The organism is Streptomyces sp. NPDC051020 (assembly GCF_040683105.1).
In the GTDB taxonomy this organism is placed as follows: domain Bacteria; phylum Actinomycetota; class Actinomycetes; order Streptomycetales; family Streptomycetaceae; genus Streptomyces.
Genome location: NZ_JBFBCG010000063.1, coordinates 1 through 43,534, shown reverse-complemented (window position 1 = coordinate 43,534; position 43,534 = coordinate 1). Strand labels below are relative to the sequence as shown.

At 69.9% G+C, this 43,534-nt stretch carries 26 protein-coding genes and 8 pseudogenes; 20 read left to right on the top strand and 14 right to left on the bottom strand.

Features of this window, described 5'->3' with window-relative positions; all coding sequences use genetic code 11:
• Positions 1-12: 12 nt before the first annotated feature.
• Positions 13-756 carry a transposase gene (locus tag AB0N06_RS28205; RefSeq protein WP_366137493.1) on the bottom strand — a complete coding sequence of 248 codons (744 nt, stop codon included), beginning with the start codon at positions 754-756 and terminating at the stop codon, positions 13-15.
• A 333-nt stretch (positions 757-1,089) separates the two neighbouring features.
• On the opposite strand from AB0N06_RS28205, the gene AB0N06_RS28200 reads away from it, so the two are divergent.
• Complete coding sequence (locus tag AB0N06_RS28200; protein ID WP_366137492.1) at positions 1,090-2,730, top strand: phospholipase A2; 1,641 nt, start codon at positions 1,090-1,092, stop codon at positions 2,728-2,730.
• 208 nt (positions 2,731-2,938) lie between these two features.
• Complete coding sequence (locus AB0N06_RS28195) at positions 2,939-5,356, top strand: proprotein convertase P-domain-containing protein (protein ID WP_366137491.1); 2,418 nt, start codon at positions 2,939-2,941, stop codon at positions 5,354-5,356.
• Between the two features lie 67 nt (positions 5,357-5,423).
• Here AB0N06_RS28195 and AB0N06_RS28190 read toward each other — a convergent pair.
• Positions 5,424-5,558 (bottom strand): annotated as a pseudogene (locus AB0N06_RS28190) (NAD(P)H dehydrogenase); the annotation flags it as partial.
• A gap of 319 nt (positions 5,559-5,877) precedes the next feature.
• On the opposite strand from AB0N06_RS28190, the gene AB0N06_RS28185 reads away from it, so the two are divergent.
• The 5 genes and pseudogenes from AB0N06_RS28185 (at position 5,878) to AB0N06_RS28165 (ending at position 13,220) form a co-directional block, all read left to right on the top strand.
• The gene (locus AB0N06_RS28185) at positions 5,878-6,993 is read left to right on the top strand and encodes an MBL fold metallo-hydrolase (RefSeq protein ID WP_366137490.1); all 1,116 of its coding nucleotides are present in this window, start codon (positions 5,878-5,880) and stop codon (positions 6,991-6,993) included.
• A 263-nt stretch (positions 6,994-7,256) separates the two neighbouring features.
• Positions 7,257-7,544 (top strand): hypothetical protein, encoded by a 288-nt coding sequence (locus AB0N06_RS28180; protein ID WP_366137489.1) that lies wholly within the window; start codon positions 7,257-7,259, stop codon positions 7,542-7,544.
• Between the two features lie 253 nt (positions 7,545-7,797).
• On the top strand, positions 7,798-9,240 hold the full coding sequence (locus AB0N06_RS28175; protein ID WP_366137488.1) for a nitronate monooxygenase: 1,443 nt from the start codon (positions 7,798-7,800) through the stop codon (positions 9,238-9,240).
• A gap of 222 nt (positions 9,241-9,462) precedes the next feature.
• On the top strand, positions 9,463-12,291 hold the full coding sequence (locus AB0N06_RS28170) for an AAA family ATPase (protein ID WP_366137487.1): 2,829 nt from the start codon (positions 9,463-9,465) through the stop codon (positions 12,289-12,291).
• Between the two features lie 105 nt (positions 12,292-12,396).
• A pseudogene (locus tag AB0N06_RS28165) lies at positions 12,397-13,220 on the top strand (alpha/beta hydrolase).
• Positions 13,221-13,327: 107 nt separating this feature from the next.
• Here AB0N06_RS28165 and AB0N06_RS28160 read toward each other — a convergent pair.
• A pseudogene (locus tag AB0N06_RS28160) lies at positions 13,328-13,508 on the bottom strand (transposase); the annotation flags it as partial.
• Here AB0N06_RS28160 and AB0N06_RS28155 point away from each other — a divergent pair.
• The gene (locus AB0N06_RS28155; RefSeq protein ID WP_366137486.1) at positions 13,507-13,818 is read left to right on the top strand and encodes a ferritin-like domain-containing protein; all 312 of its coding nucleotides are present in this window, start codon (positions 13,507-13,509) and stop codon (positions 13,816-13,818) included. The pseudogene AB0N06_RS28160 and the gene AB0N06_RS28155 overlap by 2 nt on opposite strands.
• Here the strand turns inward: AB0N06_RS28155 and AB0N06_RS28150 are convergent.
• Positions 13,780-14,457, bottom strand: a complete 678-nt coding sequence (locus AB0N06_RS28150; RefSeq protein WP_366137485.1) for an NAD(P)H-dependent oxidoreductase — start codon at positions 14,455-14,457, stop codon at positions 13,780-13,782. The genes AB0N06_RS28155 and AB0N06_RS28150 overlap by 39 nt on opposite strands.
• Before the next feature lie 115 nt (positions 14,458-14,572).
• A pseudogene (locus AB0N06_RS28145) lies at positions 14,573-14,701 on the bottom strand (sugar ABC transporter ATP-binding protein); the annotation flags it as partial.
• Positions 14,702-15,085: 384 nt separating this feature from the next.
• Between AB0N06_RS28145 and AB0N06_RS28140 the strand changes: the two are divergent.
• The 6 genes from AB0N06_RS28140 to AB0N06_RS28115 all read left to right on the top strand — a co-directional run bounded on the left by AB0N06_RS28140 (position 15,086) and on the right by AB0N06_RS28115 (position 22,027).
• Positions 15,086-15,274, top strand: a complete 189-nt coding sequence (locus AB0N06_RS28140; RefSeq protein ID WP_366137484.1) for a bleomycin resistance protein — start codon at positions 15,086-15,088, stop codon at positions 15,272-15,274.
• Entirely contained in the window at positions 15,271-16,626 is a 1,356-nt protein-coding gene (locus tag AB0N06_RS28135) for an NAD(P)/FAD-dependent oxidoreductase (protein WP_366137483.1), read from the top strand. Before AB0N06_RS28140 ends, AB0N06_RS28135 begins: the two co-directional genes overlap by 4 nt.
• A gap of 77 nt (positions 16,627-16,703) precedes the next feature.
• A complete protein-coding gene (locus tag AB0N06_RS28130) occupies positions 16,704-19,556 on the top strand; it encodes an AAA family ATPase (protein WP_366137482.1) in 2,853 nt (950 codons plus the stop codon).
• Positions 19,557-19,588: 32 nt separating this feature from the next.
• Positions 19,589-20,347: an SDR family oxidoreductase gene (locus AB0N06_RS28125; RefSeq protein ID WP_366137481.1), complete on the top strand. Its 759-nt coding sequence runs from the start codon at positions 19,589-19,591 to the stop codon at positions 20,345-20,347.
• 472 nt (positions 20,348-20,819) lie between these two features.
• Complete coding sequence (locus AB0N06_RS28120) at positions 20,820-21,311, top strand: helix-turn-helix transcriptional regulator (protein ID WP_366137480.1); 492 nt, start codon at positions 20,820-20,822, stop codon at positions 21,309-21,311.
• A 101-nt stretch (positions 21,312-21,412) separates the two neighbouring features.
• Positions 21,413-22,027, top strand: a complete 615-nt coding sequence (locus tag AB0N06_RS28115) for a VOC family protein (RefSeq protein WP_366137479.1) — start codon at positions 21,413-21,415, stop codon at positions 22,025-22,027.
• Positions 22,028-22,182: 155 nt separating this feature from the next.
• Here AB0N06_RS28115 and AB0N06_RS28110 read toward each other — a convergent pair whose 3' ends face one another.
• Together AB0N06_RS28110 and AB0N06_RS28105 are read right to left on the bottom strand one after the other, a co-directional pair.
• Positions 22,183-23,541, bottom strand: coding sequence for an epoxide hydrolase (locus tag AB0N06_RS28110; RefSeq protein ID WP_366137478.1), 1,359 nt, complete (start codon positions 23,539-23,541; stop codon positions 22,183-22,185).
• A gap of 357 nt (positions 23,542-23,898) precedes the next feature.
• Complete coding sequence (locus AB0N06_RS28105; protein WP_366137477.1) at positions 23,899-26,703, bottom strand: AAA family ATPase; 2,805 nt, start codon at positions 26,701-26,703, stop codon at positions 23,899-23,901.
• A 288-nt stretch (positions 26,704-26,991) separates the two neighbouring features.
• On the opposite strand from AB0N06_RS28105, the gene AB0N06_RS28100 reads away from it, so the two are divergent.
• On the top strand, positions 26,992-27,840 hold the full coding sequence (locus AB0N06_RS28100) for an alpha/beta hydrolase (protein WP_366137476.1): 849 nt from the start codon (positions 26,992-26,994) through the stop codon (positions 27,838-27,840).
• A gap of 168 nt (positions 27,841-28,008) precedes the next feature.
• On the opposite strand, the gene AB0N06_RS28095 is transcribed toward AB0N06_RS28100, so the two are convergent.
• The 3 genes and pseudogenes from AB0N06_RS28095 to AB0N06_RS28085 all read right to left on the bottom strand — a co-directional run bounded on the left by AB0N06_RS28095 (position 28,009) and on the right by AB0N06_RS28085 (position 31,999).
• A complete protein-coding gene (locus AB0N06_RS28095; protein ID WP_366137475.1) occupies positions 28,009-30,789 on the bottom strand; it encodes a LuxR family transcriptional regulator in 2,781 nt (926 codons plus the stop codon).
• Positions 30,790-30,884: 95 nt separating this feature from the next.
• Positions 30,885-31,253 (bottom strand): annotated as a pseudogene (locus AB0N06_RS28090) (nuclear transport factor 2 family protein); the annotation flags it as partial.
• 32 nt (positions 31,254-31,285) lie between these two features.
• On the bottom strand, positions 31,286-31,999 hold the full coding sequence (locus tag AB0N06_RS28085) for an SDR family oxidoreductase (protein ID WP_366137474.1): 714 nt from the start codon (positions 31,997-31,999) through the stop codon (positions 31,286-31,288).
• Positions 32,000-32,387: 388 nt separating this feature from the next.
• On the opposite strand from AB0N06_RS28085, the pseudogene AB0N06_RS28080 reads away from it, so the two are divergent.
• Positions 32,388-33,098 (top strand): annotated as a pseudogene (locus AB0N06_RS28080) (IS6 family transposase).
• A gap of 96 nt (positions 33,099-33,194) precedes the next feature.
• On the opposite strand, the pseudogene AB0N06_RS28075 reads toward AB0N06_RS28080, so the two are convergent.
• Positions 33,195-33,290 (bottom strand): annotated as a pseudogene (locus AB0N06_RS28075) (MerR family DNA-binding transcriptional regulator); the annotation flags it as partial.
• Between the two features lie 257 nt (positions 33,291-33,547).
• Here AB0N06_RS28075 and AB0N06_RS28070 point away from each other — a divergent pair.
• Entirely contained in the window at positions 33,548-33,790 is a 243-nt protein-coding gene (locus AB0N06_RS28070) for a hypothetical protein (protein WP_366137473.1), read from the top strand.
• A gap of 284 nt (positions 33,791-34,074) precedes the next feature.
• Here the strand turns inward: AB0N06_RS28070 and AB0N06_RS28065 are convergent, their stop codons facing one another.
• Positions 34,075-34,683: a helix-turn-helix transcriptional regulator gene (locus tag AB0N06_RS28065; protein ID WP_366137471.1), complete on the bottom strand. Its 609-nt coding sequence runs from the start codon at positions 34,681-34,683 to the stop codon at positions 34,075-34,077.
• A 143-nt stretch (positions 34,684-34,826) separates the two neighbouring features.
• Here AB0N06_RS28065 and AB0N06_RS28060 point away from each other — a divergent pair, with 143 nt between their 5' ends.
• Positions 34,827-35,816, top strand: coding sequence for an alpha/beta hydrolase (locus tag AB0N06_RS28060; RefSeq protein WP_366137470.1), 990 nt, complete (start codon positions 34,827-34,829; stop codon positions 35,814-35,816).
• Between the two features lie 303 nt (positions 35,817-36,119).
• Here AB0N06_RS28060 and AB0N06_RS28055 read toward each other — a convergent pair whose 3' ends face one another.
• Positions 36,120-40,823, bottom strand: a complete 4,704-nt coding sequence (locus AB0N06_RS28055) for a multicopper oxidase domain-containing protein (RefSeq protein ID WP_366137469.1) — start codon at positions 40,821-40,823, stop codon at positions 36,120-36,122.
• A 439-nt stretch (positions 40,824-41,262) separates the two neighbouring features.
• On the opposite strand from AB0N06_RS28055, the gene AB0N06_RS28050 reads away from it, so the two are divergent.
• Together AB0N06_RS28050 and AB0N06_RS28045 are read left to right on the top strand one after the other, a co-directional pair.
• The gene (locus tag AB0N06_RS28050) at positions 41,263-41,928 is read left to right on the top strand and encodes a response regulator transcription factor (protein ID WP_366137468.1); all 666 of its coding nucleotides are present in this window, start codon (positions 41,263-41,265) and stop codon (positions 41,926-41,928) included.
• Positions 41,918-43,009 (top strand): HAMP domain-containing sensor histidine kinase, encoded by a 1,092-nt coding sequence (locus AB0N06_RS28045; protein WP_366137467.1) that lies wholly within the window; start codon positions 41,918-41,920, stop codon positions 43,007-43,009. Before AB0N06_RS28050 ends, AB0N06_RS28045 begins: the two co-directional genes overlap by 11 nt.
• Positions 43,010-43,335: 326 nt before the next feature.
• Here the strand turns inward: AB0N06_RS28045 and AB0N06_RS28040 are convergent.
• Positions 43,336-43,534: pseudogene (locus tag AB0N06_RS28040) on the bottom strand (IS6 family transposase); the annotation flags it as partial.

Genomic DNA, 43,534 nt, shown 5'->3' with positions numbered 1-43,534 from the left:
ATCGTTGATCTATCAGGTGGTCCCGTTGCGCTGTTCAGCAGGGCTTGACATACAGCTCAGGGGCCAAACGCAACGGTGTTGCCGCTGGAGTACTAGCCAGCCACTCCCGCGCTGCGGGGGAACCTCGCACACCGGCACCGCGTCGCCGGGATGGGCCGTCAGCGTGGTAGAGATCCCGACCGTGTCATGCATGCCGCGGGCGTTCAGCCCGAGCCGGAAGGCTGCGGCGTCGCCGTGTCCGGCGTCCGCAATGACCAGTGGCACCTCGGTCCCCCAGGAGTGGATCTCGCAGGCCATGTCCAGGGCCGGCTGCCACTTCTCCACGTGGCCTACGTCCTCGGGGATACCGCAGGACCGGCGGCGGGCGACCTTGGCCGGGTCTGCCTCCGGCGATGCCAGATCCCCGCTCTGAGGCAGGAACAGCCGCCAGTTGACCGCCGCCGAGGCATGGTCGCAGGCCAGGTGCAGCGAGACACCCACCTGGCAGTTGGTGACCTTGCCCGCAGTGCCGGTGTACTGCCGCGACACGCACGCCGAGGCGCTGCCGTCCTTCAGGAAGCCGGTGTCGTCGAAGACCAGCGCGGTCGGCCGGATCTCCGCCTCCGTCCTCCAGGCCAGGCGGGCCAGGATATGGGCCGGATGCCACGGGCTGGTGGTGATGAAGTGAGCCAGGGCCTGCCGGTTCCCGCCCTCCCCGAGGCGGGCAGCCATCGGCTCGACCGACTTGCGTTCGCCCTCGCTCAGCAGTCCGCGCAGGTAGACCTGGCCCTACCGGCGCTGGTCGTTGCGCGCGAACGGCTCGAACATCTCTGCCGCGAACGCCTCCAACTCACCACGCGCCGGAGCTATCTCGTCTGGAGTCACACCCCCTCAACTATCAACCGAGCCAAAAGACACGCTCAGTGGATCCAAATCTGACCAAGCCCTACCAGTTAACTGGTTACTTGTGGTAACGACATTCGACTGCGCGCCCATGGCGAGCACGGCTGCAGTCATGTGACCGATGCTGGCACGCGGGCCGCGATCTAGCGTCGACGTCGTGGACACGCCACTTTATGTCTGCCGTCGGTTCACATACATGAACGTGGCATGTGCACTCTCAAGATCGTGACCGTCGTCATCCACGCCGATTTCAGTCAAGAGGGGACCTTCGTGCGAAGATCCACATTTCCTGTCATAGCCGCCGCAGTGCTCACGCTGCTGATCCCGCAGCAGCCGGCCTCAGCCGCCGAGGTGCCCGACCAGCCTTATTCCGCAGGCACGATCCAGCCAATAGGTCCCGGCAACTATGCGTCCGCGAGCAACACCTTCGAGCTCGCCGAGACTGACGTTTCGGCGGGCCTGATGGGCCGCTCCCACTCGGTCGTCGGTCAGCCCGTGGGCGTCGCGCAGGCGCAGGACGCCCCGACCAGCCGCTCCGACCTCGGCGTGTTCGGCCCGAGCTGGGAAGCCGAGTTCCTCGGCGGCCAGCTCAACCGCACGCTGACCCAGGGCTCCGGCTCGATCACGACGACGGACCTGACCGCCAACGAGTCCACCCGCTACGACCTGACCGACTCCCTCGCCGGCACCAACGGCGGCAGCACCAACACCTACACGGCCACCGACGGCTCCACGCTGGTCCAGACCGTCAAGTGGGACGACCTCGCCGGGGTGCTGAAGACCACCGTCGTCGAGACGCTGAACGTCGACCTGGCCACGCCCGTCACGGGCGACGACGTCCCCGTCGACGCGCTCGGCAACCCGATCCCCGCGGCCGACCTCAAGCCCTCCTACACGTACAAGCAGGTCGGCGGCGGCGGCGACAACTGGCGTGTGGCGGCCGCGGGCAACACCGCGTACGGGCAGGTCACGGTCTCCTACGACAGCGCCGGCCGCGTGTCCACCGTCAACGAGCCCGCCATGGGCGAGGCCGCGGCGCAGTCCGTCAAGGTCAACTATGCCACCGCGACCACCGCGTCCGGTGAGACCCTCGGCGATGTGGTCGGCCGGGTGAAGAACATCACCGTTACCTCCGGGTCGACCGTACGGACCCAGGCCAGCTACTCCTACGACGGCTCCGGCCTGCTGCGCAAGGTCACCAACCCGGCCGACAGCAAGGACCTGGGCGCCTACAGCTACGACACCTACGACCGGCTGGCCACCGTCACCAACTCCGCCGGTTCCAAATGGGACCTGACGTACACCGGTGACGCCGCCGCCCCGGCCGCGGTGCAGACCGTCGGCACGACACCCGACCCGACCGCCCCCGTCACCATGCCCGACCCTCAACCCGCTACCGACGGCGGAATCCAGCCCTCGTATTGCGACTGGGCCATGAGGTGGATCTGGTGGCAGCTCGGGGAGTGCGTCACGAGTGTCGCTCACTACGGCTGGCGTACTCCGAACTGGAGGCAGCTTCCCAATAGCCGCTGGATCATGGGCATCCACTACGACCACTGCACCCACGCGCTGGACGCGCCGTTCGGCTTCAACTTCAAGACCGCGTGCGACGGGCACGACTACGCCTACGGAGTCATCGGCAACTGGTACAAGAACTACTTCCGCCGCATGACCCCGGACAAAAAGCTCGACGCCGACGGCGAGTTCTACGGACTGCTCAGGGACCAAACCTGCCCGCGTTACCGGGCCAGCGGCTTTTGCAGGACCATCGCCTGGGGCTACTGGCGAGCCGTCAGGGTCGGCGGGAACCCGGTGAACGGCGCAAACGCGACGGGGGCGATGTGGTAGGCCCAGCCCTTGGCGGCGGATTTCCCCCATTGATCGATCGGCTGTCTCGGCCTGCTGAGCGCTAGGGCCTTCCGAAAGAGAGGCCCCGGGGCCGGGCGGCGCGAGAACCTCTCGCCGCCCGGCCCCTTTTCATGCGCCGAGCGGGCACACCACTGCCCCAAGCACCCCTTTCGAGCACCCCTTTCACCCCCTTTCGGTGGAGTAGAACGTGAAGAGAGCCATACGTGCCGTGGTTGCCGCCGCGGCGGCAACCACGCTGTTCACCGCGATACCGGCGGATGCCGGCCCCCTGCCGCGTACCGGCACGGCCGCCGCAGCCTCGGCGGCATCCGCGGGGCACCACGACCCGGTCGACCCGAGGGTGCGCGACAAAGCCAAGGGCGGCACCGTCGTCCGCGTCAACGTCGTCACCGAGACCCGCACGGACCTGCCCGAAGCGGCGACCGCCGGCAAGAAGGCGCAGTCCTTCGACAAGCTGCCGCTGGTGACCTTGAAGGTCGACAAGAACGGCCTGGACAAGCTCGCCACACAACCAGGCGTGGTCAGCGTCACCGAGGACGTGCCGGTGCCGCCGACGCTGAACGAGAGCGTCCCCCTGATCGGCGGTGACAAGGCCATCGCGGCGGGCAAGACCGGCTCCGGCGTCTCTGTCGCCATCCTGGACACAGGCGTGGCCACCCACCACCCGTTCCTGTCCAACCGGGTCAAGACCGAGGCGTGTTACTCCGTCAACGACGCCACCTACGCCGCCACCAGCCTCTGCCCCGACGGCACCATGGAGCAGCAGGGGACCGGCAGCGCCGACGCCGACGCCGGCGTGTGCGCCACCCTCGGCACCGCCTGCGAGCACGGCACCCACGTGGCTGGCATCGCCGCCGGCGACGGAAACGGCCTGACCGGCGCGCCCCACTACGGTGTCGCTCCCGGAGCGGACCTGATCGCCCTCCAGGTCTTCTCGAAGATCGACTCCGAGGACTACTGCGGCGTCGGCGCCGCCCCCTGCGTGCTGTCCTTCACCAGCTCGCAGATCAAGGCCCTGGAGAAGGTGCTCGCGCTGAAGAACGCCGGCACCAACGTCATCGCCGCCAACCTGAGCCTGGGCGCCGGGCGTTGGACCTCCGCCTGCGACACCGACCCCCGCAAGCTGATCATCGACAGCCTCTTCGGCTCGGGCGTGGCCACCGTCGTCGCCGCCGGCAACAACGGCTACCCCGACGCGGTCAGCGCGCCCGGCTGCGTGGCCTCCGCCGTCACGGTCGGCGCCAGCACCGAGGACGACCAGCCGGCCACCTTCAGCAACCTCGGCCCGCTGCTGGACTACTTCGCCCCCGGCACCAACATCACCTCCTCCCTTCCCGGCGGGGCCTACGGCGTCAAGAACGGCACCTCCATGGCCACCCCCCACGTCACCGGCGTCCTCGCGATCCTCCACCAGGCCTTCCGCACCGAGAACCTCACCGCCCTGCTCGCCCGCCTGACCACCACCGGCAAGCCCATCACATACACCGGCGGCACCACCCGCCGCATCGACGTCGGCCAGGCGATCGGCGGCACCGCCCCCGATCCGGAACCGGACGCCAAACCCCGCCCCACCACCATCACCAACGACAAGGACTACGCCATCCCCGACCCGGGCATCCTCCAGGCGCCGATCACCGCCGACGGGGTCCCCGGCAACGCCTCGTACACCACGAAGGTGTCGGTGGCCATCACCCACGAATACATCGGTGACCTCAGGATCGACATCCTCACCCCGGACGGCCAGGCCTACCCGCTGCGCCCGCTGAACTCGACGGAGGCCGGCACCTCCATCAACACCACCTACACCGTCGACGTCCACACCGCCACCGCGGGCGGCACCTGGAAACTCCTCGTCGAGGACGTAGGGACAGGCCGTCGCGGCACCCTCACCTCATGGTCACTGACCTTCGCCAACTCCTTCGAGCAGAGGGGCTCCTACGCGATCCCCGACCCCGGCACCCTCACCTCGCAGCTCACCGTCGCGAACATGCCCGGCAACGCACCCTCGACCCTGCGGGTGTTCGTCGGCGGCACCCACGACTGGCGCGGCGACCTGCAGATCGACCTGCTCGCCCCCGACGGCCGCACCTACCCCATCAAATCATCGAGCCCGACCGAGAACGGCGGCAACCTCAGCAGCGTCTACGTCGTCGACGCCAGCCTCTCCCCCGCCAACGGAACCTGGAAACTCCTCGTCCAGGACACCTCCACCGGCTCCCGCGGCTTCCTCACCATCTGGTCACTGACCTTCACCTCCCTGGAGAACCAGACCGTTCTGTCCGTCCCCGACAACGGGTCGGCCGTGGACTCGCCGGTCAATCTCAGCAGCACCACCGGCATCACCGGCAACGCCTCCAAGGGCACCAAGGTCCACGTGGAAGCCACCCACGCCCGCCGCGGCGACCTGAAGATCGAACTCCTCGACCCCAACGGCAAGGTGTACCTGGTCAAGGCGGCATCCACCACCGACACCGGCATCAACATCAAACGCACCTACACCGTCGACACCAGCACCTCCCCGATGCTCGGCACCTGGAAGCTCCACGTCACCGACGTCACGACCGGTACCACCGGCACGATCGACGACTGGACACTGACGTTCTGATAGACGCCTGAGCAGTGGTGAAGGCACGGCCCAGGGAAACTCCCCGGGCTGTGCCTTTTCATGCGCAGGGCACTTTGCGCAGCCGCACTTCGGCGCCGGCCTTCTCGGCTGCGGTGGCCGCGGCCTTGGCCAGGGCGAAGGTGCCACCGGTCGCGGAGTAGTAGATCACTGACACGGTGACCGGCGGGGACAACTCGTCCATGGGGCGGTACTCCTGTGGATCCGGGCCGCCGCTTGGACCGACGGCCGTGCGTTTCCCAGACTTAATGCCGCGACACAGGGGCACATCAGTCATCTGACCAGCACTGCGCGGCGGGCCGGAAGGCCTGCCATTTGACTGAGGCCCCGACCAGTGATCTGCGCTTACCGTCGATCGCGTCGAGGCGAGTCCCTTGCCGGAACGTTCTTCTGTCCAGCGCCGTGAGCGCTCTCCGCAACGCCGGTCGCCGGGTGCGATCTTCATGCGACCCGCAGGGCGCTCACGGCGCACGCTTCACCGACCACGAAAGGTACTGACTCCAATGACATCAGCCCCTCGAACACCGGCCGACCGTCGCCGCTTCCTGAAGGGGGCGGCGACGGCGCTGGCCGTCCCGGTGGCCGCGACGCTGGTCGGCGGCGTCCTGGTCGAACCTGCCTATGCCAACACCGCAGCTCTGCCTGGATCAACCCGTGCCGGCGCCACAGAGCTGCCCGACTTCGCGCCGATTCCGGCCTCTGCCCTCGGCCCCGCGCTGAACGCGAACGGCTACCACGTCGGTCGGATCGCGGGGAATCTGTACTGGGTGACCGACGGGGCCAACCAGGCGATGTTCCTTTCCACTCGGCAGGGTGTCGTGATGGTCGATGCTCCGCCGACCATCGGGCACAATCTGCTGCGCGCGATCGACGACGTCACCAGGGTGAACGGTCGGCCCAGCGAGGTCACCCACCAGGTCTATTCGCACTCCCACGCCGACCACATCGGAGCTTCCGTGCTGTTCGGGCCCGACGTGGTGCGGATAGCCCACGCCGAGACGGCCAGGCTCCTGGAGCGCGCGGCCGACCCGAACCGGCCGCTGCCCAACGTGACGTTCGAGGACAAGTACCGGCTCAGGGTTGGCGGTGAGACGCTGCACCTGGATTACCACGGCCCCAACCACAGCCCGGACAACATTTTCATCTACGCCCCGGACTATGCCGCGTTGATGCTGGTCGACGTCCTGTTCCCGGGCTGGGTGCCGTTCCGGGGCCTGGCGGTCTCCCAGGAGATCCCCAACTGGATCAAGGCGCAGCGTATCGCGATGAGCTACCCGTGGCAGACGCTGGTGGGTGGGCATGTGGGGCGCTTGGGAGTTCGCGCGGACGGCCGGACACAGATTCAGTACATAAACGACTTGGAGGCGAGCGCCCGCGCCGCGCTGACCTCGGTCGATCCGACGGCGATCGTCGCCAAGTACGGGCCGCAGGGCAACGCCTGGGCGATCTTCAAGACCTATCTGGACGCGGTGGCCGAAACGGCGGCCGCGCCCGTGGTGGCGAAGTACACGGGGGTGCTGGCCGCGGCTGACGTGTTCACCTTCGACAACGCCTGGGCGATGATGGAATCGCTGCGGCTCGACACCGGTTTCCTCGGGCCGAACGGCATCCGCCCCTGAGGTCCGCTTGCCACGCCGGCGCCGGGGCGGGTACTCCAGCGCCGGCGTAGGTCATCCGACGATCCTTCGGCAGCGCGACGGGTCGTCCCCGACGACGTCGGCGGCTGGAGTCGGGCCACTGTCATCTGGCCGATGCGGACGCCGTCCGCCGCGTGGTCCAGTGGCCGTCTTGGACGCACCTGGTGACGGGCCGTTCCCGTCCCGGCGACGGCTGTTCGTCGAGCGCCGTTCACGCCGGGTGACACGATGATCGGAGGCTGCCGGTGACAGTGAACAAGACGAAGAGCTTCTCCGCGATGGTGGGAGCCCCGAACGGTGTCGCGCTGGCCGCCTCGGTGGAGACCAGCCCGTTGGACCGGGAGCGGGCCGCGCGCTACGTGGCCGCGCACGCCGCCGATGCCGACAACGCGCGCGAGCTCCTGGCGGCGCTGGGTCTGATCACGCTTTCGAAACCGAGGCCTGGCCGGCACCGCCGTACCAAGGAGCCGCCGGCACAGCCGGACGTCCTTACTGCCAAAGCCAGGGCCGAGGCGGAATCGATCGAGTCATGAACAGCGGCCATGTTGACAGCGTCCTGATGATTCACGGTCCCTGTATGGCCCACGACCTGTGGCGTCCCTGGACTACGCGCTACATGTCACGAGGCTACAGCGTGATCTCCTCCGCGGTTTCTGCGGAGCGTTCGTCAGTGGGTTGCGCCGACTGGTACAGCGATCCCGCCGAGCGGGCCAAGCTCACCGCCGCGACCGGCGATTACACGCGCCTCGCCGATACCCTGCCCGGCAACCCCATTCTGATCGGGCATTGCTATGTCTCGTCGTCCAGCTGCTTCTGGATCGTGGAATCGGTGCGGCCGGCGTGTCGATTTGCGCGCCGCCGATACCGGACCGTGCTGTTCGGCGGCCTATGGCGGCTGGCGAGCCCACCGTCGACTATCGTGCGGCTGCCCGCGCGCCGTTGATGTTGGTCGCGGGCCGCAGAGACCTGGCGGTTCCGGCCAAGGCCGTTTTCAACTCCGCTGCCAGGTATCAGAGATCGACGGCGGTGACCGGATACCTGGAGTATCCCGCCGCCTGTCACCACACTGTTGCCACGGCCGGCTGGGAGGCGCTCGCCGATGATCTGCTGGGCTGGGTGGAGCTGCAGTTGGGATCAGCGGTGGTCGATTTCCGAGCCGGGGCGTGGTGCCATCTCATCCCACTCAAGGAAGTCGTTGTGGCCGACATCCTGTCAGATCTCGGAATCGCGCTCCCCGTTCTCGCCGCTCCCATGAGCGGTGGCCCCACCATGCCCGCCATCGTCGTCGCTGCCGCCAAGGTCGGCAGTGTAGGGTTCTTGGCGGCGGGATGCAAGACAGCCGAGTCGCTCGAAGAACAGATCACCGAGGTCCGGGCCGAACGCGTGGTGTTCGGCGTCAACCTCTTCGTCCCGAAGCCCATCCCCATCTCGACGCGGTCCTACCGGGATTACGCCCGCGCCGTACAAGTCGAGGCTGATCGCTACCGGCTCACACTTCCCGGGCACGAGCCTGTCGAGGACGACGACGGGTGGAGGGACAAGGTCGATCTGATCACCGCCATGTCGGTGCCGTGGGTGTCGTTCACGTTCGGCATCCCTGATGCCGCCGTCATCAAAGCTCTGCGCGCTTCCGGGTGCACCCTTCTGCAGACTGTCACCACTGTCGCTGAGGCTCGCCGAGCGGCCGAGGTCGGGATGGACGCCCTCGTCGTGCAGGCTTCAGGGGCCGGCGGCCATTCCGCGACCTTCAGCCCCGAACGGCCGCTGCCCAAGGTCGGCCTTCCGGATCTGATCGCCGGTATCCGTCGGACTGTCGATCTACCCGTCCTCGCGGCCGGCGGGATCGGCGGCCCGGCCGACGTCACCGCTGCCCTTGACGCGGGAGCGGTGGCCGCCATGGTCGGCACGTTGCTGTTGCGTACCGACGAAAGCGCTGCGTCTGCCACCCATAAGGCGGCGCTGGCGAATCCGGTCTCCTCCACCACGGCGGTCACCCGCGCCTTCTCCGGGCGGCCGGCGCGGGGTCTTCGCAATTACTTCATGGCTCGCTACGGCCCCGTGGCCCCGGCCGGCTACCCGGGCGTCCACCACCTCACCAGCCCACTGCGGAAGGCAGCCGCCGACGCCGGAAACGCCCAATTGGTCCACCTGTGGGCCGGGACCGGCTATCGCGAAGCGAGGTCCGAACCCGCTGCCGATACTCTCCAAAGGCTTGCGAACCGGATCTGAACCGCCCTGCCCCGAACCATACGCGGACAGGTTCCCCGGCCACAGGACCTCCGTGTTCCCTCCCGCCCGCGTGACCTGTTGCTCCTCGGCAGTCACCGTGTAACGATCTCGCTCTCGGATCACGCTCTCGACAGAGTTCCTGACGGCCTGTCCAGGGAGCATGTCGCGATCTGACACAGCGGGCCGTAAGGGGGAAGGGGGAGCCGTTATGGTGTTCGTAGCATGTCGCATAGCCTTTTCGGAAGACACTCCCCGAGCCTCAGCCGCATCATGAGTGGCGATCAACGTGGTCCCGGCCGTGGCGGGAGTCTGGACAACCGTCGGCCGGAACGTAAAGTTCTGGCCCACCTGGTGAACACGGTACGGGCCGGTGAGAGCCAGGCCCTGGTGCTGCGCGGCGATCCGGGAGTGGGCAAGACAGTGCTCTTGGACCACTTGGCCGAACTCGCGGTGGGCTGCCGGGTGTTGCGTGTTGCCGGTGTCCAGACGGAGATGGAGCTCGCCTTCGCCGGGTTGCACCAGTTGTGCTTGCCCCTGCTCGACCGCCTTCCCGAGTTGGCGGAGCCACGGCGGGAGGCGTTGCGGATCGCCTTCGGGCTGAGCCAGGGCCCGGCCCCGGACCGTTTCCTGGTCGGGCTGGCTGTGCTGGGCCTATTGGCGGGGGCGGCCGAAGAGCGACCGGTCGTGTGCGTGATCGACGATCATCACTGGCTGGACGAGGCGTCGGCCCAGGCACTGGGATTCGTGGCGCGGCGCTTGAACGCGGACCGGGTGGGGATGGTCTTCGGGACCCGGCACGAGCGCGTGGAACTGGAAGGGCTGTCCGAGCTGCCGATCGCCGGGCTGCCCGAGGAGGACGCCAGAACCCTGCTGGAATCTGCCCTCACCGGGCCGCTGGACTTTCAGGTCCGGGACCAGATCATCGCCGAGACCCGCGGCAACCCGCTGGCTCTGCTGGAGCTGCCCAGAGGCCTGACTCCCGCTCAGCTCGCCGGTGGGTTCGGACTGCTCGCCGCCGTCCCCCTGTCCGGCCGGATCGAGGACAGCTACGTGCGGCAGCTCAGGGCCTTGCCGCCGGACACCCTGCGCCTGCTGCAACTCGCGGCGGCCGATCCGTCCGGGGACTCGGCACTCGTCCTCCGGGCGGCCGAGTCACTGGGCATACCCTTCCACGCCACCACCGAGGCGGCCCGAGCCGACATGGCGGAGTTCGGAGTGCGCGTGCGTTTCCGGCATCCGTTGCTGCGCTCCGCCGCCTACGGGTCGGCTTCTGTGGCCGAGCGCCAGGCCATGCACCTCGCGCTCGCCGAAGCCACCGACGCCGACGCGGATCCGGACCGGCTGGCCTGGCACCGGGCCGAGGCGGCGTCCGGGCCCGACGAGGACGTGGCCGCCGCGCTCGAGGCATCCGCGCACCGAGCCCGCTCCCGCGGCGGACTCGCCGCGGCGGCCGCGTTCCTGCAACGCGCGGTGCTGCTCAGCGCCGACCCGGTGCGACGCGCCGAGCGGATCCTGGCCGCCGCACAGACCCATCTGCAGGCCGGTGCCTTGAGCGACGTCCTGGACCTGCTGGCGGTCGCCGAAGCCGGTCAACTGGACGAGAGGCAGGCCGCCCGGGTGGAGCTGCTCCGCGGCCATGTCAGCTTCGCGGCCGGGACGGGCAGTGCGGCCCCGCCGCTGCTGCTGGCCGCCGCCAAGCGCATCGAACCGCTGGACCGCGACCTGGCCCGGGACACCTACCTCACAGCCTGGATGGCGGCGCTGTTCGCGGGCCGCAGGGTCGTCGGCGCAGATCTGACGCAGGTCTCGCGCGCGGTTCTGGGCCTCCCGCCGCCGCAGGGCCCGCCGATCCTGGCGGACCTGGTCCTCGACGCCTTGGCCCGCCTGGTCACGGAGGAACCCGCCGCGGCTGTGCCGGCGCTGCGGAAGGTGGCCGGCCTGTTCGTCACCGAGGGGATGGCTCCGGAGGAGGAGCTGCGCTGGGGATGGTTCGCCCAGGCCACCGTCAGCGCCCTGTGGGACCACGGAGCCTGGCGCGCCGTGCTCACCCGTCAGGTCGAGGTGGCCCGGGCCGCCGGAGCCCTGGACCAGCTGCCGGTCATGCTCGCCGCCCTGGGCGCGGCCACCGCGTGGGCGGGCGACATGACCGCCACGGCCTCCTTGATCGCGGAGTTCGACGCGGTCCGCGGCGCCACCGGGAGCCGGCTTGCGCCGTTCGCCGCGATGCTGCAGGCGGGCCTGCGCGGCGACGAGAGCGAGGCCATGCCGTTGATCGCCGGAACTCTCGCCGAGGCCCGCGCGAGCGGCCAGGGCGTCGCGGCGGCGTTCGCGAACTGGGCGTCGGCGATCCTCCACAACGGCCTCGGCCGCTACGGCGAAGCCTTGCTCGCGGCCGTGGAGGCCAGTGCGGAGAGTCCCGGCCTCTATGTGTCGCTGTGGGCGTTGCCGGAACTGGTCGAAGCCGCGGTCCGCACCGGCGACACCGCTCTGGCCCGGGAGGCGCTCGACCGGCTCGCCGAGAGCGCAGAGGCGGCGGGCACCGACATGGGCCTGGGACTCGCGTGTCGCTCCCAGGCGCTGTTGAGCGAGGGAGCCGAGGCCGAACGGTACTACCGGGAGGCGATCGACCGGCTCGGCCGCACCCAGCTGCGCCCCGAGGCGGGACGGGCCCGGCTGCTGTTCGGTGAGTGGCTGCGCCGGGAAGGCCGACGGGTCGAATCCCGGACCGAACTGCGGGCCGCCGAGGAGGTGCTGGCTGCCCTGGGCCTTCAGGCCTTCGCCGAGCGAGCGCGCCGGGAACTGCTCGCCACCGGCGAGCGGACGCGGCGCCGGCCGCTCAAGGTCGTCAGCACGCTGACGGGCCAGGAGGCGTTCATCGCGCGCCTGGCCGTGGAGGGCCGGACCAACCCGGAGATCGGATCCCAGCTGTTCATCAGCGCGCGCACCGTGGAGTGGCACCTCCGGAAGGTGTTCACGAAGCTCGGGATCACCTCACGGCGGGAGTTGGAGAAGGCCCTGGCCGAGGCGGAATACCAAGGCCCGGACGCTTAGCGATCCGCAGACGACCAGGGTGCGTACCGGTGGCGCACCCTGGCGGTCCGGTGCGCCGGGATCGGGAGGCTGGAAGCCGATACCCGATCCCGAGAGGCGGACCCCATGCCCACCATCACGCTCAGCGACGGCTCCGAGAAGTACTACAAGGACTGGTGCCAGGGCCGTCCGGTGGTCTTCTGCCATGGCTGGCCGCTGAACGCCGACGCCTGGGACGTCCAGGCGAACCTGGTGGCCGAGCACGGCTTCCGGGCGATCGCGCACGACCGGCGCGGCCACGGCCGGTCCACCCAGACCTGGCACGGCAACGACCTGGACCAGCACGCCGACGACCTCGCCGCGCTGCTGGACCATCTGGCCTGCGCGAGGCGATTCTGGTCGGCCACTCCATGGGCGGTGGCGAGGTGGTCCGCTACCTCGGCCGCCACGGCTCGCGGCGGGTGGCCAAGGCGGTGCTGCTCGGCGGGATTCCACCGCTGATGCTCAAGACGGCGGACAATCCCGAGGGCACCCCGATCGAGGCCTTCGACGGCATCCGGGCCGCGATACGCGCGGACCGGTCGCAGTTCCTCTACGACCTCAGCGAGTCCTTCTATGGGTTCAACCGCCCCGGCGCCGCAGTGTCCGAGGGCCGGCGCCGTCTGTTCTGGCTCCAGGGCATGCAGGCCGGCCTGAAAGCGGCCCTGGACTGCGTCGCGGCGTTCTCGGAGACCGACTTGACCGAGGACCTCAAGAAGATTGACATCCCGGTGCTGGTCGCCCACGGCGACGACGACCAGATCGTGCCGATCGCGGCCGCCGCGCTCAAGGCGGTGAAATTGCTGCCGCAGGGCACGCTGAAGGTCTACCCCGGTGCGCCGCACGGCCTGAGCGGCGAGTTCGAGACCGCGTTCAACGCGGACCTGCTCGCCTTCCTCGGCGCCGGCTGAGCGGCCGGCGCCGCATCACGACCGCCGGGATACGCGGTTGCCTGCCCGGCCACCCGAGCGGTGGCGGGTGGTGGCCTGAGCTTTCGCCACACAGCGGGGGAAGTTCAGCCGGGGGGGCGTCCCGGGCCAGGCGGGAGGGTTTCGGTGCTCTGGCGGGGCAGGCCACCTGCGGGCGCAGGTGCCGAATGTCGCGGCGGACGCGGGCAGGGGGAGTCTGTTCGGCGGGCTCGGCTTCTCCCACGGCCGGCGCAGGTCGGCCGCCAGCGGGCGGGCGAGCCGCAGCTGGGTGCAGACACAGGCCAACGTCCGGGCCCTGGCCGAACGCGTTTACCAGCTCGGCGGGACACCGAATCTGGATCCGGAGGTGCTGCACACGCGGTCGTTCACCTCCTACCAAGCTCTTCCGTCGGCGGACGTGGTCGGCATGGTCCGGGAGAACCTGCTGGCCGCGCGGATCATGGTGCAGACCCTCCAAGAGGCGATCCGCTGGGTGGGGGACGCCGATCCGACCACGCGCCGGTTGCTGGAGGGTGTGCTGGAGGACGAGGAGCGTGAGGCCTCAGAGCTGCGTCTGCTCGCCGATGGCAGAAGCGCCTGAAGCGCGAAGGACGGACTGGCCAACCAGAACGGTCAGCAAGGGCAGTTGGCCAGGACATCTGTCAGGTCTCTCCGAAACTCGGCAGCACAGTGCGGGCAGCACCACGCGACGCCCTGACCGCCTGAGGCGAAGGCTGGTCAACCGCTGGCTCGCCGAGCACCGCCCCCCGGCCAGCTCACCGACGGCCCGGTCGCCTCGCCCCGACAGAGTCGGCGAGGCGCTGACCCAGTCCCCGAGTTCGGGGAACACGGCTGTCGGCAACACGTTCGCGTGTAGCCGCGTGAACACCGGCCGCAGCCCAGGATCCAGCATGAGCGCGTGCCGTGCGGTGGCGCCAGGCGCGGCCAGCAGCACCGGCATGTCGGCCACTGCCTCGACGTCCCAGGCGGATATCGCGTCGAAGAAGGCTTTGAACGTGTTGGGGTAGGCGACCGAGTACGTCGGCGTCACCGCTATGGGAGCGTCGGCTTCGGCCACCGTGGCCAGTGCGGCCCGCAGTGGACCCACCAGTCGTCCGGTGACGAGGGTGCCGATCAACGTCTGCCCGTGCTCCTGGACCTCGATGAAGCGGGCTTGTGCGGAGGCACTTCGGGAATGCAGCTCCTCGACAGCCGCCTCGGCCAGGCGCTCGGCCAGCAATCTGCGGGCCGATGGCGGTACAGTCGGCGAAGGCGTCGGCGCCGGTCCCCTCGAACAGGTTGACGCGCAGCGCGATCACACCCTCTGGATCCCCCACCAGGACGAAGGACTCGGGTCGGATGCCGAGGGTCAGCGTCCTGGCCGCGCCCTCGGAGCCCTTCACGAAGGTCTCCCGATCGACGGGGACCACAAGGCCGTCGAGTTGTGCGTCGCCGTCGACGATCGGCACCTCGATCAGGTTCATGGCTGGTGAGCCCATGAAGCCGGCGACGAACACATTCACGCCAAGGCGGAATCGGGCAGCCCGCTTCGGTCATGCGACTGTGATCGGTGGGGGATTGACGGGTGTGGGTCGCGGGCCCGTTCACCGCGCTGACGAGGCCTAGGAACAATGACCTATTTTTCGCTCCCGGTGTGCGAACGCCGGCGTCTCCCGCGGGAGGGCGCGCTCACGCCCGCCAACTCGGCCGAGACCCGCGATCCGAACCGTTTGAGCACAGACAAATGACCGTCCGGGCAGCCCAAAGGCCATTGGCGTGGCCGTTTCCGGTCACGCGAGGCGGTCTGAACCGGCCTACGGTTGTGCCTTGCCCGCAATTCGATCCCCGTGATGGAGAGAAGTCTGGTCATGGACGTGAAGACACTGACCGAGCTGTTGCGCGAGGCCGAGGAGCACCACGGTTCGTACGAGGCGTCCGCCCCCGCGCATCACTGGTCGGATTGGTACGCCGCCTACATTGTCTCCCGCGCCGCCGGACACAGTTCCGAAAAGGCCGTGTCGGACGCCGGCAAGCACATGGAAGCGGTGCTGGGGTGAGGAGTGACTTCGATGTAATCGTCATCGGTGGCGGCTCACCGGGGGAGCACTGTGCAGGCGAACTCGCGGACGGAGGGCTGCGCGTCGCCCTCGTCGAGCAGCAGTTGGTCGGTGGTGAGTGCTCGTACTGGGCCTGTATTCCGTCCAAGACCATGCTCCGCCCCGGGGAGGCGGTCCACGCCGCCCGGGAAGCCGCAGCCACCGCACAGGTCGATGTCGGCGAAGCCCTGGCGTGGCGCGATTTCATGGTCTCCGACTACTCGGATTCCGGGCAGGAACGCTGGCTGGCGAGTAAAGGCATCACGCTGCTGCGCGGCAGCGGACGGCTCGCCGGTCCGGGCGTCGTCGAGGTCGGCGGGGCCCGGTGCACCGCCGGCCACGTCGTACTGGCGACCGGTTCCGAACCGGTGATCCCGCTGGTCCCGGGACTCCGGGAGCTGCCGGACGTGTGGACCAACCGCGAGGCCACGGGCCTGAAGGCGGTGCCGCGGAGGCTGCTCGTCCTTGGCGGCGGAGCGGTGGGGGCGGAGATGGCCCAGGCCGTGCGGCGCCTGGGCGGCGAGGTGGTTCTGGTCCATTCCGGTAAGCGGCTGCTGAGCCGCGAACCCGCGCTGCTGGGTGAGGCCGTCGCGGAGATCCTGCGCCGGGACGGCGTGGAGATCCTCCTCGATCGTCGGGTTGCGCGGGCGCGGCTGGACGGCGCGGATTACCTCCTCACCCTGGCCGACGGCCGGGAGGTCCGCGGCGACCGGCTCCTGGTCGCTACCGGGCGTCGTCCCAGGGTGGCCGACCTCGGTCTGGAGACCGTCGGCGTCCTAGCCGACGCGCGGGGGATCCCGGTCGACGGGCGGCTCCGCGCCGGTGAGCAGTTGTGGGCCATCGGCGACGTGACCGGTCTGTGGCTGTTCACCCACGCCGGCAAGTACCAGGGCGAGGTGGTGGCCTCGAACATCCTCGGAGAGTCGCGCCTCGCCGACTACACAGCGATGCCGCGCGCGGTCTTCACCGATCCGCAGGCGGCTTCGGTGGGCGCGGCCGAGGCGCTCTACACGGCGACTGTCCCGGTGTCCGGGGTGGCCAAGACTGCCACGTATACCCGCGAGTACTCCGAGTCGATCGGCTTCCTGACACTGCTCAGCGACGGACAGGTGCTGACCGGGGCGTACGCGGTCGGGCCCGAGGCCGGGGAGTGGCTGCAACAAGCGACGCTGGCCATCCGCGCACGGGTGCCGCTCGATGTCCTGCGCGACACGATCCAACCGTTCCCCACCTTCTCAGAGATCTACGTCGAGGCACTGAAGGCGCTTCGCGGCCGGATCGCCGCAGCCCCCCGACATGCCGCCGGCGACTGAGCATCCGAACCGAGGTGCACGACGTGGAATCGACGGGTCGCATCCTTGACCGCCCGGGTGACATCGGCCGTCGTCCCGTGGCTCATACCGCAGTCCACATCGGCGCCGGCACTCGGTACGGAGCAGATCGGCACATCCTCGGCGCGGCGGACGCCGCGCCGGCCGAGCCGGTCCACCGGAGCGGGGATCTGGCCGGCCGAAGCGACGAGCAGAAGGCGATGGTCAGGATCATCGGCGCAGTCCGAGCCGGGCGGAGTCGGGCGCTCGTGATCCGGGGCGCCTCCGGCGTGGGCAAGACCGCCCTGCTGGACCACCTGGCGGGCCAAGCCGGGGGCTGCCGTGTGATGCGGGTGGCGGGGGTCCGGCCGGCGAAGCGGCTCGCCTTCGCCGCCCTGCACCAGCTCTGCGGACCGCTGCTCGACGGGATCGAAGGTCTACCGGCCCCGCAGGGGACGGCTCTGCGGACGGCGTTCGGCCTGGTCGGCGGCCCGGCGCCGGACCAGTTCCTCATCGGCCTGGCCACCCTCAGCCTGCTGTCCACGGCCGCCGGGGAACGCCCGGTGGTATGCCTGGTGGACGACCAGCAATGGCTGGACCACCCCTCGGCACGGGCGCTGGGCTTCGCGGCCCGGCGCCTGGGCGCCGATCCCGTCGCCGTGGTCTTCGGCACCCGCAGCCCCAGCGACCACCTGGCCGGACTGCCCGAGATGCGACTGTCCGGGCTGAGGGAAGACGAGGCGTGCGCGTTGCTCGACACGATGGTGAGCGGACCGCTCGACGCACGCGTCCGCGATCGGATCGTGGCCGAGTCGCACGGGAACCCGGCGGTCTTGTGGGAACTGTCGCAGACTCTGACCGGAGCGCGACTCGCCGGCGGGTTCGGGTTGCCCGGCGCGGTGTCGGTACCGGCGCCGGTCCTGGAAGGACTCACGCAGCGGCTCACAAGCTTGCCGGACCCCACGAGACGGTTGCTGGAGCTGGCGGCCCTGGACCCGCGCGGCGACTCCGCGTTGGTGTGGCGGTCCGCCGCGCGGTCCGGCATCACACTTCAGGCGGCGGACCCGGCCGAGGCGGCGGGCCTGGTGGAGTTCGGCGCCCGCATCCGCTTCCAGCACCCCTGGCTGCGAACGGCCGTCCACCAGGCCGCTACCGAGCACGGCCGGCGGGCGGCCCATCTGGCCCTGGCCGAGGCGGCGGACCCGGTGGCGGATGCGGAATGGCGGGCCTGGCATCGGGCACAAGGCACGCCGTATCCGGACGAGAAGGTCGCCGCCGGGCTCGAACGATCGGCGGACGCCGCGCGGGCCTGCGGCGGCCTCGCCGCCGCGGCGGCTTTCCTGCGCCGGGCGGCAGAGCTGACCCCAGCACCCGGGCGTCGCGCCGATCGCCTGCTCGCCGCCGCGCAGACCGGCCTGCGCGGCGGCGAATTCGGCGAAGCGGTCAAAGCGCTGGCCGCCTTGGTGGGCGCACCTCGCGACGAGGCCAGGGATGCCCGGTCCGCGCTGCTCGACGTGGAACTCCGATTCCTGACCGCCCCGGGCACCGTCCCGGCCGGAGAGCTGCTCGACGCGGCGACGCGGACCGAGGCTGTCGATTCGGAGGCAGCCCGGGACGGGTACCTCGACGCCTGGTACGTCGCCCTGTCCACCGGTGGGCCCGGCGGTTCCGCGACCCTCGGACAGATCAGCGCTGTCGTCCGGACCGCTCGGCCTGCGGCGGATCCCACCTGCCCGCGGGAGATCGTCCTGGACGCCTTCACCCGGTTGGCGACGAAGGGTCCGCGCGACGCGGCACCTGCGTTGCGATCGGTGGTCGAACGCTTCACCGGTCCTGGTATGGCGCCCGAGGACGTCGTCCGCTGGGGTTGGTTCGCCCAGGCGGCCGCGGGAGCGTTGTGGGATCACGGTTCATGGCGGGCGGCGCTGGAACTGCACCTGCGGCTGGCCCGGGCGACCGGCGCCGTGCACCGGCTGCCGGTCGTACAGGAACTCCTCGGTACGGCCGCTGCGTGGTCCGGTGACCTCGTCGCCGCCGCAGAACTCGCCGCCGACGCCGAGCAGGTGCGCGCGGCGACCGGGATCAGGGTCCTGTCTTTTGCCGCGTTGACCGCGGCGGCTGTGCGCGGCGACTGGACCGAGGCCCCGCAGCTGGTCCGAGCCGTGATCGTGCAGGCGGGCGCCGATGGGCACGGTGCCGCCGTCGCGCACGCCGAATGGGCGGCCTCAGTGTTCTACAACGGCCTCGGCCGGCACGAGCAGGCGCTGGCAGCGGCCGTACGTTCGAGCTGGCAGCCGTGGGGCGTGGGCGCGTCCTCGTGGGCGCTGCCGGAGATCGTGGAGGCTGCCGTCCGGACCGGGGACCTGCTCAGCGCACACGAAGCCCTGGCCCGGCTGGCCGATTCGACCCAAGCCGGGGATGCCGACTTCGGACTCGGAGTCGAAGCGCGCTGTCGAGCGTTGCTGGCGAACGGCCCGGCCGCCGAGGACCTCTACCGAGAGGCCGTCGATCGGCTTTCCCGAACCGGATTCCCGCTGGAGGTGGCCCGCACCCAACTCCTGCACGGCGAGTGGCTGAACCAGGAGGGCTGCCGCGGGCAGGCTCAGGTCCCGCTCCGCGACGCGTTCGACCAGCTCTCGACGCTCGGCGCCGAGGCCTTCGCCGATCGCGCTCGAAGAGCGCTGTCGGTCGCCGGCGAGCGGGTCCGGCGGCGGGCGACGAAAGCGGTGGGCCTGCTCACCGCTCAGGAATCCATGATTGCCCGGCTCGCCTGCGAGGGTCGCACCAACCCGGAGATCGGCGCCCGGCTCAGTCTGAGCGGGCGGACCGTGGAATGGCATCTGCGGAAGATCTTCGCCAAGCTCGAGATCGCCTCGCGCCGGGAGCTGGAGCCGGCGCTGGTGCGGTTGGGCTGCCTCGACCCTCAGGCGTGATCCCGTCTCGTCAGACTGAACAGGAGCAGGCCATGACCCATACATCCGTTGCCGGCGCCGCCGCCCGCGGTGGCAGCCTCGCCGAACAGACCGTGGTGGTGATCGGCGGCAGTTCGGGCATCGGTCTGGAGACCGCGCGGCTGGCCCGCGCGGAAGGCGCTGAAGTCGTGCTGACCGGCCGCGACCCGGATCGGCTCGGACGAGCCGCGCGGGATGTGGAGCCTTGGTCCACCGCCGCCTTCGACGCCCTCGATCCGGCCGCTCTCGAAAGCTTCTTCAGTGACCTGCCGGATCGCATCGACCACGTGCTCGTCACCGGTGGCGGCCCGTACTACGCGCCTTTGGCAGAACTCGACCGCGACCGGGCGCACAAGGACTTCGACGAGCACCTGTGGTTGCCCATCGCCGTGGCCCGGTACGCCGTCGGCCGGGTCCGGTCGGGTGGCTCTCTGGTGTTCCTGAGCGGTACCGGCGGACGCAGCCGCGGCCCGGGACTGTCGATCCTCGCGGCCGTCACCGCCGCGCAGCCCGCCCTCGTCGCCAACCTGGCGGTAGAGATCGCGCCGATCCGGGTCAACCTCATAGCCCCGGGGTTCGTCGACACGCCGCTGTCGGCGCGGCTGCTCGGGGACGGCCTGGACTCCCGGCGCGACCAACTGCGGGCCACGCTGCCCATCGGGCGGGTGGTCGGGCCGGCGGACGTCGCCGCGCTGGCCGGGCATCTCATGGCCAACACCGCCCTCACCGGCGCGACCTACGACATCGACGGTGGCCAGCAGCTCGTCTCCTGACCGCTGCTGATGCTCGCTCCGACCGGGGATTCCGACCCGGTCCGCATCCGCCCGCAAGGCCCGGGGTGCGACTGGCGAGTCCTTGTCCGGTGTCAGGGCCCAGGCCATCACCTACTTTCTGCTGCCGCCCTCCGGTGGTCCCTCCGGGCCGACGGGAGCAACGGGCGAGAGCGAGGGCGGACATGCTGCCGGGCGACGTACGCGCGACGTTGTTGGACCGCGACCGCGAGCGTACCGAGCTGGAGCGGCTGATCAAGGACGTCCGCGGCGAGGAGAGCCAGGTCCTCGTGCTGCGTGGCGACTCGGGGGTGGGGAGGAGCGAGCTGCTGGATTGGCTGGCCGCCTCGGCCCACGGTTGCCGAGTGATGCGAATCGACGGTGTGCCAGGGCTGCTGTTGCGGTGTGGTGGACGACTGCCAGTGGCTGGACCAGGCATCGGTGCGCGCCGGCATTGGTCGCGCGCCGACTGGGCGTGGACCGGATCGCGCTGGTCTTAGCCACCCTCGCGCCGCTGCCGGAGCTGGACGGCCTTCCCGGGCTTGTGGTGGCGGGGCTTTTCGAGCCCGATGCCCGCGTCCTGTTGGAGTCCACACTCACCGAGCCGCTGCATCAGCGGGTGCAGGATCAGATCCTCGCCGAGACCGGCGGGAACCTTCTGGTGTTGCTGGAGCTGTTCCGCGGGCTGACCCGGGCGGAGGCGCGGACCGGCTGCGTTTCGCCCACACCATCCGCGCCGGCCTCGGCGTGCACGGCTTGGCTGAACGAGCCCGCCGCGAACCTGACCCCGCAGGAGGCGCTGATCGCTCGCCTGGCGCGCGAGGGACGGACGAACCCCGAGATCGGAACCCAGCTGTTCCTCAGCACCCGCACCGTGGAATGGCACCTGCGCCGCATCTACGCCAAGCTCGGCATCTCCTCAGGCCGTGAGCTCACCAGCAGGCTCCCACCGTCCTCGGACGAGTAGGAGGCGGTTCGGCCGTTGCCGAGCCCCGGGAACAGATCCAGGGCGCCGGACCAGGGACCTCCCTGGCGCTTGGCGGATCGGTCGGCGGCGATCGTGGATCCATGACCCGACGGCGCAGCGCCTTCCGGCACTGGTTGCGAAGTCTGGCGACCGTGGACATCGGCGGGTTGGCCGGCGGCTCGGCGGTGGTCGAGCCCTACGGTCTGCTGGCCGTCGCGCACGAGCAGCGGTGGGGCCAGCGGGCAGGACTCCGAACGAGAGAAACGGACGGCATGGACTACAGACTCGAACTCGTGGTGATTCCGGTCAGCGATGTGGACCGGACCAAGACCTTCTACACCAAGCTCGGCTGGCGCGAGGACGTCGACCTTGAGGTCGAGCCGGGGTACCGCCTGGTGCACCTGACGCCGCCCGGCTCGCCATGCTCGGTGCTGTTCGGCACCGGCGTCACCGCCGCCGAAGCCGGTTCGGAACGGGGGCTGCACCTGGTGGTCGGCGACGTCGAGGCGGCCCGAGCCGACCTGGTCGCGCGCGGCGTGGACGTCAGCGAGGTGTTCCACGACGCCAGCGGCCTGTTCCACCACGCCGGCACCACGGCTCGGGTGCCCGGTGTCGCCGCCGACCGCGCCAGCTACGGCTCGTTCGTGTCCTTCGCCGACCCGGATGGCAACACCTGGTACGTCCAGGAGATCACCACGCGCCTGCCCGGCCGCTGAGCTCGGGCGCTGCGCGGGTCCGCAGACGGGGCGTGCCGATCCTGCCGGTCAGGGTCGGCACGCCCTTCTCGGCTGCACGGTCGCGTGGTCCCGACGAGAGTGTCGGGCATGCGAAGAGGCGGGGCGGTCTTCGGGCGACCGCCCCGCGTTCTGCGTCAGCGCAAGGAATTGAAGGCGGTCCGGAGCTCCTGCGTCAGGATCTGCGGCTGCTCCCAGGCGGCGAAGTGCCCGCCCTTGTCGACCTCGTTCCAGTGGATGATGTTGCCGAAGGTCTGCTCGGCCCAGCTGCGCGGAGCACGGTAGATCTCGGCGGGGAACACCGTCACGGCGACGGGCAGGCGCGGGATCGGTACGGCGTTGAAGGGACCGCCGCCGGCCTGGTAGCCCTCCCAGTAGAACCGCGACGAGGATGCCCCGGTGTTCGTCAGCCAGTACAAGGAGATGGCGTCGAGTATCTCGTCGTAGCTGAGGACCTTCTCCGGCACGCCGCCGCTGTCGGTCCACTCGGCGATCTTGTCGTAGTAGTAGGCGGCCATGGCGCTCGGCGAGTCCGCGAGCGCGTAGCCGATGGTCTGTGGGCTCTGGTTCATCATGGCGGCGTAGCCGAACCCGTCGCGGTAGAAGTGCAGCAGCCGATCGTAGGCGATCTTCTCGCGGGGCGTCAGGGAGGCCGGCGCGGGATCGAAGTTGCGCAGGTGGCGGAGGATGTCCGGCTGCACCGTGCCCGGCATGTTGATGTGGATGCCCAGCAGGCCCGCCGGGCTCTGGACTGCGAGCTGTTCAGAGATGATGGCGCCCCAGTCCCCGCCCTGGGATACGTACGAGTGGTAGCCGACACGGAGCATGAGCTGGTGGAAGGCCGCCGCCACCCGCCCGGGGTTCAGGCCGGAGGTCGTCGGCTTGCCGGAGAATCCGTAGCCCGGCAGCGTCGGCAGCACCAGGTGGAACGCGTCCTCGGCTCGCCCGCCGTGGGCGGTGGGGTTGGTGAGCGGGTCGATGACCTTCAGCAGCTCCATGATCGAGCCCGGCCACCCGTGCGTCATCAGCATCGGCATGGCGTCGGCGTGCTTGGAGCGGATGTGCGCGAACTGGATGTCCACACCGTCGATGTTCGTGATGAACTGCGGCAGGGCGTTGAGACGCTTCTCCACCCGCCGCCAGTTGTAGTCCGAACCCCAGTACTCGACCAGCGGCCGCACCCGGGCCAACTGCGCCCCCTGGGCCCGATCGGCGACGGTCTCCATGTCCGGCCACCGGGTCGACCTGATGCGCCGTCGCAGGTCGTTGAGGTCCTCCTGCCGGACGTTGATACGGAACGGGCGGACGGCGGCGGCGCCCGGTGCCGAAGCGCCGAGGAACGCGGCACCGGCGGCGGGCTCCGCCCCGGACGCCGCCGGCGCCCGCCCCGGAAGAACGAGTTGCGCGGCCGCCGCGGCAGCCCCGGCGGCCGCGGCCAGGCCCAGGAACCGGCGGCGGCCGGTGCTGAGCCGGCCGGTGTTCTCGATTTCTTCCATCGGAAGACTCCTTTTCTGCCGTGTGGCAGGGATGGCGCCCTCTCATTGCGAGGGCGGGGAGGCGCATGTTCTCCCAAGCGCCAGCATGGGTCGCGGGTGTTCGCTCATTCGCCTGTGAAGCTCACTGGTCCGAACCCTGGCTTTATCGGCTCGCGTCGAGACTTCTCGAAATCCTGGGAACGTTCATCGGGATAGCAAGAAGGGATCGCCCGTGCGGCGGTCGAGAACGCGAAATCCTCGATCGCTGTCACAGGCGATCCCTGGAACCGGTGGTGGGATCGGTTGCGCTGTTGTTGTTCCTACCGCGCGTGTTTCAGCGCGCGCGAGAGCACGGTCATCCGACAGCCATGGCGCGCGTCATACCTCCTTGTGCAGCGCGGTAAGCGCGTCGCGTAGGGCCGCACGAGTCGTGATGCCGAGCTTCGGGAAGATCTGGTAGAGATGCGCGCTCACCGTCCGGTGCGACAGGTAGAGGCGCTCGCCGATCTGCTTGTTCGTCAGTCCGGTCGCGGCCATGCGGGCGATCTCGATCTCCTGCGCGGTGAGCGACGGTCCCACCCCCGCTCCTCTGGTGGCGTGCCCAGAAGCCCGCAGTTCCTTGCGAGCCCGTTCGCTCCAAGGCTTGGCCCCCAGGCGGGTGAACGCGTGCAAGGCGGCGGTCAGCGGCTCGCGGGCCTCGGCCCTGGCAGCGGTACGCCGTAGCCGTTCCCCCAGCGCCAGCCGGATCCTCGCGGACTCGAAGACCCAGCGGTCCGCCCCCGGAACAGACAGCGCACGGCGGAAGTGGCCGATCGCCGCCTCGTCCTCGGCCCGCAGGCCCGCCGCCCCGGCGATCAGCATCGCGTAGCGGTTGGACATCTTCTCGATCTCCAGCTCCCGCAGGACCCGCAGATGGGCTTCCGCTTCGGCGGTGCGGCCGGTACGTACCGCGGCTTCCACGAGGTCGAACATGCCCCAAGGGGCGTGCGCGGTGAACGGGGCCAGCGTGCCGGCTGGGGTGAGGGCGGTGGAATGCCGGTACGCGGCCTCGTAGTCCCCGCTGCCCAGACAGACCAGGGCGCGCGCCTGGTGGGCGAACGCTGCCGCGGAGCCGACGCCTCGGCGGGTGGCCCAGCGCACCATATCCTCGGCCAGGGCATTGCCGGCGTCGGCTTCGCCCCGCGCGCCGTGCAACAGCACCTGGTTGAACTGGAAATACCACGAGAAGAACGGGTAGCCGGCGGCGCACAGCCGCATTCCCTCATCGACCAGTTCCTGTGCCTCCGCCCACTTTCCGGTGATGAAGTCCTCCATACACAGGTGCATCAGGGCGCCCAGATGGCGCCGGATCGGACCGTCGCCGTCGCGGCCGGAGCGGACCAGCTCCCACAGCCGGTCATGGATGTCGCCGACGCGGTCCAGGTAGACCGTCGCGGTGGCGCCGCGGACCAGGGTCGTTGGGTCCGACGTCGAACGCAGCAGGGCGTGGACCTCGTCAAGGTCGGGCAGGGCCGAGTGGCCGGTCCGAGCCGGGTCCGGGAACGTCCGCCCGGCCAGTTCGAGGACCGGCGGCGGCTTCGGGGACAGTTTGGCGACCGTTTCGAGGAACGGCGCCCACAGCTCCGCCCGGCCGCTCCACCAGCAGACGAGCTGCAGGGCGTGCAGCGCGTCGATGAGGGCCGGGTCGCCGGCGTCGTAGTCGGGTCCGGCGGCCAGGATCGCCCCGGTCAGCAGGCGATAGACGGTGTCGAGGTCGGCGTCGTTGTTGATGAGGACGTACACGGCAGCCGCCGCCGCGTACAGTGAGCCGCTGGTGTCCAGATCCGTGTTCGGCCCGTCCGATCCGGACTGCGCGCGCCGGAGCAGTTCGGCCGCCCTGGCGAAGTCGCCGGTGGCCTCGGCGCCGAGGTAGGCGGCCTCGGCCAGTCGGCGGCTGCGGTCGCACGGGTCGGGGCTCAGGTCGGCGGCTCTGATGAGCCCGGACACCGCGCCGACCGGGTCGCCGCGGCGCAGCACGGCGTGAGCTGCCTCCTGCAGCAGCGCGGCGACGGTCTCGTCCGGTTCGATGGCGGCCTCCGCGAGATGCCAGGCCTGGACCTCGGGCCGGTGCGCCAATGCCGCGGCGAGCGCCAGATGCGCCGCCCGGCGGTGGGTGTGCGTGGCCGTGTCGACCACCGTCGAGCGGATCAGCGGATGCTGGAAGACCAGTCGCCGTGTTGCGGTGTCGATGCGGATCAGCCGGTCCTGTTCGGCCGCGGCCAGACCGGCCAGCGCCTCCGCCGCCCGCTCCGTGGCGCTCCCCGGATCGGGACCCCCCTGGCCGGAGTGGTGCTCCATCAGCTCGGCCGCGGACCGCAGCACTCCGAGATCCCCGGTGTCGGCCAGGGCGGCCAGCAACAGCAGGCGACGGCCGGGGGCGGACAGGGCCGAGATGCGGGCGACATACAGCCTGCGGGTGCGCTCGCCGAGCGACAGCACGGTGGGCAGCTCCTCGCGGGCTGCCTGCTGCGGGCCGGACAGTTGCCCCGGCAGCTCCAACAGCGCCAGCGGGTTGCCCTGGGCCTCGGCGACGACCCGGGCCCGGACCCGGTCGGCCAGCCCGGGGTGGCGTGCCGCGAGCAGCAGCCGCGCCGAGTCGTCGTCCAGCGGTGCCAGCTCGAATTCCTGCAGTCCGCCGCCCTCGAACACGCTGGACACCCCGGCCCGGGACGCGGCGAGGAACCCGATCCGGGTGTCGGACAGCCGCCGCGCCACGAATCCCAGCAGCACGGCGCTGGCCCGGTCCAGCCACGGCAGGTCGTCCACGACCAGCAGTAGGGTCTCCCCCGCCGCCGGCCGCAGCAGCGCGAGCACGGCGTTGACGACCATCAGCCGGTCCGGCGCCGGGCCGGTCCCGAATCCGAGGGCCACCTCCAGGGCCAGCCGGTACTCGCGGGGCATCTCGCCGATCCGGTCCAGGATCGGGCTGAGGAGCTGGTGCAGTCCGGCGAAGGCGACGTCGGCCTCGAACTCGATGCCGCCGGCCCGCAGCACCCGCGCGCCGGACTCGCCCATCGCGTCGGCGACCGCGTGCAGCAGGGTGGTCTTGCCCACCCCGGCCTCCCCGATCACGTGCAGACCTCGACCGGGGTCGGAAGCGAAGAACTCGCAGATCCAGTGAATGTCCTGCGTCCGCCCTACCATGTGCGACCGGACACCTGCTGTCTGCTGTCCGTCCATCCCCCACCATTCACTCTCGTCCGTTCCCCGCCGCTGCTCAGCGTGCCCGGTACCGGCGCGGGAATCGCCCGTGACCCCCCTTGCCCACCCCCTGGTCCCAGGTGCGGGGCGCCCCGGTGTCGGCGCGGCGACGGCGCGATGCCAGCGGTCGCAGTCGGATGACCGATGTGCGCGGCGGCCGCTGCGGGAAGTCTGAGACGGAGTGATCCGAGTGCCTCGAAAGCCACGCCCACCAGCCCCCGAGGGACCACCGTGACCTACATCACCGCCGAGCATCGCTACGCCGGCGCAGCCGAGTTCTACGTCGAGGACCACGGGGACGGCCCGCCGGTCGTCCTGATCCATGGGTATCCCCTCGATGCACGGTCCTGGGCCAAGCAGAGCGGCCCGTTGCTCGCGGCCGGCCGGCGCGTCGTCACCTACGACCGTCGCGGCTTCGGACGCTCGCCGGCCGCCGTCGATGGCTTCGATGTCGGCTTCGACGTCTTCGCGGCAGATTTGGACGCGCTGCTCACCGGGCTGGACCTCGTCGACGTGGTCCTGGTCGGGCACGCGATGGGGACCGGCGAGATCGTGCGCTATCTGGGCACCTACGGTTCGGCCCGGGTGGCACGGGCGGTGCTGCTGGCACCGCTGCCGCCGTACCTGCTGCGCACCGAACAGACGCCGGACGGCCTCGACCTGGCGGAGTTCGACGCGCTGATGGCACGGGCCCGCCGTGACCACGCCGGGTATCTCTCTGAGTTCGTGGACGCCATGTTCGACGCCGGTGACAGCCCCGGCGGGGAGCTGCCCGTCACGGATGCAGCGGACGTCGCCACCTGGAAGCGTCTGGCGGCCGAGCTGTCGCCTCGAGCCTGCACGGCGATGATTCCGACCTGGATCACTGACTTCCGGTCCGACCTCGCCGCGATCGACGTGCCGGTCCTGGTGATGCAGGGGGACCGAGACCGCGTCCTGCCCATCGGGGCCACCGGCTGTCACCTGCGCACGCTGCTGCCCAAGGCTGACCACATCGAGATCGTCGGCGCGCCGCATGCCCTGCACTGGACGCACGACGACCGGGTCAACCGGGAACTGCTGGACTTCATCGGGGACTGAGGAGCCGCCTGGCAGCGCGACCACCGAAACGGGCGGGCCGAGAGAGGCAATCCTGACGCCATGCCGTCACTGTCCTTGGAAAGGGGCATGGCCCAGTAACTGCTCAATCAGCTGATGATCCCTCAGGGACGCACTCTATGCAGGGTATGTCGCCCTGGAAAGTTCCGGTCAGGTTCTTTGGCCGGCGATGGCCGAGGCCACTTCGCGGCGTGAATTGATGCCGAGCTTCATGTAGACCTTGTGCAAGTGCCATTCCACAGTACGAGCACTGATGAACAGTTGGGCAGCGATCTCGGGGTTCGTCCGGCCGTCGGCGGCCAGACGGGCGATGAGGGCTTCCTGGCCGGTGAGGACATCGGCAGCCGGCTTGGGCCGGGGCCGGGCGCGATCACCGAGCGCGAGCAACTCGCGACGGGCGCGTTCGGCGAAAGCGGCCATGCCCAGCGTGGACATCAGGCCCTGGGCCACGCGGAGCTGGGTTCGGGCGTCGATGCGGCGGCCCTCGCGGCTCAGCCATTCCCCGTACAGCAGATGGGTCCGGGCCAACTCGGTCCGTGTCTCGGTGCGGCCCATGCGCTCAAGAGCCCTGAGATACAGATGCTCGGCATCCGGACCGGAAGCCAGCAGCGCCCGGCAGCGGTCCTCCAGCCCCAGGCCGAAGTCCGTGGCACCGGCCTGCGTCGACCGAGCGAGCGTGGTCAGGGCGGCGTGGGCGGCTTCCGGCGCTCCGATCCGCACCGCCGCTTCGACGAGTTCTGACAGAGTGAACAGAGACGGATACATTCCCGGCGATTCCTGGGCGGCGGCAGTAGCGAGTTCGAAGGCGCGGTCGTGGCGGCCAAGGCCGTTGTTCAGAATCGCGCCGTTCCAGTTGGCCCACGCTTCCGCGACCCCCTGCCCCACCGCCCGGCACTGCTCGGCGACGGCCTCGATCAGCGGCAGGCCCTCGTCCGGATCGCCCTGCTGGGCGGCAAGCATCATCGCGATGAACGGGGCGATCTGGGTTCCGGTGGCCTGGCATACCGCGTCGGACTCGACGAGCAGTCCGGCAGCGGTGGCGAAGTCGCCCTGCCAGGCGGTCACCGCGCCGAGCGAGCCCAGCAGAATCGGCAGCCGGTCCAGGGCGCCGGCCTCGCGCGCGACCTGCACCTGGCGTACCAGCATCTCGCGCCAGGCGCGAAGGTCGAACAGCGCGCTGGCAGCGCCTTGCGCGAACCAGCCCAGGGCTAGTTCCTCGGCCGGGCCGATTCCCGGACCCGTGAAGGCGTCGTTCACCGCGCGAAGGCTCGGCGCCGCCACCGCGGGCCCGTCGGTGACGAGCAGCGTGAGGGCGTCCAGGACCTGATCGGCGGTCGTGGCAGGATCGGTCGGCTCCAGCATCTCCCGCGCGCTGCGTGAGATTTCCGCCAGATCCGTGCCGACGGTTCGCCCGGCGGAGAAGACGGCCGCCATCCACGCGGTCAGGAACGTGTCACGGGCTAGATCACGATCCAACGGCTGGAGCCGCCGAGCCGCGTTCAGGAGCAGCCGCGGAGCTTCCGGCCCCATCCCGGAGGCGAAGCTGATGTGCCCGCGCAGGAGGTCGACGCGAGCGCTCCGTATCTCGTCCAGCGGCCCGGCCTCGGCGTTTGCCAGCAGGCCCAGAGCGGTCTTGAACGCGCCGGCCTCGAGATTGGTCTGCGCGGCGGACAGGATCCGGTCGGCCCGCTGTACCGGGTTCTCGCTGAGCAGCACCGCTTTGTGCCAGAAGGCCGCGGCCGCCGCCAGGCCACCTCGGGCGCGGGCGTGATCGGCCGAGCGTTCCAGTTCCATCGCGATCTCTTCATCGGGTCCGTCCGCGGCTTGCGCCCGGTGCCAGGCCCGACGCTCGGGATCCGCCGCCGACCCCATGGCCCGCACCAACGCGTCATGGAGCACCGGACGGTCGTCCGCCGAAATGGAACGGTAGACGGTCGAGCGCAGCAGCGGATGCCGGAACCGGATCCGGACGCCGAAGTCCGCCAGGCCGGCCTTGACGGCCGCCGCGGCAGCCTGCTGCGGGATGCCCACATACGCGGCCGCTCGGAACGTGAGGGGTGCGTCCCCCAGGGGATCGGAAGCCGCGAGCTGGAGTAGGCGGCGGGTGTCAGCGGGCAGGCCCCGCAACTGTCGGCCGAAGCTCTTCTCGATCCGCTCGGGCACCGTGCTGGCGCTGGCCAGCCCGAAGCCGCCGGCCATTTCCTCCGGGGTCAGGCTGTGCGGCAGCTCCAGCAGTGCCAGTGGATTCCCTCTGCTCTCGGCCACGATCTGGTTGCGTACCCGTTCGTCCACCGGGCCGGGGAGCGTCGCGTCCAGCAACTGTCGCGCCTCGATGTCCGGCAGCCCCACGACCGGCAGTTCCGGCAGGCCCTCCAACTCCGGACCGGACATCCGGGTGCCGAACACCAGCCCCACGGAATCGGCAGCCAGCCGCCGCGCCACGAAGCCCAGCGCCTGCGCCGACGCCTCGTCCAGCCAGTGCTGGTCGTCGACCACGCACAGCAGATGACGGTCGCCGGCCGCCTCCGACAGCAGGGACAGGACTGCCAGCCCGACCAGGAACCGGTCCGGCGGCGGCCCCTCACTGAGCCCGAACGCAGTCCGCAGCGCGGACCGCTGCGGCGGGGGCAGTGCATCGACCCCGCCGAGCAGAGACACACACAGCTGGTGCAGCCCCGCGAACGCGAGCTCCATCTCGGACTGCACGCCGACCACCCGCAGTGTCTGGAAGCCGGACGCCGTCTCGACGAGGTGCTCCAGCAACGCGGTCTTCCCCACCCCCGCCTCGCCGCGCACCACCAGTGCCCGCCCCTGGCCGGACCGTACCGCGGCGATTAGCCCCCCCAGGTTGTCGCGCTCAGCCTGACGGCCTATCAACGCCGTTCGCCCGCCCCGCACCAGCAGTCGGCGCCGGTCGTTCCACTCGGTCATGCACTCCTCATCTTTCGGGCCACGTTCTCTTCTGGACAGGGCCCCGTTCCCAGCGGAAGCCGGGCCGGGGCCACGATCCGTATCAGTCGGGATCGGTCGAGCTTCGAGACCTGGTAGTGGGCGATGGCCCAGCCGTCCGCTGTCTGCCGGACCAGCACGCTGAGCTTGACGCCGAGTGTCGGGCGATCTGTGAAGGAGAAGTCGACGTGCAGGTAGGCCAGCAGGATGTCGTCCGCGAAGCGGCGGGTCTCAAGGATCCGGTACTTGGCGGCCAGGCCGATCGGCTGGGAGTCGTAGTACTCCGCGATCCCGGGGCGGCCGACGGTGTAGGGGTGCAGCCCCTGGAAAATCGCGTCCTCGGTGAAGTACCCGGCGACGCGCTTCGCCTCGTGCCGGTCGACGGCGTCTTTCCAGCCGTCGAGGATCTCACGCAGTACGGTTTCGTCCTGAGGTGTGGTGGTCATGGGAGTTCTCCTCGATGCTGCGTTGTGCGCGGTCAGTGGCCGGCGCTCATGCCGCCGTCGACGTGCAGGATCTCGCCTGTGACGAAGGGGGCGGTCTCCAGGTAGAGCACGGCGTCGACGATGTCGGTGATCTCGCCCATGCGGCCGACGGGGTGCAGCCCGGCCAGGGTGTCGTGGGTCTCGGGCGCGTGCATCGGGGTCTTGATGGTGCCGGGGGAGACGGCGTTGGCACGGATGCCACGCGCGGCGTACTCGATCGCCAGTGACTTGGTCGCGGACTGCAGGCCGCCCTTGGTCAGCGAGGCCAGCACCGACGGCACCCGGGAGTCGGCGTTGTCCACCAGGCTGGTCGTGATGCTCACGATGTGCCCGCCCTCGCCCGCCAGCATGGCGGCGACGGCCGCGCGGGTGATGTGGAAGAAGCCGGTCAGGTTGACTCCAGTTACTGCCTCGTAGTCCTCGTCGGTGTACTCGGTGAACGGCTTGGCGACGAAGACGCCGGCGTTGTTGACCAGTGTGTCGAGCCGGCCGAAGCGCTCCAGGGCGGCGGCGACCACGCGGTCGGCCGTGGCCGGGTCGGCGACGTCGCCGGCCACAGTCAGGACGCCCGGGTCGTCGGACGCGGCGATCGAGCGGGCGGTGGCCACGACGGCGTAGCCGAGCTTGCGGTAGGCCTCGACGAGGCCGGCGCCGATGCCCCGGGACGCTCCGGTGACGACCGCGACCTTCTGCGTCTGAATGCTCATTGTGGTGACCCTTTCTTGCGGTGGTGGAACGGTTCTGACAGAGACCGGATGCATTAGACGACCGGTCCACTAAAGGGAATTTAGATCGGGCCGCTGCTCATGGTCAACGGAGGACAGCACCGCGGCCAGGACCGAAAAGCTCCTTGCTGCGAGGCGCAGACTCCCAGCCGAGGCAGAGGCGGAGTGGGCCCGAGCGCACAGCTGAGAAGGGTTCGAGCGTGAAGCCCAACTCGAGCGTGAAGCTGTGACCGCGCGAGGCCAAGACCGAGCCCGAGGCGAGCGCGACGCAGGGCCCGAGCCCCTGGCGGGGTGTTGTCAGGTTGAGTGGTGGCCTCCTCGGGCGGCATGATCATCCGTCTGGTCGGATCGCTGGAGGGGCTGTCCCGTGATGACGCCGTCGTACCGGGGTTTCCGCTTCCCGCCGGAAGTCATCTCCCACTGCGTGTGGCTGTACCACCGCTTCAACCTGAGCCTGCGCGACATCGAGGAGCTGATGCTCGAGCGCGGCATCGAGGTCAGCCACGAGACAGTCCACCAGTGGACGCGCCGGTTCGGCCCGGCTTAGGCCGCTGCTCTGCGCCGGCGCCGTCCGGGGCCTGGTGACAAGTGGTACCTGGACGAGGTGTTCGTCAAGATCAACGGCGTGCAGCGGTACCTGTGGCGGGCCGTGGACCAGCACGGGAACGTGCTCGACATCCTGCTGCAGAACCGGCGGGACGAGGCCGCGGCCAGACGTTTCTTCCGGAAGCTGATGAAGAAGACCCGGTCGGTGCCCCGGGTGATCGTCACCGACAAGCTCCGCTCCTACGGCGCCGCCCACCGCGCGGTGATGCCGTCGGTCGAACACCGCTCGCACAAGGGCCTGAACAACCGGGCCGAGAACTCCCACCAGCCGACGAGGCAACGCGAGCGCGCGATGAAAGGGTTCCGATCGGTGGGTGCCGCACAACGGTTCCTGGCCGCGTTCAGCGGCATCTCACCCCACTTCCGACCCCGCCGCCACCTCCTCACCGCCCCGACCTACCGCGCCGAGATGATCATCCGCTTCGAGATCTGGGACCAGATCACCGGTGTCGCCGGCCTGCCCGCCATAGCCTGAGCCGCTGTCACCACCGAAGCCGAAACGCGCCGAACCGGCTCACACCCTCGAGCACTCGCTCAACCTGACAACGCCGCGGCGACCGTTGCCCGCAGTCCGGGCGGGCGGCAGCAGACCGATCTCGTCGTAGTGCCGAAGTGTCCGGGCGGTCACGCCTGACATCCGAGCCACCTCCGCGATCGGCCAATCCATCGCCGCCTCCCTCACGAAAGCGTCACCGGGCCGGTCTCTCCGGCCCTGGTAAGGACGGTAGAAGCTACCGCAGCGACAACTTCAACCCCACAAGCCAGGCTCACCCGGTTTCGACTCCGCGAACGTGCGGACATGCCCGCGGCTGGCCCAGATGGAGGCCGACTGCTGTCAAAACTCGTGGCTTGTTGAGGGGGCTCCCGCCGGGCGTGAGGAAAACGTCGACAGGATGTGACTGCGTCCCGCCCGGCGGGCGGCTGGTGTCTGCACTTCCCACCCCGGCCGCGGACCGGCAGATGGCCCGTGCCGAACCGGTGCTGCCGCAGCGGCCGGGCTGGTGGTACGAGCCGAAATTCGACGGACACCGGACGATCATGGTGCGCGCCGAGGACACGGTCACCCTGTACGCCCGGTCGGGCCGGGTCGTCACCTCACAGTGGATGGACCTGGCCACTGCCGGGATGGAGCTGCTCCCGGGGACGGTCCTCGACGGGGTTATGTGACCTGTCGGCCTGTCTCAGCCCGTTGATGTCTCATGTCGGACGCGGGGGCCTGCTCCGGGCGAAGGGCTCCGCAGAGAGCTGGCATTAGTACGTATTCGCCCCTGGTGGTATCTGCATGGATGGTCCGTTGCGCTGTACTGGGCCGACAAGATGCTCGGCCGGTACTCCTTCCTGGTGCCCGAGATGCCCGGCGGCCTGCGCCCGCTGCGCGATGCGGACGCCGCCGAGGCGTGAAGCCGCAGGAACCGTCGCGGGGGGAGTGGTCCCGGACGCTGTGCTCCGCGCTACCGGGCCCCGCGGCCGGGGGCTGGGGTGCGCGGTCGTAGGCGCTCTCCCTGCGGCCCGAACATGATCAGGTATTCGACCGGTCCGCCGGGTCCGGCGTTCGCGACTCCGTGGGCGGTGCGGGTGTCGAACTCGGTCACGTCCCCGGCGCTCAGGACGAGGTCCTGCTCGCCGAGCGCCAGCCACAGCCGCCCGTACAGGACGCACAGCCATTCGTACCCGTCGTGGGAGACCTGCCGCGGCCGTGCCGGCGGCGCGTCGACGGCGGGCAGGACGTGCTTGTGGGCGTGCAGGCCCCCTACGTACCGGGTCAGCGGCAGCACCGCCTTTTCGTCGCCGGGACGCTGCGGCATCGGGGTGCGCGGTCCGGCCGCGGCGACGGGTGCGGTGCCGGCCAGCTCGTCCAGGGAGATGTCGTACGCCTTCGCGAGCTGCAGCAGCACCTCCAGGGTCGGCTTGCGCCGGCCGGTCTCGACCCGCGACAGCGTGCTCAGCGAGATGCCGGTCGCGCGGCTGACGCCGGTGAGCGTGGCGCCGCGCTGCTCGCGCGCGGTCCGCAGCCGGGGGCCCATGGCCGCCAGCGTGTCGGCTATGCCGTCGTCCGTCACCGTCGCTCCGCTCCCTCCGGCCGTACCGCCTCCACCCCTCTGTCCTGCCAGTTTGCCAGGATGGCAAGGGTGCTCGCGTCGGGCAGCCGCCGCGCCGCATGATCGGTGGGTAACCGCGACCGCCCGTGAACCGAGGAGAAGCGATGCACCAGCCCGCGCCGTCCGCCGACCTGCGCCACCGCACCATCGAGGCACCCGCCGGGCGCCTGCACCTGGTCGAGCAGGGCACCGGACCGCTGGTCCTGCTCGTCCACGGCTTCCCCGAGTCCTGGTACTCCTGGCGCCGCCAGCTCCCGGCCCTCGCGGCGGCGGGGTACCGGGCTGCGGCGCTCGACGTGCGCGGCTACGGCCGCTCCTCCAAGCCGGCCGCGACGGACGCCTACCGGATGCTCGACCTGGTGGAGGACAACGTCGCCCTGGTGCGCGCCCTGGGTGAGGAAAGGGCGGTGGTCGTCGGGCATGACTGGGGCTCCAGCATCGCGGCGGCCTCCGCCCTGCTCCATCCCGAGGTCTTCCGTGCCGTCGGACTGCTGAGCGTCCCCTACGCGCCGCCCGGCGGCCCCCGCCCCACCGACGTCTTCGCGCAGATGGGCGGCGACCAGGAGTTCTACGTCTCGTACTTCCAGGAGCCCGGCCGGGCCGAAGCGGAGATGGAGCCCGATGTCCGGGGCTGGCTCGCGGGCTTCTACGCGGCCATGTCCGCCGACACCATGCCCGCCCCGGGCGAGCCCGACCCGCACTTTGTGGCCCGCACCGGCGGCCGGCTGCGTGACCGCTTCCCCGGCGGCAAGCTGCCCGCCTGGCTGACCGAGGACGACCTCGACGTGTACGCCGGGGAGTTCGAGCGCACCGGCATGACCGGGGCCCTCAACCGCTACCGCAACATGGACCGCGACTGGGAGGACCTCGCCCAGTACGGTGGCGCCCCGATCAAGCAGCCGTCCCTGTTCATCGGCGGCGCCCTGGACGCCTCCACGACCTGGATGGCCGACGCGATCGACGCCTACCCAGCCACCCTCCCCGGCCTGGTCTCCACCCACATCCTGGACGGCTGCGGGCACTGGATCCAGCAGGAGCGTCCCGAGGAGGTCAACCGCCTGCTGACCGCCTGGCTCACCTCCCTCCAGGGCTGAATCGTCGGGTGCGCCGGCCGGGCTCCGTCGGTTGAGGCGTTCTTGCACCGGTCCGGGGGAGAACCACCACTCCATGTCGGCGCCGGCCATGGCCCGCAGGCGGTCGCCGTACGGGGAGGGTGTCCGGGGGGGAGCACACCACCGGCGCCGGATGGGGGGTGGGTGGCGCCGGTGGTGTGGCTCGGGGGCCGGACGGAGCGGCCCGGCTCCGGTCCCCGCGGAGAGACAGGAGGGTGGGCCGGGGTCCCGCCCTCCTGTCGTACGTGGCCACTCAGCCGCGATCGGGGTCCCGCCTTCCCGACATCACGGTGCTGGGGTCACCTGGAGCGGGTCCGACACCGACTTCACCGTCATGCTCGGGAACTCGCCGCCGTATCCGACCTTGTTGAGTGCGACGACCCGGTAGAGGTACTGCGTGGTCACCGATGCCGTCGGGTCGACGAAGGCGCGGGTCCCGTGGGTGTTCGGCTGGTCCAGTGGCGAGTCGACTGTGCCGATGTCGACCCACGTGGTGCCGCCGTTACTCGTCCGCTGGACGACGAAGGAGGTCTCGTTGATCGAGTTGTCCTGCCACTCCAGCCGGATCCGGGCGCTCTCGCCCGTGCCCACGACAGTTGACGAGAGCCCGTTCGCCTTCAACGGCGGCAGCGCCAGCGACTCGGGACGCATCATGTCCATCTCCTCGTGGCTGAGGATGTGACAGTGGATGACGTACTCCCAGCCGAAGTTCACCAACTTGTTGGTGATGGCTGCCGTCGGATTGCCCTGCGGATCGGTGTTGTTGAACATCGACGTGTCACCGAGTGGCATCGCCGGGTCGAGCAGCCGGACGGAGTTCGGCACCTCGAACGGCACCGTCGGCACGACCGGCCGCAGCGCGACGATCGTGTCCTCCAGCGGGCTCATCCGCACCGTATCCTTCCACCCCAGCTCGTTGGCGTCGGGCTTGATGATGATGTTGTCCCAGGTCACCCGGTTGAGGACTTGGACGTCGTACAGGTGGAAGTGCATCGGGTGCGTATCCACCCCGTTGTGGGTGAACCGCCAGATCTGCGTCCCGTCCTTGTTGGTGCTGACAGGTGTCATCTTCATGTCTGCCCTGGGCAGGTCGGTGCCGTCGATCAGCTCGGTCTGCGGGTTGATGTACGGGTACAATGTCGCGTTTTGACCCCCCGGCGTCGGTGGCTGCGCCTCGACGCCGAGGTTGGTTTGCATCCGACCGAAGTCGTCGAACGTCGTCGCATTCATCTCGTCGTGGATGGCCTTCGGCTGCAGTGGCATCGTCATCTTGGCGTTCGGTGCCTTGAGCGTGTTGAAGCCGAACGTCGACGTGTCGTGCACGCGGACCAAGCCGTCACAGGTGTTCACGGACGAGTTCTTGACGTTGCAGTTGCTGCTGGCGGCAAAGCTCGTGCCGTACGCCGAGTTGTAGGCCGCCTGTCCGACGATCACCGGGTTCTGCCCCGACTCGAAGACGCCCGAGCCGTCTGCATGGTGCTTGAAGGCGGCCTGCAGCTTTGCCAGGTTGAACGCCGGAGCCGGCGTCGTGTCTGCGATGGTCACCTGCATCACGGTGCGGGTGTTGGGCCCGTACCCCGGCAGGATCTTCGGTGCGCCGCCGGCCGACCTGAGGTCGGGTGCGTCCGTGTAGTAGTCGTACGACGAGACACGTGCCGGGTAGGCCGCGGGTGCGTCGTTGTACAGGATGAGCGTCTTGCCGGCGAACTTCGAGAAGTCCACCAGCACGTCGGCCCGCTCGGCCGGCGCGACAGTCAGCGAGTGCTTGTCCACGTTGCCGACGTCGAAGCGCGTCGGGTCGGTGATCCAGGTCGTCGGCTGCTGACCGTCGATGACAGCCGGCGCCGGCAGGAAGCCACCCTCGTTGGCGATCTGGATCCAGTCCGGCCCGGCGGCGTCGTTGTTCGCGTCCGCCGGAGTGGGCGACACGTTCGGGTCGGTCTGCGCGGCCGCCAGCTCGTTCTGGTTCAGCGCCACCTCGGTCGTGCCGTCGCCCTGAGTCGGGTCGGCCTTGTACCACTGGAAATTGAAGAACCGGTCGTTCGCGGCGTTGACCAGCCGCATCCGATAGGTCTTCGGCTGAAGCGTCACCTTCGGGTAGGCGACCCCGTTGACGATGGGTGTGTCGTTGAACTGTTCCATGCCCATCGAGATGTTCGGCGTGCCGGGGATCTGCTCCGGCTCGCAGAACGGGGCGGTCTGGTACTGCCAGGTCGACTGGTCGTCCAGCTTGCACTTCGGGTCGTAGTACGGGTTGGCGATCGGCCCGTACGTGGTGTCGTGGGCCGGCGGCCAGAACCACGGCCCGTACATCCAGCGCCCGTACGCGCTCATGCCCGACGGGTCGCCCGGGTTCTGCGCAGGCATGTAGACGTGGTGGTACCAGAAGCTGCCCTTGGTGCCCCAGCGCTTCGTGTTCCAGGTGGGGTCCTGACCGTAGGAGACGATCTTGCCGTTGGCGTCCTTCTGGTCCTTGAGCTGCGAGTCGTCCGGCACGAACGTGCGGTCCTGGACGAGCAGCGGGATGGTGTCACCCGCGTCGGGGATCGTTCCGCTGTTGACCAGCGCCTTCTCCGTGTCGTCGGTGATGGTGTAGCCCGCAGCCTCGCCGGCGTACACGTTCAGCCGGGTGATGCCGTAGGAGTGGTCGTGGTAGAACATCAGCCGCGCGCTCTGCTGGTTGGTGTAGTAGAACGTCGAGCAGCCGTCGTCCTTCGCCGCGCAGAGCGTCGCCCCGCTGCCATCCACCATGTCCGGCACGTTCTGCACGCTGACACCCTGCGGCCAGTCCGTGGTCTCGCCTGCCGGGGTGATCCACTGGTGCGGGGTGCCGTCGCTGATCCACGGCGTGTTGCCGCCGTGCAGGTGCAACGTGGCCCGGTTGTCCGTGAAGCAGCCGGCCTTGTCGTTCGTGCACATGGGATTGCGCACCTCGTCCGTGGCGGTGCCGTCGTTCTTCGGTGCGGGCATCGCCATCGGGCCCATGCCGGCGCCCATGCCGGTGCTGTCGACCGGCAGGAACAGGTCACCGTCGGCGCCCTTCGGGAGCAGGTTCCGGAACACGATCCGCACCGGCCGGTCCTTGGTCGCGGCGATGAGGGGGCCCATCCACTGCGGTGAGGTCACACCCGTGTACGGCAGCGGTTGCCTGGTGCCGTCCATCAGCTCGTTGTAGAGCGGGACCTTCCGTCCGGGCACCGCGTCCGTCGACAGCTGGACGTAGCCCCGCACCAGGGTCGGCGGCAGGTCCGAGGAGAACCGGGTGAGGTACTGCACGAGACCGATGACGTATTCGTCGGCCGCCTTGCCGTTGGTGGTGACAGGCTCCGGCACACCCACGGGGATGAACTTCTCCGACGGCTTCGTCGACGGTTCATGCAGCTGTGCGACGTCAGGACAACCCGTGCCGTCCGCCCCGGGGTCGCAGGTGATCGGCAGCTTGTCCTGGAACTTCTTCATCCCGACCGAGAGGTAGCCGGCCCCCGGGTCGGTGACCTTGATTCCACTGATAGCCCCGATGTCCGTCACGGCCTTCGCCGTTGCCCCGGTGCCTCCCTTGCCCGTCGGGTCGGTGACGGTGACATCGGGCGTTCCGGTGTAGCCGGAGCCGATCTTGTCCACCGTGAGCGCCACGAGTTTCAGGCTGCTGGAGACCTTCGCCGGCGTCGCGCCGCTGATCGGGTCGGCCAACGTCCCGTTGCGGATCACGACGCCGGGTGCGCTGCTGTAGCCGCTGCCGGGGTCGTCGACGGTCACCTTCGTGACGCTGCCGTCGGCAGCGAGATCGCCCGGGTCGACGTGACCCTTGGCCACTGTGCCGTTCGGGTCGTCGGGGAGGTCGAAGTCCACCGTCGGCATGGTGTAGCCCGACCCGCCGTCCGTGATCGTCACGGCGTCCACCCCGCCGAAGGCCGTTGCGGCAGCACCGCTGCCGCTGCCGCCGGTGATGTCGACCGTGAAACCGTCGTAGCCGCCGCCGCCCGCGCCGACCGTGAGGCCGACCACGGCCCCGGTCGACTTGACGGTGGCCTTCGCGGTCGCTGCGGTGGTGCCGCCGTCGATGGTGACCGACGTCGCGCCGGCGACGTAGTCGTGCCCTGGGGCGGTCACGTCGATGCCGGCGATGCCGCCGGTCTGCGGGTCCACCGTGGCCGTCGCCTCGGCGCCGGTCCCGGCGCCGGCCGGGACCACCTGTGCCCCGAAGGAGTACTGCCGGTCCTGGGTCGGGTGGAGCGGGTAGCCGGCCGAACCCACCGTCACCGTGCCCCCCTCGGCCGGAGGCACGTTGGTCGGCGGAGATGTGGTGCTGTCGACGCCTGCCGGGTACATGAAGGTGTCGGTGTGGGAGCCGAGACCGGTGTCGACCGGGATGCCCTCACCGTAGAAACCGATGACGTCGCCGGCCTGCACGGCAACGTCGGGGACGTCGTGCGTCGTGACCTCGCCGGTTGCCGCGGTCGGCTTGGGCACCGTCTTCAGCCCGCTGTCGGCCACAACGGTGTACTTGTCCGGTGCGTCCGTCGGCCGCAGGACGTAGGCGTGGAAGAGGCCGCCCTCGGATGGCGAGGGGCTCTCCCCTGGCTTGACCTGGTTCCAGGTCTGGAAGCTCTTGAGGGTGCCGTCGGGCAGCGGAGAGTCGCCCAGGACGACGAGCACCGGCCCGAGCTTGCCTTGCGGTGTCGCGTAGTCGGTCGCGTATGCCCGCTCGACCAACGGGTTTCCCACCGACATCGCGGTGGACTTGATGGTCACCCTGGCCTTCGACAGGGTCAGCGGACTGTTGGCCCAGTTCGCCCACGGGCCGAAGTAGTGCGGCACCTTCGTCTCGTCCGTCGGGCTGCTCGGCCCGCTGATGGCGGCCGCCTGCGCCTGCTCGACCGGCGACGGCGGCAGACCCATCAAGATCGCCACCATCGCCTCGGCGCCGATCAGCGCGACGGTGCGCCGTCTCCGCTTCCCTGGCCATCTCGTTGCCTGTTTGCTGAACACGCCTTCCCTCTCCCCTTGGTGACTCGCCGCCACTTGAGTGCTCGGGTCCGGCCCCCTTGGCCCACCGGGAGGCGGCGAGAACGAGGGAACGAGCCCTTGCCACCGGCCGGTGCCGTGCGCGCGGCAAGTCTGTGGCCGGCCGCCGAGGGCAGGGCCAAAGATGACGCGCCTCTCATCCAGGTGTCATGACGGGGCGTCACGAGGCCGGACCACGAGGGACGTCGGCGCGCCGGCCGCGTCGTTGCCCGGCGTACAGAACTACTTGCGCAACGTCATCGCAGTCACCTTCAGCGGGCACCGAACCGGGGCGATCCCGACATCTTTCCGAGATCGCCTGTGGAACGCCGGGTGCGGCCCTTATAAGATCCGAGGGCAGCCGCAGATGACAGCCCAGGGGGCGCTGTCGAGTGCGCGGCGGGGTGAGGAGGCGGTAGCCACCATGGCTCGGCTGTTGGTCGTCGAGGACGAGGCGCGGCTACGTGCCTATCTCAAGCGCACGCTGGAAGCGGAGGGTCACGTCGTCGACAGCGCGGGGTCCGGTCCGGACGCCGTACGCCGCCTGCGCGAGGGCGAGTTCGACCTGGTCGTGCTCGATCTCATGCTGCCGGGGTTCGACGGTTTCGAGGTGATGCAGCGCGCCTTCGACCGACGACCCGACCAGCGGGTTCTCGTCCTGTCCGCCGTGATGGACGTCGCCACCCGGGTCCGTTGCCTGCAGATCGGGGCCGTCGACTTCCTCGGCAAGCCCTTCGCGACCGCGGAGCTCGTGGAGCGTATCCGCACCAGGCTCCGTGCGTCCCCCACCAGCGTTTCCCAGCGGTGGCTTCACGTCGGGGAGGTCACCCTCGATCTCGAGCGGCAGGCGCTCAGCCTAGACGGGAGAGAGGTGCCCCTGTCGCACCGTGAGTTCATGCTGCTCGGCCACCTCATGCGGCGAGCGGGGGAGGTGTGCAGCCGGCGTGAACTCCTCGCGAGCATCTGGGGCTACGCCGACGACCTTGGGAGCAACGTGGTCGACGCGACGGTCCGCCGGATCCGCAGCAAGGTGCCCCGGCCGGTCATCGAGACGGTGCGCAATGTTGGGTACGCGTTCAGTGCCGGCTGAGCGCCAACGTCTCGTCTTCGTCGGCTGGGTGCTGTTCGCCGCGTGCAGCCAGCTGCTGCTGCTCATCGCACCCGCCCTCGAGACCGTGGTGTTCCACCTGGTGTGGATCAGCATGTCCGTCGTCTACGGCTTCCAGAGCTGGTCTGCCCGTCGCACGTCCGTCGTGCTGACCGTGGTCACCCTGGTCACGGGGACTGCGCTGAGCCGGTTCATAGCGAAGGGCTACGCCGAGTGGGACGAACTCGCCGAGGTCCCGCTGATGGCGCTGGTGTTCCTCACCATGGTCTGGCACGTACACCGGCGGGCCGCTGCCCTCGCGGAGACTCAGAGCCTTGTCGAGCGCGAGCGTCGCGCGCAGGAGGTCAAGGAGCTGTTCGTCCGCAACTGCTCGCACGAGATGCGTACGCCGATCACGGTGGCCCGCTGCTACGCGGAGATGGTCCGGAACGAGCTGCCGACCCCGGAGAGCAAGGACGACCTCGACGTCGTGGTGGACGAGCTGGACAAGCTCGGCGGCCTCGCCGGGCGTCTCCTCGTCCTGGCCGACGCCTACGAGTCCACCACGTTCGAGTGGGGCCCCGTCGACCTCGGCTCTCTCCTGCAGCGGACGGTCCAGCGGTGGCGGCCGGCCTCGGACCGTGACTGGCTCCTGGACGCGCCCTCCGTCCTGGTCGAGGGTGACGAGTCCCGGCTCGAGGCTGCCCTCGACGCCCTGGTGGAGAACGCCGTGAAGTTCACCGTGGATGGGGACACCATCGCGCTGCGCTGTCGCGCGACCCGCAACGGTGCCGTGGTCGACGTGGAGGACACGGGCATCGGCTTCACTCGGTCGCAAGCCGACGACGGGAGCGGCCAACCTCAGTCGTCGGGGCGCCCCGGCACCGGGCTCGGCCTGGCGATCGTGCGCGCCATCGTCGAGGGCCATGGCGGTGGCCTCACTGTGGTGTCCGAGCCGCCGAGCGGCTCGTTGCTCCGGATGGCGCTGCCGCTGCACCCGCCGGCGGCCGAGCCGAGGTCGGCACCGGCCGGTCCGTCAGGGCAGCCACGCCGGCGAGCGGCTCAGATCGAAGAGTCCGCCTGAACTCGGCTTGTCGAGCCAGGCCAAGACCCCCCGGATGGCTCGTCACCCCCGGTTGCGAGATCGAGACTTGGGCGAGGAGCGCCACGGTCGTTCGTTCCGTGATCATGCTCAGGGGGTCAGTCCCCGCGTCAGCACGGTTCGAGCCTGGCTTCGCCTCATGGAGGGCGACCCGCTGATCGATGTCTCACCGTTCTGGGGGGATCCCGTCTGCGTCGTCTTCACCGCCGCGGAGGATTCCATGGCCTTCCCGGGGCGTTGTCACGTTGGTGGGGTGTTGATCGATTGAGGGCGCGTCAGGGCGTGGAGGGGTCGGGCGGGGGCCTGGGTCACGCTGCGGTGGGCAGGGCGGTGGCGCCGGTGATCTGGTCCCAGATGGCGAAGCGGGTGGTCATCTCGGTGCGGTATTCGGTGGCGGTCATCAGGTGGCGGCGGGGCCTGAAGTGGGGTGAGATGCCGCTGAACGCGGCCAGGAACTGCTCGGCTCCGCCGACGGAGCGGAAGCCTTTCATGGCGCGTTCGCGCTGG

What these genes read in the sequence shown, in the direction of transcription:
- AB0N06_RS28050 (WP_366137468.1), top strand. Translation starts at nt 41,263, where the DNA reads ATGGCTCGGCTGTTGGTCGTCGAGGACGAGGCGCGGCTACGTGCCTAT.
- AB0N06_RS28185 (WP_366137490.1), top strand. Translation starts at nt 5,878, where the DNA reads ATGACATCAGCCCCTCGAACACCGGCCGACCGTCGCCGCTTCCTGAAG.
- AB0N06_RS28115 (WP_366137479.1), top strand. Translation starts at nt 21,413, where the DNA reads ATGACCCGACGGCGCAGCGCCTTCCGGCACTGGTTGCGAAGTCTGGCG.
- AB0N06_RS28110 (WP_366137478.1), bottom strand. Translation starts at nt 23,541, where the DNA reads ATGGAAGAAATCGAGAACACCGGCCGGCTCAGCACCGGCCGCCGCCGG.
- AB0N06_RS28095 (WP_366137475.1), bottom strand. Translation starts at nt 30,789, where the DNA reads ATGACCGAGTGGAACGACCGGCGCCGACTGCTGGTGCGGGGCGGGCGA.
- AB0N06_RS28125 (WP_366137481.1), top strand. Translation starts at nt 19,589, where the DNA reads ATGACCCATACATCCGTTGCCGGCGCCGCCGCCCGCGGTGGCAGCCTC.
- AB0N06_RS28200 (WP_366137492.1), top strand. Translation starts at nt 1,090, where the DNA reads ATGTGCACTCTCAAGATCGTGACCGTCGTCATCCACGCCGATTTCAGT.
- AB0N06_RS28085 (WP_366137474.1), bottom strand. Translation starts at nt 31,999, where the DNA reads ATGAGCATTCAGACGCAGAAGGTCGCGGTCGTCACCGGAGCGTCCCGG.
- AB0N06_RS28170 (WP_366137487.1), top strand. Translation starts at nt 9,463, where the DNA reads ATGTCGCATAGCCTTTTCGGAAGACACTCCCCGAGCCTCAGCCGCATC.
- AB0N06_RS28060 (WP_366137470.1), top strand. Translation starts at nt 34,827, where the DNA reads ATGCACCAGCCCGCGCCGTCCGCCGACCTGCGCCACCGCACCATCGAG.
- AB0N06_RS28140 (WP_366137484.1), top strand. Translation starts at nt 15,086, where the DNA reads ATGGACGTGAAGACACTGACCGAGCTGTTGCGCGAGGCCGAGGAGCAC.
- AB0N06_RS28105 (WP_366137477.1), bottom strand. Translation starts at nt 26,703, where the DNA reads ATGGTAGGGCGGACGCAGGACATTCACTGGATCTGCGAGTTCTTCGCT.